We start from the raw sequence: 41,249 nt of genomic DNA, 5'->3' as shown, positions 1-41,249 counted from the left end.
ATGCTCAAGCACAAGCTGCTGCAAGCCATGAAAGAGTCCGATGACAAGCAGCCCATCAGCGGCATCATTCAGCTCGATGATGTCTACTGGGGTGGAGAGCGCCGTGGTGGCAAACGAGGTCGCGGCGCGGCAGGCAAGACGCCGTTTGTGGCAGCAGTAGCCCTGAACAAGGAAGGGCATCCAATCAAGATGCGGATGACGGTGGTCGATGGTTTCAAAACCAACGTCATTACTGATTGGGCAAAACGGCATCTTGCTAGTGGTAGCGCGGTGATATCCGATGGATTGGCCTGTTTCAAAGCGGTCAAGGAGGCCAATTGTGAGCACCTGGGTGTTGTCACCGGGGGCAACCTTGATTTGCTGGATCATCCGGCATTCAACTGGGTAAACACGATGATAGGGAATGTGAAGAACTCGCTGCGGGGCAGTTGTCATAAGCTCGGAGCGAAGCATTTACCAAGGCATCTTGCTGAATACTGCTTCCGGTTTAATCATCGTTTTGACCTCAAGAGTATGTTTGTTGAATTGGGGCATGCAGTCGTGGCAAGCCCGCCGATGCCATATCGGCTCTTGAAGCTGGCTGAGGGTCATGGGTAATCAGGATATATTTAGATGCTCTTTCACATGCTTGACGCGCAGATGATGTATTGAAAAGCATTGATTGAATATAAAATGCCTGATGTGGCGGCCAAATTGCGAACTCTTCATCACTCATGATCTTAGCCTTTTTATCTCAAGAACTCATATTTGGTGCAATAGTAAAAGATCTCCTAGCCAATCAAGGCTAGGGAAGGTGCGAATAAGTGCCCTATGTGCCAAAACTAAAAAGTTTAGCCATTTAATATCAATAATTTAGAATGGTGTGTTTTTGTGCCAAGTGACTTGTTAGCACCTTCCCTAGGAGATTACATCATACTATCAGTGGCACAATCTCAGCCAGTCGCTTCTTGGCCTTCATGCACTGGAACAATTTCCGACAGGTTCTTAACTCTTCAGGGTGCCGCTTCGGATAGCTCATGATGGCAGGGATTAGCTCCGGGATTATGCGCACAATTAGTCGCCCCAACTTCACCTTCTCCTTGCGAGTTGCCAGCCGCCGTTTGAGTTTGTATGCGTAGAATCGCTCTCCAATAAGGACTTCATCCAACTCAGCACCGAATATAGATCTCAATGCACGATTAATCCTCTCCTCAAATGAATTCAGATCGAATTTCTCACGATGATCACGACTTACGATTTCATTGACCTGATATGCGTCGATTGGGTTGATGAACAAGCTTGATATATTAATCATATTTGTCTCCTTCAAGATACGAGTAGTGGTTTCCCCATACCTGTTCAACAACATCTTCATTCACCCATCAACGCAGTTCTCATGTTGTCATCAACAGCTATAATCTACGGCTGCCGCTCAATAAAGTAAATAGGTTCTCTGGAATTTTAATTTTCACTCATTTATTCGCGCGCGAGATTAACCTCATGTTAAATATATAGCGTTGATATTTAAATACATACCAGACACCGAATTACCTATCAATTGAAATATATATAAATCCTTTGATATCCAATAGCCACTTCGGTTATTTAAATTCAAAGGAGAGATATCCATGTCTGAACTTTCATTATTCGATGCCATTGGCGAAGGCAAGAACGCGACTCAGGATTATCTGGATACCCTGTCGCGGGCACTGCTGCGCCATCATCAACTGGTCAACGCCATCCGCATCCACGGTCGGTATGTACCGGAATCCTTGCCAATGCCCGGTCTGCCGGTATTGGTCGCCATCTTCAGTCACACCAATACCTACACCTTGCACCAACTGCCCTCTACTCAGATAGGGCAGTTGGTGCTGTCGATTGCTCGCTTCTCCGGTCAGGCCACCCATGATCTGGACAACGGTATCTTTGAAGAGGTGTGGGACATAGGTGACAGCAGCTTCACCACGGACAGCGCCGAGCAGGCCGTCTACTGGCTGCCGTTACCGGAGCGCTGGATCGCTCTGGAGGGCACACAAGTGGCGCTGCACGATAAAGACCATCCGGTGTTCAAGTTGCTCAACGTCACCGCCCGGAACGCGGGTCCGGTCCTGGATATCTGCGATGGCGTGGTCAGTCTGGCACTGGAGTCAGAGTGGGATGGGGAGTGGGCCGCATGACCGAGATCAACCGCTCCTCTCTCCTTGCCAAGCTCAAACACATCAAGGGCATGAAGCTGCTGGTTGAGCAGGCCGTCTTGCTCTACCTGTTGATGGCCGACGAGCAGACGCCTGTGTGGGTCAAGACCATCGTGGTCAGCGCACTCGCCTATTTGCTCTGTCCGGTCGATGCCGTACCGGACTTTATCCCCGGCGTCGGTCTCACCGATGACCTGGGGGTCATCAGCGGTGCCATTGCCTCGTTAGGCAGTCATATCCATCAAGGTCATCGCTGCAAAGCGGCTGACTTCTTCAAGTAATCCCAACAGAAGGAATTTCATCATGGCTAAAGCCACACAACCGGCAGCGTCGACTGCTCCGGTCTGGACTGTTATTAAATCCGCTAAGGCTCCGAAGATCAGCGCACGGGCCAGTGGTTTGCTGCACTACGAGGTGGGCAAGAACGATGAGGGTCGCTACGCCCTTCGCATTACCGCCAACGACACAGGCGGCCTGTTCAGCAAGCACTGGTTATCGCTCGATGACATCCTAGCACTGCTGGACATCCTCAAGGATGCACCATTCAAATCGGTGGCGCTCAGGGCGCTGTTTGTTCGAGGCAGTGCCAATAACCACGGTTTCCTCGCCGCCATCCTGCGGGCTGAAAAGTTGCTGGTCGCCGCCGAGCCCAACTCGCCGTTCCACCGGGTCGGCCTATCCCTCAGCGACTGGTCTACTCAGCTGGATGAACCGGCCAATATGGATAAACAGGCTCGTAAGGGAAAAGCCAAGGGGCAGAAGGGCCAAGATGACACGACCGATGAGATAACCATCGAGAAATGCAATGAGCCCCCGTTTTTGGAAACAGCCAACGACCAGGCCGGTTTGTCAGACAAGATGGATCAGGCCGGGGCCGAAACGGGATCCGAGACCGGCGACGAGGTAGCCGGGCAGGAGGCCCAGCAATGAGCAACCGTGACATAGTACTGAACTGGCAGGGACTCCCTCTGCCGGTTTCACCCCGGTTCGCCGTATGTCTAACCGACCTGCTGAACACGCACCATCCCACATGGCCCCAAGCCCGTGCTGTCACGATGAACTTTCGTGATCCGGGTTATGGCCCGGAAACCGGCGGCTTTCATCCGGTGGAAATCCGTCTGCAACGCCAAGGAAATCTATGGTCCTTGGTCTATATCACGGATTTTTCCTATGTCGGCATGGGCGATTATGCCGAATTGGCCAAGGAGGTCGATTTTGACTTCTCAAGCCAGGAAGGGCTCGTTGCCTATGCGCATGTGGTGCCGTTGTCTGAGCTGGGTGAGTTCTATGAATTATGGGAGGGCAATTTCCTTACCTACCTGTCGCTGGGTGTCTATGCGATCACGGTAGCCACTGGATAATTCCCCCCCCCCCTTACTTGCGCAAATTTCACGGGGTTACGGGGTTGGCGTCGATTTACCCAGTCTCTCCAAGGGAAAAACGCGCCCCGTTTCCTCCCGTTCGTGCGAGGCGGGCACGGGGCTCGCCGTAAATGCGCGGGGCAACCCGACCTATTCATTAACTCACCCATTACTACCGCAAATTTCGCGGGGTTACGGGGTTGAGATGGAAAAGCCCAATCACTCAAAGGGAAAAACCAGCCCCGTTTTCCCCCGTTCGTGCGGGGCGGACACGGGGCACGGTGGGATTTTTACGGGATCGGACCGGGTAGCGACCGGGGCGGCCATCTGCTCACTCACCTTTCCCGCGTTGTCATCGTGCCGGGCCAGCCAGGCCAAGGCGCGATGAGCAACGACCACTTCAACCGCCAAGCCAGAGACGGGGATTACACCTCCTTTCCACCGTGAAGGGGGCCTATGCCGTGTCTAACCAGCTCACATCTTGAGGAGCGAACCATGAACGAAACACCCACCCGATTTAAATTCACCAATCGACGGATTGCCGATCTGCCCCCTAACCCCGATGACGCTCGCAGTACCGAAGCGGAGTATTCAGATACCGATGTGACCGGTCTGCGCTGTCTGGTGGGCAAAGGGGAGGGGCGTCGCAAGTTCCTGCTGCGCTATCAAATACATGGGCGCAAACGGGCGATTGCCCTCGGGCACTATCCCACATTGGATGTCAGCGCGGCTCGCAAGCTCGCGCTCGACTACAAACGCAAGATCGCCGAAGGCGTTGACCCGCAACAGGCCAAGGAGGACAAGCGCAACCAGAAGACCCTGAGCAATTTGTTTCAGGAAGACTATCTGCCCTATCTGCAATCTCGAAATCGCAGTTGGAAGACGGATGAACATCGCTTCCGTAATCACCTACGGCCCATCTTCGGCAATCTGATCCCGGAAGAGATCACCGTCACCCGCATCCAGAACATGCAACAGATGTTACTCAAGCGCCTCACCCCGGCCACCTGCAATCGCGTATTAGCATTGCTCAAGGCCATCATGACCTGGGCTGCCCGTGCCGGGCTGATTAAAGAGAATCCCGCAGCCTTGGTGTCATTGCTGCGAGAAAACAATCGACGCGAACGCTACTTCACCCCCGATGAAATCCGTCGTCTGTTCCGGGCCGCTGATCAGCATGAGAGTTTCTATACCGGTCAGTACGTCAAGATGTTGCTGCTCACCGGCTTGCGCCGGGCCGAGCTGGCAAGGGCCAAATGGCAGCACTACAACAAGGAGGACAAGACCCTATACATTCCCCACACCAAGAACGGCCATAGCCGTGTGTTGCACCTGAACCATATGGCGGTGGAGCTGTTGAACTACTTACCGGTGACAGAGGGAAATCCCTACCTGTTTCCCGGCAAGCGGCAAGGCCAGCCATTGCAAAATCCCACCAAGGGTTTTCAGCGGATGCTGGCGCGAGCCGGTATAGATAAGGAGGGGGTTTGCTTGCACACCTGTCGTCATTCGGTCGCAGCACTGATTGTCTCCAACGGCGGCACCCTGTTTGATGTGCAATCCCAGCTCGGACACCGGAGCAGTCAAACATCACTGCGTTATGCTCACCTGCATAACACCCGGATGCAGCAGACCAGCCAGAAAATAGCCAACTGCATCCATGATGCCCTGACCAGTTCAGTACCATCCAAGCCGCTGCCACTTCCCGAAGAGGGCGAGTGGGTTCAGGCCAGCTAGGTATGTCGGTATCTCACGGCAGTGTGAGATACCGACATCACCGTTTAGCCGCCCAAGGAGCAGTGTTAGCACCGCCTCCTCACCAACAGCGACAACCTGCTCTGACTGGCCTTCCTGGGCCGCTCAACCGCTTCTCGCCGGTTGATAACAAAACCCCTCCCTTGATGACAAAAACCCATCGCCGATGATGGGTTTTGCGAAAAACTGCCTGCCATCCCATTCGTCACGCCGTGTCGCGGCCTGTTTGGATAATCCGCGACACCGTTATTCCCCTTGCTAGATGGTATGCACGAACACGACAAGATTGCTCAGCGCCTCGGTATGCTCCTCACCCGCCTGTACAGCGGTGAGAAGCTGCACCTGAGTGATCTGGCCACCGAGTACAACTTCACCGTGCGCACCCTGCAGCGGGATTTCAATCAGCGCCTCAGTTATTTACCGATAGAGCACCGCAGCCAGCAATACTGGCTGGATCCTGGGTTCCTCAATCACAAGAGCGACAAAAAACTGCGAAAACTGGCCGAGCAGTTGGGTATCACCGACCTGTTCCCCCGCGCCAGTGAACATCGTCTGGGTCAGCTGCTGGACAGAGACACCCCAAGCCTCTTCGCCATCAAGGGGTTCGATGGTCAATCAGCTGACTCACTAATCCACCAGATACCGGTATTGGAACAGGCACTGACCCAGCATCTGCAATGCTGGCTCATCACCAAAGACCAGCGCAAGCAACTGTTTAGCCCCTATCAGCTCGTCAACTACAAGGGCACCTGGCACTTGGTCGGCGTCAGCGAGGGGTGTTTGCAAGCCTATCCGTTGAGCTCCATCACGCTGGTTGAGCTATCGCAACAGACTTTTACCCGTGATGCGCTTATTCAACGACAAATCGATACCGACCCGACGCTCTGGCGCTCCGGCATGATCGAGGTGCTACTCAAAGCAAATGCCGCCATCGCCATCAACTTTCAGCATCGCCCGTTGCTGCCCGAGCAGGAGATTGTCAAAACCCTGGATGACGGTGCGCTGTTATTGAGCAGTCGCGTGCTCGATGCCAATCAAATTCTGCCTGTCATCAAATCCTGGATGCCGGAACTCACCGTGATCTCGCCCGGCTTTATCCATGAGCAGATCGTCCGTGATTTACGCCATTTATTGACCCTGATGAGTCAGGCTCCACCCTGATTCATTTGTGACAAAGATCCCAGTTTATACATCTGGCGACAGCCCCTGACATGCCGCGACACCACCTGTCGCCGCTGTTTTGCATTGTCGTCAACCATCAAGCAGTAGCAATCCAAGGAGTGATGCATGAGTAAAATGATCCAGATGAAAGAGTCCACCGCAAAGCGCGAAGTGAAGCAGGAATACGGCCTGACCGAAACGGATGGCCAGGCTTTCTGGGATCGGGTGAACCGGGTGATCGGTGAATCCCGAGAGGAAGTCGATAATGAAGACCGCGTTCCTGCCGGATATGAAGTGTATCGATAACGTCAACACGTACATGTTAGTTGGTCATTAGTTGACTCCTGTGAGCGATATCTGCCACGAAACGCTCGTAACGACAAAGCGGCCAGTTCTACTGGCCTCTTTTTTTGGACCGTTCGACAGCATCGGCTGAGATCACATCAGTGAACAATACCGGGGTAATCTCCGCATGGCGAGGCACCTGTATCGCGGTTTAGCGACCCAATGAGCCGTTTTGGCTGCGCCGCCCTCCAAACCTCCGCAACAAGATCATCCTGGCCTTCTCGGCCTGCTAAAACGTTCCTCCCCTTGCTGCCTGCTTTTGCCACCGGATCCCATAAAAGCAAAGGGGCCAGTTCGCACTGGCCCCTCTTACTCTTAAAACTGCTCGATGTGTGTCGTCTCCTCCGGTGTTTCCGATGTGGGGGGGGCGCTGATGCTACCCGCCTTGCTGTTTGACAGTCGGCTAAAAATTCGCTTTGATGGTTCGCGTTTTGGCTTCGAGCCCTTCAGGCTTTCACTCTCTCCGGCATGGCTACTGGCAATCTCACCAGCACCGCCAAACAATCTATTCAAATAGAACGAGTAAAAGCCACTCTCCACACCCGCTACCTTGATATTTTTTACATAGCGGTCTTGTGCCTGCCTCTCAAGATACTGGTTATCGAACAACCATGCTTTAACAGCTTTACCCATGCTAGGAACCAGTTTTTCGAACTGCTCCTTGAAGATGTAACACCGTTCGCCTTCTATGAAGCCCAAGAGCTCCCTCGTTATAACAGATGGCCTTCCAGGATTAAGTTTCTGTCGTTGGAGCGCTACCGTATTCTTGAACTGGAAAGCGGCGCGGGCGACGTCATCCAGTTGATCCTCCAAGGAAGCAACCCAGCGATTAGCGCACTCAAGCACGGCGGTCTCCACCTCCTCCTCGGTATAGGGCAACACCCCCAGCTCGATGCCATACAAGCCGGTAGCCAGCGTTATAGCGAAGAAATCCAGGCCACGGCGAACCAGAGGTGAATCCATCGCGCCATTGACCATCTGCATCAGGCGCTCGGCACACTCATTGACACGGCTGCGAACTAACTCTTGCAAAGCCTCATAAGAAGTGGCCTCCGGCAAGTTCAATAGCCCTTGTGCCAAAGCCGGAAGGGCTGTGCCGTAGTATTGACCACAGGCCGCTTTGAGTTGGTCAATCCGGGCTTTGGCTTGGGCCAGGGTTTCGTCGGGCAATTTCGCATCATCGGGGTGAACCTCGATGTTGAGCATCCGCACATAGACACCGGAATTGGCACTGCCACCCGTTTTCCTCAGATAGTCATCTGTGCTGAGTTCACCAGTGGATATAATACAGAGGATGGCTGAGTCTTGATCCTCCTTCTCATCCCCACCCGTTTCACACCTTCCTTTGGTTTTCCCATTGGATAGGGCATAGATGGTTCCGTCGAAATTTTTGCTGTTGTGTGACCCAAGCTCATCCAGTACTAACCCCATACCGTGGTGACTTTTTGCCACAGCAAACAGCCAATTCGTCGTGCCATGCCACTTCCTGATAGCAGACCCACCATCTTTGCTTGGGTCAGTAGCTCGTCCTACGACACTCTGTGCCATCTGCGCCCGAGTCGTCTTGCCGCCTGAGCTGAGCCCATGCAAGTGAACAATAACCGTCCCCTCCTTCAGGAGGTTCAACAATACATTCCCAAGCATCGCCAAAATCGGAAAAATCATGTTAGGGAGCTGCCGGACAGGCCCAGCCACATGCTCTTGCCATTCCAGCAAGGTGCCTTGTGCTCTCAGTTGCGGCAATACTTTACGGATTTGATAGCTGAGCTTGGTTTCCGAGGTTCCAATGTTTCGCTGTAGCACTGTCTCATGCGTTACATAGATCAACTTTCCAGAGATAAATCCAGCCTGCTCAACGCGATAAATTGGCTCAATTGAGTTGCACCTTGAGCAGTGGTTCATAAACCGATAAAGCTGCCGATCGTCATGACCATAATACCCAACACGTAGCTCACCCAACTGGACCTTGACCCTTTTCAAGTCATGTAGGACATCATCAAGCAGGACTGTAAAGACGTGTGGCTTATCATCATAGCCAATGCAGACCAGCACCAACCCTTTGAACTGATTGTTATTATCAAGTACGCAATTGAGCGGAAGGACTAACGTATCGAACAGATCAATGGGCTTCATTCCTTCAAGGTACACCACTTTCAGGTCAGGGCTAACAACGTAGTGCTCGGGCAACAGACTGGATTTCATCCATGTTTGGAGTTCACCAATGGTATACGACAGATGAGTACCATCCGACCTGACGGGACGCTCCGAAGAGCCCTTCTCCTGATTAAGGGCTAGCCCCTCTTCGGATGCCAGATAGGTCGCTTCCTGAGACCACTGATGGATTCGCGCCAGTTCTTGCAGCGCTAAGTTTTGATGGCTGCAATAGGGTTCGCTGGATACTAATAAAGCTGGCTCTGATGGCTGAACTACCGGAGCGATAGCAGAGACAGGAACCGATTCTGGCGCGGGTGCCTCCTGATCCGAGTCAGGTACCGAGTCTGTCGGCGGCACAACCTGATTAGCAATATGGAGGGAACCTAGTGAGCCCCTTCTTTGATGCGTCCTATCAGTAATGAAACGATTCAGTTTACCGTTATTATCTTTTTTTTTGGAACGATGCATAATCATTAATGGGGGAGTCTCTCTCCCCCATCTCCTAAAGTTGGTTAGCAGGTGAGATTGGGGAGGTCCCATAAGGTGTGTAATTCGTTTACGGCCTTGACCAGCGTCTTATCATGATAACGTGCGTACCTTTCAGTCATCCGAGGAGAGCTGTGGCCTAGGACTTTCTGCAATACATCGAGCGAACAGCCCTTGTTCAGCAGTGAAGTAGCGACGGTATGACGGGCATCGTGGATGCGTACCTCTGATAGCCCACAATCATTGCAGACTCGGTACCAATACCGACGTGGTTCTGAAATTTGAGAGACACCGTCCTGGCCTCGAAACAGCAGACCAGTCGTGCCATGGCGCTGGAGTTGAAGTCGAATTAACTCCAGCGCGAATTGATTAAGCGGTATTAGCCTTTCCCGACCAGACTTACTGGTAGGTAGGTACGCTATTTGTCGATTGAGATCGCAATCCTGCAGCTTTAGAGCTCTAGCTTCTCCCATCCGGGAGCCCGTTGCGAACAGGAAGAGCAACAGACGAGCCTTTTCTTCGTCAATGTCTTCCATCAAGCGAGCGACCAGCTTATTGACTGCCTCATCGGGTAAGCCCTTGGGAGGCAGGACAGGTTCGTATTTAGCGCGTATGCCTGCTGCAGGCGATGATTTGAGAATGCCGCGCTCCACTGCGAAGGTCGCTATGGCCTTGATCTGAGCGACGTAGCGATTCACCGTAGCAACAGATTTGGTTTTAGCTTGCTCCGCTTGAAAGCGCTCGATGTCATCACGGGTGACGCGGTTCAGTGGCTTGTGCCCTAAAGCTTCCACGATAGGTTTCACACGGGACTTAATAGTCCTGATAGAAAGATGAGTTTCCTGCACTGCGGGTAGGTAATCATCATAAATGAAGCGTTCTACCGATAAACTAGCGCGATAGGTTTGATTGAATCCATCAGGATCTGTAATGAGCTCCGCCATCAGTTTACGTGCTCTATCGCGTATCACTTTGAGGCTAGCCTCATTAGTATTCGCGATAATAAACCGATGACGCTTATTGTTTCTCTGCACATTGAAGTAGCCGCCCCTGGTACCAGATGGACATGTGATCCATGAGAGCCAAGGGACGTACTCGTCTTTCACCTCTTTTTGTTTGGAGCCGTGTTTTCCACGTGACTCCGGCCTACTTTTAGCAGTTGGCGTTGACACTTCGCTGCTCACAACTACCTCTCTAACCATAACCGTCGGGATTGACGGTTATGGGAGGCATTTTGCATTTTCATAGCCAAAGAACAACTGTACAAAAAGCAGTCACCGCATTGATATTTAATGCCTTTTTTATGTTTGAAGACTCTGGATGCCGCCTAGAGAGGACGATTCAGAGGCAAATATCAGATCCCGCTCTGGAGACCGACTTTCTGAATCTCGTGACAAACACCCCTGATTTGTTGGGGTGATCGTAATTTGCCAATCCGAAAAATCCATTCGATTGAGTCCCTTTTGGGGGTGTAACCAAGATCCATTTTTGTGATGCCCATCACAATAAATTTGAGTTCCCCCGCCGAAACACCATCATTTCTCTTCTTCACAGGGACGCTGAGGAGCTGACGACCGGAGGTACAGAGGCAGCGACACAGCAAACCCTGTCTGGTCAATTTCTGGTAACTTTTCAGCGCACAAAAAACATGCACATTAGTTCATCAGTTTTTTGCCAAAAAATGGGCTCATTTGTTGGGGGCTCGGGGTGGGTGAGAGAGCGAAAAGGTAATTCCATAAAGGGAAAAAACCTCGATAGAAGAACATACCGACAACCGGATCCCGGTGTGGAGTCAGGGACTCCTTGCACACTATCTCGCCACTTGGTTCACCCTATGCAAAAACATGCCAGAAACTGGGGCTTCAAGGTTGACACCCCAGTCCAGAAAGGGTTTAATGCGCGCCGTTGCCCAGATAGCTCAGTCGGTAGAGCAGGGGATTGAAAATCCCCGTGTCGGCGGTTCGATTCCGTCTCTGGGCACCAAGACTCTTCCTCCGTAGTTCAGTCGGTAGAACGGCGGACTGTTAATCCGTATGTCACTGGTTCGAGTCCAGTCGGAGGAGCCAAATTTGAAAGGCCCGCTCAATCGAGCGGGCCTTTCTGCATCTTGTCCTTCCCCGGGCGCGTCATCCTAGTAGCGGTTCTCGTCGCCGTGCCACACATGCCCTGCCGAACAGGCCCGCGCGACCTCGTGACAGGGGTCGTCCGCATGGCGGCGGAAGAAGTGCTGATCCTGTTGCAGCAGGAGCGAACTCATCGAGTGATTCATGCCGGCCAGCGCCTCGCCAGCGGTCAATCCTGCAACCCGGTGATCGGTGGCCAAATGGGCCAGAACTTTTTCACGACTATTCATGATCGCCTCCCTCTGTGGATCCCGTCGTAACTTGACCATAGCAGCAGCGCTCCGAATACCGCAAACCCGCGCCAGCAAAGGGCTTCAGGCCGGTCCTGGTTAGTGCCCGGGGCGACAGACATGCAAAAGCCCGCTCATCAAGAGCGGGCTTTTGCTTCAATCTGCTAGCCGCCGTTGCAGGCCGCCAGCAGCAGGGTGGCCCCGCAGGTGGCGCTGAAAACCAGCAAGCCCGCCTGCAACACCCCCTCCGGATCCGTCTGTTTCCTTTTCTTCCTGAACCTTGTCCATCTAGGCTTCATCGAGCCTGCTCCATCCTTTCCTGCACCCCTGCCCTTCTCGGCAGGCGGCCCATCTTCATCCGGGGAGACACCCGCCGTCAATCGCCCGGGCGCAATAATTCAGCTCCCCGCTCCCGCCATGACCACGGCCCATCATCTTGTTAACCATCAGGAAAACCGGCGTGACCCCTCTGCGCGCCAGGGCTATGATGAAGCCGACGATTTCCACCCCAGGGAGACCCCAGATGAGCAGCCCCTTGCACTACGTGCTGGATGGCATCCATTGCGAGCCACACTTCTTCACCGTGCCCCTCGACCACCAGCGACCGGACGACGAGGAGACCCTCACCCTGTTCGGTCGCACCCTCTGTCGCCAGGACAAGCGAGACGCTGATCTGCCCTGGCTGCTCTATCTGCAGGGGGGCCCGGGCTTCGGCGCCCCGCGCCCGACCGCAAGCGGCGGCTGGATCAAGCGGGCCCTGCAGGAGTTTCGGGTGCTGCTGCTCGATCAGCGCGGCACCGGCCACTCCAGTCCCATCCACGCCGAGGCCCTGGCGGGGATGTCCCCCCGGGAGCAGGCGCACTACCTCGGCCATTTTCGCGCCGACAGCATAGTGCGGGATGCCGAATACGTTCGCGAGGTACTGAGCCCGGGTCGCCCCTGGAGCCTGCTCGGCCAGAGCTTCGGCGGTTTTTGCAGCCTCACCTACCTCTCCCTGTTCCCGGACAGCCTGCACGAGGTCTACCTCACCGGCGGGGTGGCCCCCATTGGTCGCAGCGCGGACGAGGTCTACCGCGCCACCTACCGGCGGGTGGCGGACAAGAACCGCGCCTTCTTCACCCGCTTCCCCCATGCCCAGGCCATCGCCAACCGGCTGGCCAACCACCTGCACCACCACGACGTGCGCCTGCCCAACGGCCAGCGCCTGACGGTGGAGCAGCTACAGCAGCAGGGGCTGGATCTCGGGGCCAGCGGCGCCTTCGAGGAGCTCTACTACCTGCTGGAGGACGCCTTCATCGGCGAGCGGCTCAACCCCGCCTTCCTCTACCAGGTGCAGGCCATGCAGCCGTTCAACACCAACCCGGTGTTTGCCATCCTGCACGAATCCATCTACTGCGAAGGCAGCGCCAGCAACTGGGCGGCAGAGCGGGTCAGGGGCGAACACCCCGAGCTCAACTGGGCACCGGGCAAGGATTTCGCCTTCACCGGCGAGATGATCTTCCCCTGGATGTTCGAGCAGTTCCGCGAACTCATTCCCCTGAAGGAAGCCGCCCATCTGCTGGCCCAGAAGGCGGACTGGGGCCCTCTCTACGACCCGGCGCAGCTGGCCCGCAACCGGGTTCCGGTGGCCTGCGCCGTCTATGCCGAGGACATGTACGTGGAGTTTGACTACAGCCGCGACACCTTGCGGGGGCTTGGCAACAGCCGCGCCTGGATCACCAACGAGCACGAGCACAACGGCCTGCGGGTCGATGGCGAACAGATCCTGGACCGGCTCATCCGCTTGAACCGGGATCGCTGATCCCGCGCGGGCGATGCCCCCGCCACAATAAAGAATATCGAGGGCGGCCCATGAGCCGCCCCGCCCATGGAAGCAACACAAAACAACAAGGATACCCATTGGATCATCCGGAAATCTCGGCCGGCTGGCTGAGTCGCCTCTTCTATCGCTGGACGGGCCCGCTGCTGCGCAAGGGGCTGACCCAGCCCCAGGTCAGTCTCGACGATCTCTATCCCCTGCTGCCGGAAGACAGGCGCGACGGCCGCGCCGACGCCTTCCTCGCGCTCACCGCCCGCCAGCCGGTGCGCCCCTGGCCCCTGACCGCCTTTATCTGGCGCCATTACAAGGGACGGATTGGCCTGCTCACCCTGCTGCAACTGCTCGGCATGCTCGCCACCCTGACCAGCCCCTGGCTGCTCAACCACAGCATGACCCAGCTCGGCACCGATGCCACCACAAGCCACAAGCTGCTGCTGGCCCTGGCCCTGTTCGCCTCCGTGCTCGCCGCCGGCATGCTGGCGGAGCACTCCCTGCAACTGGCCCTCAAGATGCACGTGCCCATCCGCCGTCTGCTGGCCGAATCCCTGCTCGCCAAGGTGATGAAGCAGGGTGGCAAGAGCTTCGACGACAGGGCCGGCGGCCGGGTTCAGAACCTCATCAACCGGGACGTGTGGGACATTACCTGGATTCTTGCGGACCCCGCCATGCCGCTCACCATGCTGCTGCAACTGCTCGGTACCATCGCCCTACTGGTGTGGCAGGTGGGCAGTGCCGGTCTGGTGGGCTTCGCGGTGCTGGCCCTGCTACTGCTCATCTCCACCCGGGTGGTACGGCGCATGAACCAGCAGGAGCAGCAGCTCAAGCGTCAACAGGACGAGCGCAACGGCATCCTGGCGGAATACATCAAGAAGCTGCGGCTGGTGCGCCAGAACGGGCTTGGCCCCTTCTTCACCCGGGCGGCCAACACCAAGCGCCGGCAGGAGCTGGGGGTGCTCGGCCGGGTGCTCAGGCTCGATGCCATCAACAGCTTCCTGATGATGAGCACGCCGCTGCTGGTGACGCTCGCCACCTTCACCACCTACCTGGTGTCGGGCAACACCCTCACCCTGCCCCAGGTGTTCACCACCATAGCCCTGTTCACCGTGCTGCGCATCCCCATGATGCGGCTGCCCTACCTCATCCGCACCCTGATCAACTTCAACACCGGCTTCAACCGGCTGTGCGAGTTCCTCAACAGCCCCGAGCAGCACAGGGATCTCGACGACCCCAGCCTGCCGGCAGGGGCCTTGCAACTGGATGGCGTCACCGCCCTGCACCAGCAGAAGCCGGTGCTGGAGGGGATCAGTCTCGCCATCGCACCGGGGGAGCTGGTGGGGATCACAGGCCCCACCGGGGCGGGCAAGAGCTGCCTGCTGCACCTGGTCGCCGGCTTCGACGACGACTTCGCGGGCAGCATCCGCCGCCACGGTCGGGTCGCCCACCTGGGTCACAAGCCCTGGCTGATGAACGACAGCATCCGCAACAACATCCTGTTCGGCCAGCCCTGGGACGAGGAGTGCTACCACTGGGTGCAGGGCGCCTGCGCCCTCACCGCCGATCTCGAGCTGCTCAGCCACGGGGATCAGACCCTGGTGGGGGAGCTCGGCACCCGCCTCTCCGGCGGTCAGCAACAGCGGGTCGCCCTGGCCCGCGCCCTCTACGCCCGGGCCGATATCCTGCTGCTGGACAACCCCTTGTCTGCGCTCGACCCCGTGGTCGCGGCCCAGGTGCTGGCGCAGGGGCTCGCCTTCAGGCCGGGGCCGACCCGGCTGCTGGTGAGCCATGACCCCGACGTGCTGGCCCGCTGCGATCGGGTGATCCGCATCGAGCAGGGCCGGCTGGTGGAGCTAGACGCCCACCAGCTGGCGGACCTCATCCAGCACCCGCAGCCTGCCCCTCTGCTCGCCCCCCAGGAGGCGGAGCAATTCAGCGAGGAGAAGGTGGTGGAGGGCAAGGTGGACTGGGGACTCTTCGGCTTCATGTGGCAGCGCCTGGCTGCTCCCGGCGCCATCCTGATCGCCCTGCTGCTCACGCTAGGTCAGGAGGGGCTGCGCATCGCCTCGGATCTCTGGCTCGGCGGCAAGGCCGAGGTGAGCGATGTCAGCACCCTGCTCGGCATCTATGTGCTGCTGGGGGCTGGATCGCTGGTCTGCATCATGGTGGTGCGGGTCATCAACTACAAACTCGGCCTCAAGCTGGCCTGGACCCTGTTCGACGGCATGCTGGGGCGCATCAGCCGCGCCCCCATGGCCTTCTTCGACAAGGTGCCCCAGGGGCGCATCCTCAACCGCTTCGATCGGGATCTCGGGGAGGCCCAGGAGATCCTGCTGTCGATGCTGATGGGGCTGTTCGGCATGCTGGTCTCTGTGCTGCTGCAGGTGATGGTGATCGGCATCAACATCCCCCTGCTGCTGCTCATCGCCCCCCTGGTGGGCTGGGCGCTCTACGTGCTGCAGCGCCGCTACCGGGCGGTGCAGCTCAAGCTGCGGCGCCAGTCCTCGGTGCTGCGCTCCCCGCTCTACATCAGCATCAGCGAGACCATCCGCGGCGCTCCCGCCCTGCGTCTGGCCGGGGCCGAGCGCTTCGCACTGGATCAGGTGCTGCATCACTATGACAACAACCTGCGCAGCTGGTACACCACCACCTCCATCAACCGCTGGCTCGGCATGCACCAGACCCTGCTCTCCGCCGCCCTGGTGGGTGCCGTGGCGCTAATGGTGGCCTTTGGCAACAGCCCGCTGCTGGGTGCCGTGGCCATCACCTACGCCTTTACCGCCTCGGCCATGCTCAATTCCCTCATCCGTACCTTCGCCGAGGTGGAGCAGGTGATGAACGCGGTGGAGCGGGTGCGGGAATACAGCGAGATAGAGAGCGAGCGCCAGGAGGGGGAGGCCCTCGCCACCCTCCATCCGGCGGTGCGCTTCGACAACCTGGGGCTGCGCTATCCCGGCGCCAGCCAGTGGGCGCTGCACAGGGTGAGCTTCGAGCTGGCCCCCGGCGAGAAGGTGGGCGTCTGTGGCCGCACCGGGGCGGGCAAGAGCTCGCTGCTGGGGGTGCTGCAGGCCATGTATCCCGCCTCCCAGGGGGAGATCCATTACGGCGATCAGCCGCTCTCCCGGCTTGCGCCTGAGGCGGTGCGCGCACTCTACGACACCGTCTCCCAGATCCCCCTCACCTTCTTCGGCACCCTGAGGGCAAACCTGGCCCCCCTGGCTGCACACGACGACGCCGCGCTGGAACAGGCCCTGGCCCGGGTGGGGCTGGCCGAGCGCTGCGCCGGCCGGCTGGATGAGGATCTCGACAGGCTGCAACTCTCCGCTGGCGAGACCCAGCTGCTGGTGATCGCCCGCATCCTGCTGTCGCACCGACCGCTCATCGTGCTGGACGAGGCCACCTCGGATCTCAGCCACGGCGGCATGCGCAAGATGGCGGAGCTGCTCTATCGCTACCGCCCGGAAGCCAGCTACCTGGTGATCGCCCACCACCTGGAGCCGCTCTTGTCGGTGGACAAGGTGGTGGTGATGGAGGCCGGCACTGTGGTGGAGCAGGGGTCGCCGGTTAGCCTGCTGGCCAACCCGGACTCCCGCTTCCACCGCCTGTTCGCCGGCCAGGTCAACCGTCAGGTGGAGGAGCTGATCAGATAGCGCCGAAACAAAGAGGGCTGCCCAGGGGCAGCCCTCTCGCCATGCCTCGCGCCTCAGCGCTCCATGATCTGGGTGATGTCGTCCTTATTGATCAACATCTCCCGCCCCTCTTCGTCGTAGTAGCGGTACATGCCCGTGTCCTCATCCAGCCTGGGCTTGCTGTCGGTGGTAATCATCTTCCCGTCCCGGGTGCTCATGATGTATTGGGAGCTGCACGCCACCAGCCCCAGGGCACACACCAGGATCATCGTCAGTCGTTTCATCGCCCGCCTCTTCTCCCTCTGGCATCCTCAGGACGAGGATGTTTCTTGAAGCCTAGCTCAGGCGCCTTCCCCCGAATGAGTGCCGCCAGAATATGAGAACAGCGAGGCTGAACAGCGAATTGACAGTGGGATATGCCAGGATGCACCAATGAAAAAGGCCGGACATGGGTCCGGCCTCTGGTTTCCATCGGTGCAAACATCACTCGGCAGGCTTGCGCTCGCCGGTGACCGTGGGGTTGGCAGGGTCGGCACTCCACTCGTACCAGCCGCCGTCGTAGACGCTGATCCGCTTCCAGTCCATCAGCCAGGCGTAGAAGAAGGCCTCGGAGGCGCGCCAGCCGGTGCCGCAGTAGAAGGCGGCCTGCTGGGTCGGCTCGATGTGCCACTCGTCCCACATGGCGAGGATCTCCCGGGCCGGCTTCATGGTGCCGTCCGGGTTGTGGAAGTCGCTCATGCTGTTGGCATCCACGCCCCCACGACCCCACTTGGCCCCGGGGATGTCGCCCTTGGGTTTGATGTAGCTGTAGCCCGAGGTGTTGCCGACGAACTCGTCCCAAGTGCGCACGCTGACCAGGGCGCCGTCGGGCTGCTTGAGCAGCTCTTTCGCCTGACTCAGGGTGGTGTAGTACTCGGGACGGGCCGGAATGGCGACGCCGAACTCCTTGGCCGGTTTGAAGGTGTTGGCCAGGCCGGTCTCGGTGCGCAGGTGCTGCACGAACCAGGCGTCCAGGCCGCCGTCCAGCAGGCGCACGTCCTCGACGCCCGCGTACATCATCAGGTGCGCCGCCCGGGCTGCCGCCATGGTGTTGCGACCGTAGAGGATGACGGTGGTGTCGTGGCGAATGCCGTTCTCCAGCAGCAGGGCCTTGAGCGCCTCGTCAGAGACCTTGTTCCAGAGCGGTTCCGCCTCCAGGCGGTTGGTGTCGATGTAACCGGCCCCCGGGATGTGGCTCAGCAGGTAGGCCTTGGGCGCGCCCCAGTCCACTTCGAAGACCTTCCAGTCCCCCTTGGGGGCGGCGGCGACCGGCTTGCCGGCCTGCAGATCCGCCAGCCAGAGCGGATAGACCAGCTGCTGCCAGCGGGCCAGGTGCTCCCGGGGAGCCTCCTTCCAGCCCTGCAGCTCGAACAGCTGCTTGATGCCCTGCTGGCGCAGCAGGCGGGCCACCTCGGCCACTTCCCGCGGGGCGCCGTAGAGGGCGACCGGCCGATCGGCCTTCAGCCCCTTGCTTGTCAGCGCCTTGGTCCACTCCTCGTCACTGTATTTCCACTCGGCGGAGAGCAGCTCGGCGCCGGCCACGTGGCCCCCCTGCTTCTCCCCTTCCATGGGCCAGCCCTGATAGAAATAGCTGGGGCGGGTATCCAGGATCACCGCCTGCTTCGCCTTGGCATCGGCCAGGGAGAGGGGCGGCAGTTCGGCGGCCAGAGCTGGCCAGGCAGACCAGAGCAGCAAGGCCGCCAGCGCGGCCCGCCACACAGCTGTCATTCGTTTCATGATGTCGTCTCGATGCTAGTGAACAAAGGTTAAAAGATGGAGCGGCCAAGGCGCTCGGCCAGCAATTCCAGCGCCGCCGTCCCCGCCAGGGAGTTGCCCGCCTTGTTGAGCTCGGGCGACCAGACGCAGACCACCAGCTCCCCCGGGATCAGCGCCATGATGCCGCCCCCCACCCCGGACTTGCCCGGCATGCCGACCCGGTAGGCGAAGTCGCCCGCCTCGTCGTAGAGGCCACAGGTGGCGAGCAGGGCGTTGACCTGCTTGGTGGTGCGGGCCGGCAGCAGGGGCGTCGTCTCGCCAAGGGGCACGCCGCGGTTGGCCAGATAGATGAAGGTCCTGGCCAGATCGACGCAACTCATGCGGATGGCGCAGGCATTGAAATAGCTCTGCAGCACCTTGTCCACCTCGTTCTCGAAGTTGCCGTAGGCCTTCATCAGATAGGCGATGGCCGCGTTGCGGGCGGCGTGCTGGTATTCGGAGCGGGCCACCACCTGATCCGCCATGATGGCCGGGTTGCCCGAGAGGCGGCGGGCCAGCTCCAGGGTGCGCTGGCGCGGGGCGGTGAGCCGGGTCTCCAGCAGATCGCTCACCACCAGGGCGCCGGCGTTGATGAAGGGGTTGCGGGGAATGCCGTGCTCGAACTCCAGCTGCACCAGGGAGTTGAACGGCTGCCCCGAGGGCTCCTTGCCGACCCTGGCCCAGATCTCCTCCTCCTGATAGAGGGTGAGGGCCAGGGTCAGGCTCAGGGCCTTGGAGATGCTCTGGATGGAGAAGGGCTCGAAGGCATCACCGGCGGTGAACAGCTCCCCCTCCACGGTACAGACCGCGATCCCCAGCCGGTTCGCCGGCACCTGGGCCAGCGCGGGAATGTAATCGGCCACCTTGCCCTGCCCGAGCAGCGGTCGCACCTCTTCCAGGATGCTGGCCAGTAATTCGGATGACAACACCATCGGCAATTCCATGACGTGAGACGAGGCGGGACCAGCCCACCGACAAAAATCCCGCCGGCGGCGGGATTTTCTATGTGCCCGTGACAGGCAGTCCGATATCAGGCCGGCTCGCCATACCAGAGGTCGAACAGCTCGGTGACCACCACGGCTTCCAGCCCCTTGGCTTGCAGCCAGGACTGGATGGCGGCGCGATCCTCGTCGGTGCACTTGCCGAGTTGCTGGGTGCAGATCATGCCTTCCCAGGCCAGGTGACCCGAGCCGGCGAAGGCCAGCTTGCGAGGCTCCACCACCTCGTCGATCAGCGCATCGACCACGGCATCAATGGTCTCTTCGGCGGTGCCGACCGGGAAGTTGAAACTGATGTCGAACCCCATTTCCTGGAATTCGTCGACGCGCAGTTTCTTACGCAGGCGGCGGCTACGGTTGGCCATGATAGCTCCTTAGTTGATACGTTGACTCAGTTGACTCGTTTGAAAATCAGATCCCAGACCCCATGGCCCAGACGATGGCCACGTTGCTCGAATTTGGTCAGCGGGCGCCAGTCGGGACGGGGCACCCAGTTGCCGCTGGCGGAGGTGTTCTCGTACCCCTCGGCGGCGCTCATCACCTCCAGCATGTGCTCGGCGTAGTTTTCCCAGTCGGTGGCCATGTGGAAGACGCCACCGATGGCGAGCTTCTGGCGAATGGCCTGGGCAAAGGCCGGCTGCACGATGCGGCGCTTGTGGTGACGGCTCTTGTGCCAGGGGTCGGGGAAGAAGAGCTGCAGGCAGGAGAGGGAACCGTTCGGGATCATGTGCTCCAGCACCTCCACCGCATCGTGGCAGAGGACGCGCAGGTTGGTGACCCCCGCCTCCTGGGCGGTGCCGAGGCAGGCGCCCACGCCCGGGGAGTGCACCTCGATGCCGATGAAGTTCTTCTCGGGGGCATGCTTGGCCATCTCCACCAGGGAGGCGCCCATGCCGAAGCCGATCTCCAGCACCACGGGGGCCTCGCGGCCAAACAGCGCGACCAGGTCGAGCTGCTTTTGCTCAAAATCGATGCCCATGACCGGCCAGAGCTCTTCCAGGGCCTTCTCCTGCCCCTTGGTCAGGCGGCCTTCGCGACGGACGAAGCTGCGGATCTTGCGCATGAACTTGCCGTCTTCGTTAAACACATCTTGGGTCACAGACATAGTAAATTGCTCGTTATTTCATCGCTCTGGAGCAGAGGCGACATAAATGGATCGCTCGTTATTGCATCAATCGGCAAAAACAGGGGAGCGAATTATCCCAAGATAGCCACGGGGTGCAAGTGTTTCGCGCAACAAATCCCCTCGAACTGCCCACTTCCGCCGGCAAGGTTGACAAATGCCGCCCCCTTCACAGAATCTGCCGGGCGTCAGGCGCATCCTGACGCGGAAAAATAAACCATACACAACAAAGGATTGCAGTATGAAGAAAACCCTGTTGGCCCTCGCCATCCCGACCCTGCTGGCCGGGTGCAACCCCTCTGAAAACGACTCCCAGCCCCCCGCCCCCGGGACCCAGGCCCATGAATATCTGGTGCAGCTGAGCTCGAGCACCGAAGGCATAGGCGCCAGACCCACGGGCACCGAGGCCGAGACCCGGGCCGCCGCCTGGATCCAGGACCATCTGACCGGCTGGGGTTACGAGGTGCAGAACCAGCCTTTCACCTACACCCGAAGCGGCACCGAGAAGCACTCCCAAAACCTGGTCGCCGAGCTCAAGGGCCAGAGTGACAAGGTGATCCTCATCGGTGCCCACTACGACAGCACCGGCGAGAAGAAGGGCTCGGAAGGTGCCACCGACAACGGCGCCGGCGTCGCGGCCCTCTTGGCGGTCGCCGAGGCGCTCAAGGATCAGACTCTGCCCTACACGGTGCGCTTCGCCTTCTTCGGGGCCGAGGAGAACGGCCTCAACGGCTCCAGGGCCTATGCCGCCAGCCTCGATGGCGCCGCCGTCGCCAAGCTGCTGGCCATGGTGAACTACGACACCATCGCCGGTGGCGACATCGTCTACGTCCACTCCGCCCACTCCGACGTGGCCGAGTACAACTGTGCCGACCCGAGCCGCTACAGCTTCGATCCCAAGGTGCGCGACCGCCTGCTGGCCATCTCCAGGCAGACGTCGACCCCCTTCGCCATCCACCCCAGCTACGACGGCTACCCGGAGGGGGAGACCGGCAGCTGGTCCGATCACGCGCCCTTTGCCTGCCTCGGGGTGCCCATCGCCTATGTGGAGGCCACCAACTTCACCATCAACGGGGAGGACGGCTATGACGGCTACTCCCAGAGCACCAACCCGGCCCTGTGGGACTGCTACGACGATGCCACCAAGAGCGCCTGCGATCGGGACAGCGAGACCCAGTGGGGCAAGATCTGGCATACCGAGCACGACCGCCTCGACAGGATGGCGGAGCTCTTCCCGGGCCGCATAGAGCAGCAGCTCGGGGCCAACACCGATCTGATGATCCGTTTCCTGAAAGAACCAGGGCTCTGATCCCAGGGCGCTCCGGCAGGGCTTTTTGCGCCCCCGGCCTGTGTTGAAGCGATAAAATTCGGGCAGGTGTCAAACCTGCCCTTTTTTATGGATTTTTGTGACAGCCATTGCCTCATTTCTGAAATCTGATACAAACGGATAACCTGGCGGTTGAATGGAGCGACCGCCACCTAGTCAGAGAGAACCCTATGCAGCCGTTTTTTGCCCAGCGCTTCGAGAAGGTCGAGCCTTCCTTTATCCGTGAAATCCTCAAAGTCGCCGCCAATCCGGAGATCATCTCCTTCGCCGGCGGCCTGCCCAACCCCCATCTGTTCCCGGTCAAGGCCATCGAGCAAGCGTGCCAGGACGTGCTGCGCGAGCAGGGAGCCGCCGCGCTGCAATACGCCACCACCGAGGGCTTCGCCCCGCTGCGCCAGTTCATCGCCGACCGCTACCTGAGTCGCCACGGCATGGCCGTCAATCCTGACAACATCCTGATCACCAGCGGCTCCCAGCAGGCGCTGGATCTGCTGGGCAAGGTGCTGATCGACGAGGGGCAGGATCTCATCATCGAGGAGCCGGGCTACCTGGGCGCCATCCAGGCGTTCTCCGTCTACCAGCCGACCTTCAAGCCCATCACCCTGGGAGAGGAGGGACTGGATCTGGCCGCGCTGGATGCGCTGCTGGAGCAGGGGTCCAATGCCAAGCTGCTGTACGGGGTTCCGAACTTCCAGAACCCGAGCGGCGTCTCCTACAGCCGTGCCAACCGCGAGGCGCTGGCACAGCGCCTGGTGCGCCACGAGCTGCTGATGGTGGAAGACGACCCCTATGGCGAGCTGCGCTTCGAAGGGGAGCACCTGCCCCCCGTCGCCAAGCTGGCCCCCCACAATACAGTGCTGCTCGGCTCCTTCTCCAAGACGGTGGTGCCCGCGTTCCGCCTGGGCTGGATGCTGGTGCCGGACTGGCTGCGCAAGAAGGTCACCATTGCCAAGCAGGCCACCGACCTGCACAGCAACGCCTTCAGCCAGCAGGTGCTGCACCGCTTCCTGACCGACAACTCGCTGGATGCCCATCTGGAGAAGATCAAGGAGGTCTACGGCCGCCAGCGTGCCGCCATGGAGGCCGCCCTGGCCCGTCACTGCCCGCCCGGCGTCAGCTACACCCGCCCCGAGGGGGGCATGTTCCTCTGGCTGACCCTGCCATCCAGCGTCAGCGCCATGGCCCTGTTCGACGAGGCGATCAAGGAGAAGGTGGCCTTCGTGCCCGGCGCCCCCTTCTACGTGCGCCCCGAGATCCAGAACACCCTGCGTCTGAGCTTCTCCTGCGTGGACGAAGCGACCACGGAAGAGGGCATCCAGCGGCTGTGCCGCGCCCTGGCCCGCATGCTCTGAGCCGACCGGCCATAAAAAAACCAGCGACCCGGTCGCTGGTTTTTTTTCGTCCCCCGTTCGGCCTCAGGACCCGCCCTTCGCCAGCAGGCCGGCAAAGTGCTTCATGGGCATGGGCCTGCCGAAGAGATAGCCCTGCAGGAAGGTCACCTGGCGCGCCCGCAGGTAGTCGGCCTGCACCTGGTTCTCCACCCCTTCCGCCACCAGTTGCAGCCCGAGCCGGGTCGCGAGATCGATGACGTTCTCGACGATGTGGCTGGAGAGGGCGTCCGACCCTATCATGCCGACGAAGCTCTGATCGATCTTGAGGAAGTCGACCTGGAAGGTCTGCAGATAGGTGAGGCTGGAGTGGCCTGTGCCAAAGTCGTCGATGGCGATGAAGACGCCGAGGGCGTGCAGTTCGGCAAACAGCTGGTCCGTGGTCTCGTCCGCGACGATGAGCTCCCGCTCGGTCAGCTCCAGCACCAGCTTGATCGGGTTGGCCCTGAAGGCGTTGATGAAGTCCCGGCAATCCTCCACCAGGCTCAGATCCTTGCAGTGGCTCGCGCTGATGTTGAACCCGAAGTGAAACCCCCTTGGCAGCGTCTCCACCAGGGGCGCAAAGGCCTCGCGCACCTGCATCATCAGGGAGCGGGTCATGGGCACGATGAGGCCGCACTCCTCCGCCATGGGGATGAAGCGATCCGGCGAGATCATGCCCTGACGGGGATGCTGCCAGCGCATCAGCACCTCGCAGCCGCTCCAGTGGGCATCGTCCCCGGTCACCACGGGTTGCAGGTAGGGGATGAACTCCTGCTGATCCAGCGCCCGCTTCAGCTCCTGAACCGGCGAGGTCGGGCGCCCCGTCAGCCAGAAGACCCCCACCCCGAGCAGCAGCCCCAGCAGGGGATAGAAGATGACGCCGACCTTGGAGTAGTCCCAGATGTGGGCGCCGTACTCGTTGAGCGACACCCTGGTCACCACCTTGAACGGATATCTGGTCGAGGCCTGCTCGAGGTAACCCTGGCTCTCCTCGGGAATGAGCCGGTCGGTGAGCCGGCTGTCCCGCAGCAGCATCTGCTGACCCACCACCAGCCCGAGGGGCGAGTTGCGGCTCAGCATGTCCAGTATGTTGAGCAGGTAGTAGCCGTCGACCCCCACCAGCACGCTGAACTCCCCCGCCGCCTCCCGGTAGACGATGAGAGGGCGATTGGGCGTGACCGGGTTGCCCTTCATCAGATCGAGCCTGCCGCCCACATAGTCGTCCCGCGAGAACTTGCCGCTGACCGGGCCATAGAGGGAGGAGCAGTAGATGGTATCGCCCCTGGCCAGGTTGACGCTTCGCACGTCCGGCACCGTGGCCACCTGATCCCGCAGCCCCTGCACCACCTCGAGACAGGGCTTGTCCAGGCTGCCGGCAAGGGCCGACGCCGCCTGCCCGGCGTTGTCCAGGGTGCGGTCGAACATGACTCTGGCATGCTCCAGCCGCTCCACCGCATCCTGTCTCACGCCGTTGGCGGTCTGCCAGGTGACGATGGCCAGCCCCAGCACCATGGGCAGCAGGCCGGCCAGCAAGGCGCACAGCAGCCTGATATAGAATTGACGCACCCTTAAACGACGAAATGGCATAAGAGCCCTCATGGTCATGGCGAAAAAGCGCACAAGTGTACCCGCTGGTGCTCGCTTGGCAAGCACGAAGGAGACTCGGGATGCCGAGCCGGCCCGGATCATCGCCGACAGGTGGCCGTGGGGCCAGCCCCGCGCCCCCTGGCCAGCGGAAATTATAATGCTTATAAAAACAGGACCTTGTCCATCCAGCTCCCAGCCTCTAGAGTAGAGCCAACAGGGTCGGGGGAGGCAGCACATGAAGATACTGATCACGGGAGGCACGGGGTTTATCGGTCGCCGCCTGGTGGCGCACCTCAAGGTGGCACACGAGGTGGTGGTCCTGACCCGCCAGGGCAGCCGGGCCTATGATCTGCTCGGTCACGACGTCACCCTGCTCGACAGCCTGGACAGGCTGGATCATCTCAACGACGTGGACATCGTCATCAATCTGGCCGGCGAGCCCATCGCCGCCGGGCGCTGGAGCGAATCCCGCAAGCAGTTGCTGTGCAACAGCCGCTGGCTGCTGACCGAACAGCTGGTGGATCTCATCAAGCTCTCCGGTACGCCCCCCAGGCTGCTGCTCAATGCCTCCGCCATCGGCTGGTATGGTCGCCAGGGGGATGCCCCGCTGGATGAAACGTGCCAGACGCCCCACGACGAGTTCACCCACCGCCTCTGCCAGCAGTGGGAGCAGCTGGCCCTGCAGGCCCGCACACCCCAGACCCGGGTCTGCATAGTGCGCATCGGCCTGGTGCTCGGCATGGAGGGAGGGGCCCTGCCCAGAATGCTGCCCCCCTATCGGCTCGGCCTCGGCGGCCCCATGGGCAGCGGCACCCAGATGATGAGCTGGATCCACGTGCAGGATCTGGTACGCGCCATGCTGTTCCTCATCGAGCACGACGAGTGCGACGGCATCTTCAACGGCACGGCCCCGCAGCCCGTCAGCAATCGCGCGTTCAGCCAGACCCTGGCCGCCACGCTCCATCGCCCGCACCTCTTCTTCGTGCCAGCGCCCCTCTTGCGCCTCCTGATGGGAGAGGCGGCGGATCTGCTGCTCACCGGCCAGCAGGTGCTCCCCGTCCGTTTGCAGCAGGCAGGCTTTCACTTCACCTATCCGGCCCTGCCCGAGGCCCTGGCCGACCTGCTGCGCTCCCCGCGCTGACCCCATGAAAAATCCCGACCGAAGTCGGGATTGTCGTCTGCCTCAGAGCAGCCCCTGCCCCAGCCCCCTGAGTCTGTCGCTCAGGGTGCCCGCCAGCAGCTGGCGGCGCATGCCCTGCCCGGCCAGGGTCACCAGCAGGGCTCCCAGCAGGGGGAGTCCGGCCCAGATGGCCCAGTGGAACTGCCACTGGGCATCCTGCCACCACCACTGCAGGCCGAAGGAGCAGAGCTCCACCACCATGGCGGCGCAGAGCCCCGCCAGGGCGCCGCTCGCCACCAGCTCCCAGCGCAGCATCTTCTCGAGCAGGGCGCTGCCCGCCCCCAGGGTGCGCATCAAGAGCAGCTCCCGGCGCCGATGGGCCATGCTGGCCTGGGTCTGGGTCAGCAGCACCAGCAGGGCGGCCACCGTCACCAGCCCCAGCATCAGCCCCAGGGCCCGGCTCACCTGATCGGACACCAGGGTCAGCCTGGCGATCAGATCCTCCACGTCGATGAGGCTCACCGTGGGGTGGTGGCGGATGATCTCCACCTCGGCGCGGCGTCCCTGCTCGGCCAGCCGGGCGGGCAGGCGGTAGCTGCCGAGCCAGGTCTGGGAGAAGGGGGCCAGCACGTCCGGCGAGAAGATCATGTAGAAGTTGGGCCTCATGTTGTCCCACTTGATGGATCTCAGGCTGGTCACCCTGGCCTCGAACGCCCGCCCCTCTATGGTGAAGCCGAGCACATCCCCCAGCGCGATGCCGAGCCGCTCCGCCAGCGCCTCGTCGACGGAGACCTCCCCCTTGCCGGCGAGCCATTGGCCGGACGTCACCTTGTTGTCGGGGGGCAGGGTGGTGGTGGTGGTGAAGTTGAGCTCCCTGTCCACCCCCTCCCGCGCCGCATCCTCCCCCACGGCCTCCCCCGCTATCTTGGTCAGGCGTCCGCGCACCATGGGATAGAAGTCCGAGGTGATGGCGCCGGCCCGCTGCAGGTCGGCCAGAATGCCGTCGCGCTCCTCATCGGCCACGTTGACCAAGAAGCGGTTCGGGGCATCGGCGGGCAGGCGGGCGGAGAAGTCTTCGAGCAGATCGACCCGCGCCGCCCACAGCAGCCCGAACAGCATCAGCGCCAGGGCGAAGCCTGCCAGCTGGAACAGGCCGCTGCCACGCTCCCGAGAGAGGTGGCTGATGGCGAGCCGCAAGGCATGAGGCCCCTTGAGCCGGCTGCCGAGGCGCAGCAGCCCGGAGGCGAGCAGCGCCAGCAGCAGCATCAACACCCCCATGCCGCCGATGAGGCCGAGCGCCAGCCGGACGTCCGCGGTGAAACCCCACACCAGCGCGAACAGGCCGATCAGGCCCACCGGCACCGTCAGCCAGGGAGGGATCCCGGCCTCCAGCTCACGGCGCAGCACCCGCAGCGGCGGCACCTTGAGCAGGCGAAGGAAGGGCACGAACGCCAGCAACAGGGTGATGAAGAAGGCGACCGCGATCCCCAGGGCGAACGGCCGCCAGGAGGGAGGCGGCAGATCCGCCGGCAGCAGGTCCCCCAGCAGTTGCAGCGTCAGCCACTGCATGGCGCTCCCCGCCACCAGGCCCATGACCGCCCCCGCCAGGGTGAGGGAGAACAGCAGGGTGCCCATCAGCTGCCAGAGGGTGCGCCGCGACGCGCCGAGCGTCTTGAGCAGCGCCACCATGTTGGTCTGGCGATCGGCGAAATGGCGCACCGCTATGCCCATGGCCAGCGCCCCCAGCAGCACGCCGGCGAGGGACGCCAGGCGGAAGAAGCGCTCGGCATTGGCCAGGGGCTTGCCGACCTGGGAGCCCTCGTCGTCCGGCTTGATCAGCTTCTGCCCGGCGGTCAGTTTGGGGCCGAGCCAGGCCTCATAGCGGGCGATCCCCTCCCGGGAGCCCTTGATGAGGTAGCGCCACTGCTGACGGCTGCCCGGCAGGAGGGCGCCGGTCGCCTCCACATCGGCGCTGTGGATCAGGGCCCGCGGCGCCATCTGGAAGGGGCTGAAGCCCTGATCCGGCTCCTGGCCCAGCTCGCCGGCCACCCTCAGCCGGGTGTTGCCGACCTCCAGCTCGTCCCCCACCTTGGCGCCGAGCAGCAGCATCACCCGGGCGGAGAGCCAGATCTCGCCGGGGACAGGGGCGCGCTGGGGATTAAGCTCCAGCTTGCCGTAGAAGGGGAAGTCCCCCGGCACGGCGCGGATGGAGGCCAGTTGCAGGCCGTCGCCGTGAAACAGCATGCTGTTGAAGCTGACCGTGGTCTGCACGGCCAATCCCTCCTGACTCGCCCGCGCCAGCCAGTCGGCAGGCGCCGGTGTGGCGGAGCGCAGCACCCGATCCGCCCCGATGAAGTCGCGTCCCGACGCCTTGAGCCCCGCATCCAGCCGGTCCGCCACCAGGGCCACGCTCAGCACGCAGGCCACGCTCAGCGCCAGCGCCAGCACAAACCAGCGCAGCTCGCCGCTGAACCCCTCCCGGCGCAGCAATGTCAATCCCAGTCGCCACTGACTCATGACTCCCCCCTCACCGCCGACGCCAGCACAAGCCGGGGTGACAGCTCGCCACTGACCCCTGCCCGACGCAGCAATGTCAATCCCAGTCGCCAGTGACTCATGACTCCCCCCTCACCGCCGACGCCACCACAAGCCGGGGTGGCAGCTCGCCACTGAACCCTTCCCGGCGCAGCAATGTCAATCCCAGTCGCCACTGACTCATGACTCCCCCCTCACCGCCGACGCCAGCACAAGCCGGGGTGGCAGCTCGCCGCTGAACCCCTCCCGGCGCAGCAATTTCAATCCCAGTCGCCACTGACTCATGACAACTCCCCGACCCGGGCGGCCACCACGGCGCCGGAGTCCGACTGCAGCCGCCCTGCCGCCATCACCAGTTGCCGCTGGCAGCGCTTTGCCAGCTCATGGTCATGGGTCACCACCACCAGGGTGGTGTTGTGCTCGCGGTTCAGGCGAAACAGCAGCTCGATCACCGTCTCCCCCGTCTTGCTGTCGAGGTTGCCGGTGGGCTCGTCCGCCAACAGCAGGCTGGGGCGGGTCATGAAGGCCCTGGCGATGGCGACCCGCTGCTGCTCCCCGCCGGAGAGGCGTGGCGGCAGGTGGTGCAGCCGCTCGGCCAGCCCGACCTGGGCAAGCAGCGCGCGGGCACGGGGCTCGCTGTCGGTCTCGCCGCGCAGCTCCGCCGGCAGCATGACGTTCTCCAGGGCGCTCAGGGTGGGCAGCAGCAGGAAGGACTGGAACACGAAGCCCACCTGATCGGCGCGCAGTCTGGCGCGTCCCTCCTCGTCCAGCCGGGTCAGGGACTGACCGAGGATCTCGATCTCGCCGCTGCTCGGCAGATCGAGGCCGGCCAGCAGGCCTAGCAGGGTGGACTTGCCGGAACCGGACGCGCCGACCAGCGCCAGTGTCTCGCCGGTATTGACTTGCAGATCGATCCCTTCAAGGATGGTGAGACTTTCCTGGCCGAGGCGAACGGTTTTGCCGAGCCCCCTGACGGTGATAATGGGCGTTGAACTCATCTTGGGTTTCCTGTTTGCCTGAACCTGTAATGACAATAGATCTTGGGAGTTGAATGCATGATGCGTCTCTTGTTTGCCGTGAGCTGCCTGTGGTGCTGGGCAGCCTCTGTCCAGGCCCAGACCCTGCTGGTGCTGGGCGACAGCCTGAGCGCCGGCTATCAGATGAAGGCCGAACAGAGCTGGCCTGCCCTGCTCAATGAAAAATGGCAGCAGCAGGGCGGGGAACACAGGCTCATCAACGCCAGCATCAGCGGTGAAACCACCCAGGGCGGGCTCGCCCGCCTGCCAGCCCTGCTCGAGACCCACAAGCCGGACTGGGTGCTGATCGAACTCGGCGGCAACGACGGCCTGCGCGGGTTTTCTCCCGCCATCACCCGGGCCAACCTCACCAAGATGGTGGCGCTGGCCAAGGCGAGCCAGGCGAAGACGGTGCTGACCCAGATCCAGCTGCCCCGCAACTATGGCGCACGCTATCTGCAGCAGTTCGAGCAGATCTTCCCTGAGCTGGCGCAGGCCAACGACCTGCCGCTGATGCCCTTCTTTCTGGATGATATTGTGCTGCGCCCTGAACTCATGATGAACGATGGGCTTCACCCGACGGCGGCGGCCCAGCCCCAGATCCGCGACAAGGTCGCCCGCTTCATCGAGCCCCTGCTGACCCAGTAGCCCAACGCAAAGCCCCCGCCAGGGCGGGGGCTTAGTGCTCGTCGGTTGCCGATCAGGGCCCAGGCTCAGCGCCCCAGGATCTGCCGCATCCGCTCCTGTACCACGTCCACCAGCAGATCGGGCTGGAACTTGGAGATAAAGCGGTTGCATCCCACCTTCTTGACCATGGCCTCGTTGAAGTTGCCGCTCAGGGAAGTGTTGAGGGTGATGAAGAGATCGGACATGCGCGGATCGCTGCGCACCTCGTGGGTGAGCCGGTAGCCATCCATCTCCGGCATCTCGGCATCCGTGATCATCAGCATGATCTCGTCGGTCACCTTCCTGCCCCCGTCGCACCACCCCTTGAGCAGCTTGAGCGCCTGCAGACCATCCTGGCACTCGATCACCTCGAGTCCGAGCTGGGCGAGCGTCTCGCGCACCTGGTTGCGCGCCGTGCTGGAGTCGTCGACGATGAGCACTCTGCGCCCCTGCATCTGGGGCAGGATCTCCTCGTCCAGCACCTCGGCCGAGATGCGCACGTCATAGGTGATGATCTCGGCCAGCACCTTCTCCACGTCGATGATCTCGACGATCTGGTCGACGCCTCCCTCCGGGACGCGGGTGATGGCGGTCAGGTAGTTGGAGCGGCCCGCCGAACGGGGGGGCGGCAGTATGTCCTTCCAGGTCATGTTGACGATGTGCGCGACCTGTCCCACCAGGAACCCCTGAATGGTGCGGTTGTACTCGGTGATGATGAGGTTGGACTCATGGTCGATGGCCATGGGGCGCATGCCGATGGCCCCGCGCAGGTTGATGACGGGGATGGAGACGCCGCGGATGTTCGCCACGCCGCTGATGTTGTGATGGGCACCCGGCATCTTGTTGAGGTGGGGCAGCTTGACCACCTCCCGCACCTTGAAGACGTTGATCGCAAAGAGTTGCTGGCCCCCCAAACGGAACATCAACAGCTCCAGGCGATTCTCCCCCACCAGCTGGGTACGTTGATCCACTGAATCCAATATGCTCGCCATATAAAGCCCTTACGTCCGTTTCCCGAGTGCCGCCCCCAAGGGGTTGCAAGATGCCAACCAGACTCGCCCTCCCCTGCCTGGGCGACGCGAGTCCCTATAGAAATAATGAAAAGGGTCGAGGAAAGATAGGCTCTTGACCACGGGGCGTGATCCTCGCCCCATCGCCGCCTCCGTCACAGGACCATACGGCGGCCCTGCGCCCTACCACAAGGGTATCGACCAGCAAGGGAGAATGCTGAACCCCGGATCCGCCCCGCGACCCCTTGCGCCCAATAAAACCCATAAAAAAACCGGCCGCAATGCGGCCGGTCAACAATATACAGCAGGCTGTCAGGGAATGACTTAGAAGTGGTACTGCATGGCCACGCCAACGACGTCGTCGGTGTTCTGGCCAAACTTGTTGTAACCGTCGGACCCTTCGCTGCTCAGCAGGTTGGCCTTGTAGTCAACGTAGATGTCGAAGTTCTCGTTGATGTTGTACCAGGCACCGATGGAGACGTACTCGGTCAGGGTGTCATCCAGGTTCTGGTCGGAATCTTTCACGTCCAGACGGTTATACGCCAGGGACGGCTTCCACTGACCCCAGGTGTACTGCACCACGGCTTCGTAGCCGTTGCTCTCGGAGGCATAGCCGTCGTTGCCGGCCTGGTTCACATAGACGTGGTTTTCACCGTAGGCATAGGTCGCGGCGGCGTACAGGTTGTTGGCGTTGTACTTGATGCCGACGGCGGTCAGCTTGGCGTCTTCGCTGCCACCGAAGTTGGTGTTGGCAGCCTGATCGGCCGTCTTGCCAGCCTGGTTATAGGCCAGACCCAGGCTGATGCCCATGTCGAAGTTGTAGTTGGCGGACAGGGCGTAACCCTCTTCGGAGCCCCGGGTCCAGCTGGAATCGCTCTCGTTCTGCGCTTCATTCTCGCCGGTGAACTGGGCACCCAGCACCAGACCGTCGAAGGTGTAGATGTACTGGGCCAGACCGTTGGTACGGCCGGTACCGAAGACTTCGGTCCCCTTGCCCAGGCCATCACCGCCCCACTCCGGCAGGACGTCGGTGTAGTCGTTGACCGCCTTGGCAATCAGGCCGTCCTGACGACCGTAGCTGAAGGCACCGAAGCGATCGTTCTTGATGCCAACATAGGCATAACGCAGCTCATTGTCGGAGCTGTTGGTCGGTACGTTGTACTGCACAAAACCGTTGGCGACGGTTTCGTTGTTGATGCGGGTCTCGCCAGCGATGTTCAGACGCAGGTAGCTCTGGTCGCCGCTCTCGTCGTCGTTGTCGCTACCGTAATACATGCCTTGAACACGACCACCGATATCAAGCTTGGTACCGTCCTGGTTGTATACGGTAGAAGCCTGTGCACCACCGGCCAGCAGCAGGCTGGAGATGGCCATCGTCAATGCTGTCTTTTTCATTGTTCGTTCCTCTGGTGTAAACACTCTCTGTCAGACCTGTGCTCGGTCGTTTATGATCGGGTCTATGTTCCGATGGCCTAAAGTAGATCCGGAAACCTTGATGGGAACTGAAGCGGGGAACGATTAATTCCAAAAACATGGCATGAACCGTTTGCCCACGACGCCAGGCGTCGTGACAACAATAATCAGCAGAACTTAAAACTAGCTGAATGAGGATGTACAAACAAAAAAGCTGTCATTTATTTCGATGACAGCTTGAACAGTCGATAAAGAGGGCGGATGGACCTGCCAAGGGGCGTGTACGGTTTGTTCGGACTCGTTCAGGCGGGTTGCCAGCCGCGCATGACCTTCAACAGATCCTTCCAGCTCACTATGCCGACCAGGGCGCCGTTCTCCAGCACCGGCAGGCAGGAGACGTGCTGCTGCAGCATGATGGCGGCGGCGTCTTGCAGGGATAGCTCGGGGGAGATGGTGATGGGGTGGCGGCTCATGATCTGGTGGGCCCGCCGGTTGAGAGTCTCGGTGTCCCGGTTCATCTCGGCATCCGTGTCGAGATAGGGGCTGATGGCGCGCAGCAGATCCCGGTCCGAGATGACCCCCACCAGCACCTCATCCTCCACCACCAGCAGGTGGCGAAAGTGGGCCTGCTCGAAGATCTCCTTGATGACGCTCAGCCTGTCGTCCATGGAAACGGTCGCCACCCGGGTCGTCATGATCTCTTTAATCAGCATGGTCAGCCTCCTGCCACCAGATGTCTCTGTTATGACACGTTTTTCCTGCCTCAGCCATCCCTCCCGCCCTCAAGTGCAAATTTGTGTCATTTCACGTAAGATCCGCGCCAGTTTTCCTCCTTCACTCGAGCCAAGCAGACCCATCCATGATAGTTGCCAGTCAAATCGAACTGATCCGCGGCGGCCGCACGCTGCTGGACAACGCGTCCGCCACCATACATCCCGGCCACAAGGTGGGTCTGGTGGGCAAGAACGGCTGTGGCAAGTCCACCTTCTTTGCACTGGTGCGGGGCGAGCTGGCCATCGACAACGGCAGCTTCAGCCTGCCCGCCGGCTGGCAGATCGCAGGCGTCGCCCAGGAGACCCCGGCGCTGGAGTGCTCCGCCCTGGAGTACGTGATCGACGGCGACAAGGAGTTCCGCGCCCTGGAGGCCGAACTGGCCAAAGCCGAGCAGGATGACAACGGTCTGCTGGTGGCCGAGCTGCACGGCAGGCTCGACACCATAGGCGCCTACAGCATTCGCGCGCGCGCAGCCGAGCTGCTGCACGGCCTGGGCTTTGGCGGCGATCAGCTCGACTCGCCGGTGAGAAGTTTCTCCGGCGGCTGGCGCATGCGCCTGAACCTGGCCCAGGCGCTGCTGTGTCGCTCCGATCTGCTGCTGCTGGATGAACCGACCAACCACCTGGATCTGGACGCCGTCATCTGGCTGGAGAAGTGGCTCAAGAGCTACCAGGGCACGCTGGTGCTGATCTCCCACGACCGCGACTTCCTCGACTCCGTGGTGAACCGCATCATCCACATCGAGAACGGCAAGCTCAACGAATACAGCGGCGGCTACTCCGACTTCGAGCTGCAGCGCGCCGAACAGCTCGCCCAGCAGCAGTCCATGTATGAGAAGCAGCAGCGGGAGATGGCCCACATGCAATCCTATGTGGACCGCTTCCGCTACAAGGCCTCCAAGGCCCGGCAGGCCCAGAGCCGCCTCAAGGCCATGGAGCGGATGGAGAAGATCCTGCCCGCCCACGCCGATTCCGAGTTCAGCTTCGAGTTTCGCGAGCCCTCGGCCCTGCCGACCCCGCTCATCGCCATGGAGAACCTCAGCGCCGGTTACGGCGACAAGGTAATCCTGGAGAAGATCAAGCTGAACCTGGTGCCGGGGTCCCGCATCGGCCTGCTGGGGCGCAACGGCGCCGGCAAGTCCACCTTTATCAAGATGCTGGCGGGCAGCAATCCGCCGCTGTCGGGCAAGCTGGAGGTGAGCGCCGGGGTCAGCATCGGTTACTTCGCCCAGCACCAGCTCGAGACCCTGCGCCTGAACGACTCCCCGCTCGATCACCTGGTGCGCCTCGCCCCGGACAAGACGGAGCAGGAGCTTCGCAACTACCTCGGCAGCTTCGGCTTTCACGGCGACAAGGTGCTCGACAAGGTGGCCCCCTTCTCCGGCGGCGAGAAGGCGCGCCTGGTGCTGGCCCTCATCACCTGGCAGAAGCCGAACCTGCTGCTGCTGGATGAACCGACCAACCACCTGGATCTGGAGATGCGCCACGCCCTGACCATGGCGCTGCAAGGGTTCGAAGGGGCCATGGTGGTGGTCTCTCACGACAGGCACCTGCTGCGCACCACCACCGACGACTTCTACCTGGTCCACGGTGGCCGGGTCGAGCCGTTCGACGGGGATCTCGACGACTACCACAAGTGGCTCGGCGAGCAGGAGAAGGAGGCGAACGCCAAGCCGTTGGACGGCCCCGTCTCCGCCAACTCGGCGGTGGCGCGCAAGGATCAGAAGCGCCTCGAGGCCCAGTTCCGCCAGCAGACCCGGCCGCTTCGCCAGAAGCTGGAGAAGCTCGAGGCCGCCATGGAGAAGCTGCAGGGCAGGCTAGCCGACATCGAGCAGCAGTTGGCCGACCCGGCCATCTACGAGGAGGGCGCCAAGGGCAAACTCTCCGAGCTGCTCAAGTCCCAGGGCCCCCTCAAGGAGGAGCTGGAAAACGTCGAGCTGGAGTGGATGAGTCTCTCCGAGGAGCTGGAAGCCATGGAGCAAGCCTTCTTTGCGTGACACACAGCGGATGGAAGGCACCCGAGTGCAGGCCCACGAGCTGCCCAGCCCGCCCGACTTCTGGGCGTGGAGCACTGGGGCCTATGGCCAGCGCAGTCAGGACTGGCTCCATGTCCAGACGCTGGGGGGCAACGTCAATCTGGCCCTGCTGCTGCACCACCTGGATCTGCTCTGCATCCCGGTCGACCTCACGGACTTGCAGCCGGCCCTGGTGCAGACCGAGGCGGTGCTGATCCCCTGGCGCACCCTGCGCCAGCAGGCCAAGGCCAGGCTGGCCGACGACGAGTACCAGACCATGCTGGCCCACGAACTGGAGCTGGAGCGGCTGCAACAGGGGGTCCTGCTGCAGACCCTGCGCGCCCTCACCCTATTTCGCGGCGACAGCCACAACCTGTCGAACTATCTATCGTTACTGGGAGCCCAGCAGGGCCCCCTCAGAGATCTCATATGCTGAGCTACCGCCACGCCTTTCACGCCGGCAACCACGCCGACGTGCTGAAACACGCCGTCCAGGCCCTGATCATCGAGTCCCTCAAGAAGAAGGAGAAACCCTTCATCGTGCTGGACACCCATGCCGGTGGCGGTCTCTACGACCTGCGCGGCGACTGGTCCCAGAAGAAGGCGGAATACGCCGACGGCATAGGTCGGCTGTGGGACGAGCGGGCCCAGTGGTCCGCCATGGCCCCCTATCTGGGCGTCATCGAGGAGATGAATAGCGATGGTCAGCTGCACTACTACCCGGGTTCCCCCGAGCTGTCGCGCCGCCTTCTCCGCGAGCAGGACAAGCTGGCGCTGATGGAGCTGCACAACAACGAGGTGGAGGACCTTCGCGCCAACATGGGGTACGACCCCCGCGTCGCCGTGCACCATCGCAACGGCTTCGAGGGGCTGGTGGCCCTGCTGCCCCCCACCCCGCGCCGCGGCCTGGTGCTGATCGACCCGCCCTATGAGCTGAAGGAAGACTACTTCGCCGTGGTCGACACCCTTAAGAAGGCGCAGAAGCGCTGGGCCACCGGTATCTATGCCCTCTGGTATCCCATCCTGGGGCAGGAGGCGGACAAGTCCCGCGACATGCTCAAGGCGATCAAGCGGGAGAACTTCGGCAACGTGCTGGTGGCCGAACTGGAAGTGGCCGGCCAGACTGCCGACTGGGGCATGAACGGTTCCGGCATGCTCATCGTCAGCCCCCCCTGGATGCTGGACGAGCAGATAGAAGCCTTCCTCAAGCCCCTGTGCGCCAAGCTGGCCCAGGGCGCCGGCGCCCAGTACAGGGTGGAGTGGCTGAACAAGGCCGCCGACTGAGTCCTCACCGACCGCAAAAATGACAAAGCCCCGCAAGGGGCTTTTCTATTGCTGCGACCGAGGGGACTAGGCTTGCCTGGCATCCGCTCCTGCGGGCATGTCCCGCCACAGCGCCAGAATGAGCAGCGCCAGCAGGGCAAAGGGCGGCACTAGGCAGAGCAGCACGCACAGGAAGGTGACAAGCCCCGGGTGGCGGCTCTTGCGCCGGGCCAGTCGCCAGGCCACCACACCGACGACAATCATCAGCAGCAGCATGAAGAGAACAAACAGGTTGGAGTTGATGGTCATGAAAGCTCCTTTTTCATGGCAAAAGGCACACTCTAGCGCCGTTGCGGTCCCGGGCAACTCCCAATCTGGTGGGGCCTCCCCCGGTCGATAGGCATTTTCTATTCCGCCGATAGATGAGAATAGTTTTCATTTGATGGGATTCTGGGTGATACTGCCTTCATCGCCAGAGGAGACACCACCATGAAAAAGACCATCAGCTTCGCCATCCTGCACTTCAGTGTCGCCTTCACCGTGGCTTACCTGCTGACCGGCGAACTGCTCACCGCCAGCCTGATCGCCCTCATCGAGCCCGCCGTGAACACGGTCGCCTTCTACTTCCACGACCTTGGCTGGCACAAGCTCAAGCCTGAGCACAGCCTGCAGGCCAAGACCAGCAGCTTCGCCCTGGTCCACTTCTCGGTGGCCTTCGGTGTCGCCTACCTGCTGAGTGGTGAGCTGCTCACCGGCGGCGTGATGGCACTGATCGAACCTGCCATCAACACCGTCGTCTTCTTCTTCCACGAGCGGCTGTGGCGTAGCCGCCAGACCTTGGCGCTGGCCGGCGTCTGATTGCCATGCAGGGCCGCCCGGCACCCAAAAACACGGGGTGCTCCTGCCTCCTTCGGGTGTAAAGTGTGCTCTGATCACGGGGCATCACGCCCCCTGTTGGAGCCCTGTCGATGAACAAGATCTTGCTTGGAACCCTGCTGTTTTCCCCTCTGCTGGCCGCGGCGGCCACCCCGTCCTTCGAGTGCGCCAAGGCGAAAGGCGCCGCCGAAACCCTCATTTGCAAGGATGCCGGACTGGCTGCGCTGGATAACGAGCTGTCAGCCCTTTATCCCAAGGCGATTGCCGGGTTCTCCCCCGAGCAGCAGAAGAGCGAGCGCGCCATCCAGCGCGGCTGGATCAAGGGGCGCAACGACTGCTGGAAGGCGGGCGACCTGCGCCAGTGCGTGGAAGAGAGCTACCAGTTGCGGATCACCGAGTTGCAGATAAAAGGCGGCCAACTGAGGGTGCCGACGCCGGTCGATTACCAGTGCGGCAACAATGTCACCCTCTCCACCTACTTCTACAACGAGGCCAAGCGGCCCGCCGCCATGATCAACCTGAGCGAGGGGGACAACCAGCAGCAGGTGCTCGCCTATGAGACCCCCAGCGCCAGCGGCGCCCGCTACGAGGGGCAAAACCTCACCCTCTTTACCAAGGGGAGCGACGCCAGGCTGGAGCGCTACGGTCAGCTCCCCCTCGTCTGCAACGAGCTCCCGGGCAACTGATCCCCCGCCCGGACAGGGGCCGGGCAACCACTTCCGTACAGGCAGCAAGAGGGTCACCAACAGGTGGCCATTCGCCCCCTTTTACCTATCCCCAGCCCCCTCTCGCCAATCCGGCCCGGGCGCCAGGCTCTCGGGCTGGCGTCCATTTGTTGATCTTGCCCGGCAATTCGCCATTTCCTCCTTTCCCTTCGCTCGCGGGCCGTTAATATAGCCAATTGGCAACATACGCCTCGTCGGCGTCTCCCCATGAGCCATGCCAACCCTCACGCAGGTAACGCGCAGCATACTGGAGGCTGAGATCCAGTGCGGTAGCGTCGCCAAAGGGCGCGACCGGCAAGGGATAAGTCACTGATTCAACTATGTCGAGTGGAGTGAATGTATGGAAACGCAAGCACTGCATCGGGGTCGACTGATCGACCATCTCCAGTTGGTGGTGAAAGACCTGGCCGCCAGCGAGCGCTTTTACAGGGCCATACTGGCCACCCTCGATGTGCCAATCGGCGGTGCGGGTGAGGGCTACTTCTGGGCTGACGAGCTGTTTGTCACATCCATCGACAGCCCGGCGGCGCTCGGCGCACTGACCGGTCGCCATCACCTCGCCTTCCAGGCACAAGACAGGGCCACAGTCGATCGCTTCTATCAGGCAGCCCTGGCCCACGGCGGCCAGGACAACGGCGCCCCCGGCGAGCGGGTCTATCACCCCGGCTATTACGCCGCCTTTGTACTCGATCCGGACGGCAATAATATCGAAGCGGTCTATCACGGCGAGGCAAAGCGCAGTGCAGAATCGGTGGAAATTCGGTTTTAGAAAAAGAATGAAACTCAATTGATATAGCTCCCACCATGGCACAACGAGGTAGCTACGCCGTGCTAAACATAGTGATGCCCTGATTTTCTTATTGACTGTATTTTTATTCAGCCGTAATGATAGAGCCACAAGAGGAAATCAAGCAAATACGGGCAGACTCAGAACCAAGCTGGGACCTTATGATTTCAAATAAATTTTCCGAAATGGTAACAAAGTCGTTATGGACTTATACGGAAGGTTCGATTATCGAATTAGTACCGCCATCCATCTAATCACTGTTAGACATTCATAAGGTTCCATTGTGAATTTGGAAATATTAAAAATGATTATTCAGATACTATTGTCTATAGGTGCTGCTTTCTTGGGGGCATGGCTTGCGTCGCGTCGCTTTAGGAATGAGCGATGGTGGGAAAAGAAATCTGAGGCTTATTCAGAATTAGTAGAAGCGCTTCATAACATGAGGTGGCCATCAAGTGAGCACTTTGACGCTGGTTTAGAGCACAGGGAACTTTCAGAAGAATATAGTCAAGAATTATGGAAAGAGTTTAGAAAAGCTAGAAAGATTGTGTGGAAGATTACTGAGAGCTCATCATTCCTAGTTTCATCTGAGGTGCTAGAAGCAGTCCAAGAGATGGAGAGAGGCCTGTCAAATGCAAGAAGCGCAGAATCTTGGTTTGACCACCTAGATGAACAAGGTGCTGCGATCGATATTTGCATTGAGAAAATTAAGGGTATTGGAGTAAAAGAGTTGGGTATAAAAAACACCTAACAAGTTTCTCAATTACGTTCCAACTAAAATAAAGTGTACAGATCTAGTTATCACCTGACACCGGCCTCAAACCGGTGTCTTGTTTACGCTACTTTAGTGCGCACTTCCTTCGGTATCAATTTCAGACCCTTCTTGAACATGCTGTAAGGCGTCTGTCCCTCCATCATCCTGCCCTGATGTGGCCGCTGGGTGTTGTAGTGTTCCAGGTAGCTATCCAGGTCTGTCTGCATCTGTTCTACCGACTCATACCAGGTCGTCCTCCCCTTGATACGGAAGTGTTCATCCAGCAGTGTGCGATGCAGCCGTTCGATAAAGCCGTTGCTCTGCGGCCTGCGTACCTTGGTTGTCCGGTGCTCAATCCCCTCCAGTTGCAGGAACAGCTCGTAGGGATGGTGGTCAGCTCGTCCACAGAACTCGCGTCCGTTATCCGACAGGATGGTATAGACCCGTGCCTCGTGGGCCTCGAAAAACGGCAGTACCGTTTCATTGAGCACATGAACCGAGGTCACCGGCAGCTTGCTGGTGTAGAGCCGTCCCCAGGCGTGGCGGCTATAGCAGTCCAGCACGGTTTGCAGATACACCTTGCCAACCCCCTTGAGCGCGCCGACGAAGAAGGTGTCGACCGCCACCAGTTCTCCGGTGTAGTGAACCTCAATCTGGCGTTCGCGAAACTCGGGGCTGAAGCGTTCGAGCAGGCGAATCTGCTCGTCATTGAGCTCAATGGTCTGCTCCCGGTGAGTTTTCTCAAGGCGCAGCAAGCGGTCGTGTTTGGAGAGCAAGTCGTGCCGTTGCCACACGCCACGCACACCGCCCGCACTGACATTGATGCCTTGCAGAGCCAGTTCTTGCGCGACCCGCAGCGGGCCATG

The 41,249-nt window shown here is 60.7% G+C and carries 38 protein-coding genes, 2 tRNA genes and 1 pseudogene; 23 read left to right on the top strand and 18 right to left on the bottom strand.

Annotated features, from left to right (window positions below; all coding sequences use genetic code 11):
* Nucleotides 1-597 (top strand): annotated as a pseudogene (locus tag AB5Y72_RS07420) (IS1595-like element ISAeca5 family transposase); the annotation flags it as partial.
* Nucleotides 598-910: 313 nt separating this feature from the next.
* Here the strand turns inward: AB5Y72_RS07420 and AB5Y72_RS07415 are convergent.
* Nucleotides 911-1,294: a hypothetical protein gene (locus AB5Y72_RS07415; RefSeq protein ID WP_368198799.1), complete on the bottom strand. Its 384-nt coding sequence runs from the start codon at nt 1,292-1,294 to the stop codon at nt 911-913.
* A gap of 313 nt (nt 1,295-1,607) precedes the next feature.
* Here AB5Y72_RS07415 and AB5Y72_RS07410 point away from each other — a divergent pair, with 313 nt between their 5' ends.
* The 7 genes from AB5Y72_RS07410 to AB5Y72_RS07380 all read left to right on the top strand — a co-directional run bounded on the left by AB5Y72_RS07410 (nt 1,608) and on the right by AB5Y72_RS07380 (nt 6,757).
* Nucleotides 1,608-2,156 (top strand): hypothetical protein, encoded by a 549-nt coding sequence (locus AB5Y72_RS07410; RefSeq protein ID WP_368198798.1) that lies wholly within the window; start codon nt 1,608-1,610, stop codon nt 2,154-2,156.
* Nucleotides 2,153-2,455 (top strand): YkvA family protein, encoded by a 303-nt coding sequence (locus AB5Y72_RS07405; protein WP_368198796.1) that lies wholly within the window; start codon nt 2,153-2,155, stop codon nt 2,453-2,455. Before AB5Y72_RS07410 ends, AB5Y72_RS07405 begins: the two co-directional genes overlap by 4 nt.
* Nucleotides 2,456-2,477: 22 nt before the next feature.
* Entirely contained in the window at nt 2,478-3,104 is a 627-nt protein-coding gene (locus AB5Y72_RS07400; protein ID WP_368198794.1) for a hypothetical protein, read from the top strand.
* Nucleotides 3,101-3,535 (top strand): DUF2787 family protein, encoded by a 435-nt coding sequence (locus tag AB5Y72_RS07395; RefSeq protein ID WP_368198793.1) that lies wholly within the window; start codon nt 3,101-3,103, stop codon nt 3,533-3,535. The genes AB5Y72_RS07400 and AB5Y72_RS07395 overlap by 4 nt, the downstream gene beginning before the upstream one ends.
* Before the next feature lie 495 nt (nt 3,536-4,030).
* Nucleotides 4,031-5,272 (top strand): tyrosine-type recombinase/integrase, encoded by a 1,242-nt coding sequence (locus AB5Y72_RS07390; protein ID WP_319909697.1) that lies wholly within the window; start codon nt 4,031-4,033, stop codon nt 5,270-5,272.
* Between the two features lie 285 nt (nt 5,273-5,557).
* The gene (locus tag AB5Y72_RS07385) at nt 5,558-6,451 is read left to right on the top strand and encodes a helix-turn-helix transcriptional regulator (RefSeq protein WP_368198792.1); all 894 of its coding nucleotides are present in this window, start codon (nt 5,558-5,560) and stop codon (nt 6,449-6,451) included.
* A 126-nt stretch (nt 6,452-6,577) separates the two neighbouring features.
* Complete coding sequence (locus AB5Y72_RS07380; RefSeq protein ID WP_029304370.1) at nt 6,578-6,757, top strand: hypothetical protein; 180 nt, start codon at nt 6,578-6,580, stop codon at nt 6,755-6,757.
* Nucleotides 6,758-7,111: 354 nt separating this feature from the next.
* Here AB5Y72_RS07380 and AB5Y72_RS07375 read toward each other — a convergent pair whose 3' ends face one another.
* Nucleotides 7,112-9,424, bottom strand: a complete 2,313-nt coding sequence (locus tag AB5Y72_RS07375) for a DUF927 domain-containing protein (protein WP_160171060.1) — start codon at nt 9,422-9,424, stop codon at nt 7,112-7,114.
* Nucleotides 9,425-9,462: 38 nt separating this feature from the next.
* On the bottom strand, nt 9,463-10,620 hold the full coding sequence (locus AB5Y72_RS07370) for a tyrosine-type recombinase/integrase (protein WP_368198790.1): 1,158 nt from the start codon (nt 10,618-10,620) through the stop codon (nt 9,463-9,465).
* 723 nt (nt 10,621-11,343) lie between these two features.
* On the opposite strand from AB5Y72_RS07370, the gene AB5Y72_RS07365 reads away from it, so the two are divergent.
* Both AB5Y72_RS07365 and AB5Y72_RS07360 read left to right on the top strand, forming a co-directional pair.
* Nucleotides 11,344-11,419: transfer RNA gene (locus tag AB5Y72_RS07365), tRNA-Phe, on the top strand.
* 7 nt (nt 11,420-11,426) lie between these two features.
* A tRNA-Asn gene (locus AB5Y72_RS07360) sits at nt 11,427-11,502 on the top strand.
* 65 nt (nt 11,503-11,567) lie between these two features.
* Here AB5Y72_RS07360 and AB5Y72_RS07355 read toward each other — a convergent pair.
* A complete protein-coding gene (locus tag AB5Y72_RS07355) occupies nt 11,568-11,789 on the bottom strand; it encodes a hypothetical protein (protein ID WP_042078030.1) in 222 nt (73 codons plus the stop codon).
* Between the two features lie 164 nt (nt 11,790-11,953).
* On the bottom strand, nt 11,954-12,088 hold the full coding sequence (locus AB5Y72_RS07350) for a hypothetical protein (protein ID WP_081843827.1): 135 nt from the start codon (nt 12,086-12,088) through the stop codon (nt 11,954-11,956).
* 224 nt (nt 12,089-12,312) lie between these two features.
* Between AB5Y72_RS07350 and AB5Y72_RS07345 the strand changes: the two genes are divergently transcribed.
* Both AB5Y72_RS07345 and AB5Y72_RS07340 read left to right on the top strand, forming a co-directional pair.
* Nucleotides 12,313-13,590 carry an alpha/beta hydrolase gene (locus AB5Y72_RS07345; protein WP_318162707.1) on the top strand — a complete coding sequence of 426 codons (1,278 nt, stop codon included), beginning with the start codon at nt 12,313-12,315 and terminating at the stop codon, nt 13,588-13,590.
* A 98-nt stretch (nt 13,591-13,688) separates the two neighbouring features.
* Entirely contained in the window at nt 13,689-17,252 is a 3,564-nt protein-coding gene (locus AB5Y72_RS07340) for an ATP-binding cassette domain-containing protein (protein ID WP_368198789.1), read from the top strand.
* Between the two features lie 53 nt (nt 17,253-17,305).
* Here the strand turns inward: AB5Y72_RS07340 and AB5Y72_RS07335 are convergent, their stop codons facing one another.
* The 5 genes from AB5Y72_RS07335 to trmB all read right to left on the bottom strand — a co-directional run bounded on the left by AB5Y72_RS07335 (nt 17,306) and on the right by trmB (nt 21,128).
* Nucleotides 17,306-17,515, bottom strand: a complete 210-nt coding sequence (locus tag AB5Y72_RS07335) for a YgdI/YgdR family lipoprotein (RefSeq protein WP_042078035.1) — start codon at nt 17,513-17,515, stop codon at nt 17,306-17,308.
* Nucleotides 17,516-17,714: 199 nt separating this feature from the next.
* On the bottom strand, nt 17,715-19,007 hold the full coding sequence (locus AB5Y72_RS07330) for a sulfurtransferase (RefSeq protein WP_368198787.1): 1,293 nt from the start codon (nt 19,005-19,007) through the stop codon (nt 17,715-17,717).
* A 29-nt stretch (nt 19,008-19,036) separates the two neighbouring features.
* Entirely contained in the window at nt 19,037-19,957 is a 921-nt protein-coding gene (gene glsB, locus AB5Y72_RS07325) for a glutaminase B (protein WP_164884769.1), read from the bottom strand.
* Nucleotides 19,958-20,055: 98 nt separating this feature from the next.
* Nucleotides 20,056-20,388, bottom strand: a complete 333-nt coding sequence (locus tag AB5Y72_RS07320) for a YggL family protein (protein WP_042078042.1) — start codon at nt 20,386-20,388, stop codon at nt 20,056-20,058.
* Nucleotides 20,389-20,414: 26 nt separating this feature from the next.
* Nucleotides 20,415-21,128: a tRNA (guanosine(46)-N7)-methyltransferase TrmB gene (gene trmB, locus AB5Y72_RS07315; RefSeq protein ID WP_042078043.1), complete on the bottom strand. Its 714-nt coding sequence runs from the start codon at nt 21,126-21,128 to the stop codon at nt 20,415-20,417.
* Nucleotides 21,129-21,387: 259 nt separating this feature from the next.
* Between trmB and AB5Y72_RS07310 the strand changes: the two genes are divergently transcribed.
* The gene (locus AB5Y72_RS07310) at nt 21,388-22,455 is read left to right on the top strand and encodes a M20/M25/M40 family metallo-hydrolase (RefSeq protein ID WP_325782008.1); all 1,068 of its coding nucleotides are present in this window, start codon (nt 21,388-21,390) and stop codon (nt 22,453-22,455) included.
* Nucleotides 22,456-22,643: 188 nt separating this feature from the next.
* Complete coding sequence (locus AB5Y72_RS07305) at nt 22,644-23,825, top strand: PLP-dependent aminotransferase family protein (RefSeq protein WP_042078047.1); 1,182 nt, start codon at nt 22,644-22,646, stop codon at nt 23,823-23,825.
* A 63-nt stretch (nt 23,826-23,888) separates the two neighbouring features.
* Here AB5Y72_RS07305 and AB5Y72_RS07300 read toward each other — a convergent pair whose 3' ends face one another.
* Entirely contained in the window at nt 23,889-25,430 is a 1,542-nt protein-coding gene (locus tag AB5Y72_RS07300) for a cyclic diguanylate phosphodiesterase (protein WP_325782007.1), read from the bottom strand.
* Nucleotides 25,431-25,665: 235 nt separating this feature from the next.
* Here AB5Y72_RS07300 and AB5Y72_RS07295 point away from each other — a divergent pair, with 235 nt between their 5' ends.
* Nucleotides 25,666-26,571: a TIGR01777 family oxidoreductase gene (locus tag AB5Y72_RS07295; RefSeq protein ID WP_042078051.1), complete on the top strand. Its 906-nt coding sequence runs from the start codon at nt 25,666-25,668 to the stop codon at nt 26,569-26,571.
* A 42-nt stretch (nt 26,572-26,613) separates the two neighbouring features.
* Here the strand turns inward: AB5Y72_RS07295 and AB5Y72_RS07290 are convergent, their stop codons facing one another.
* Both AB5Y72_RS07290 and AB5Y72_RS07285 read right to left on the bottom strand, forming a co-directional pair.
* The gene (locus tag AB5Y72_RS07290) at nt 26,614-29,067 is read right to left on the bottom strand and encodes an FtsX-like permease family protein (RefSeq protein ID WP_325782006.1); all 2,454 of its coding nucleotides are present in this window, start codon (nt 29,065-29,067) and stop codon (nt 26,614-26,616) included.
* Nucleotides 29,068-29,366: 299 nt separating this feature from the next.
* Nucleotides 29,367-30,083: an ABC transporter ATP-binding protein gene (locus AB5Y72_RS07285; protein WP_219143618.1), complete on the bottom strand. Its 717-nt coding sequence runs from the start codon at nt 30,081-30,083 to the stop codon at nt 29,367-29,369.
* A gap of 57 nt (nt 30,084-30,140) precedes the next feature.
* Between AB5Y72_RS07285 and AB5Y72_RS07280 the strand changes: the two genes are divergently transcribed.
* A complete protein-coding gene (locus tag AB5Y72_RS07280; protein ID WP_042073979.1) occupies nt 30,141-30,749 on the top strand; it encodes an arylesterase in 609 nt (202 codons plus the stop codon).
* Between the two features lie 65 nt (nt 30,750-30,814).
* Here AB5Y72_RS07280 and AB5Y72_RS07275 read toward each other — a convergent pair whose 3' ends face one another.
* The 3 genes from AB5Y72_RS07275 to AB5Y72_RS07265 all read right to left on the bottom strand — a co-directional run bounded on the left by AB5Y72_RS07275 (nt 30,815) and on the right by AB5Y72_RS07265 (nt 33,903).
* Nucleotides 30,815-31,759 (bottom strand): chemotaxis protein CheV, encoded by a 945-nt coding sequence (locus AB5Y72_RS07275; protein WP_042073980.1) that lies wholly within the window; start codon nt 31,757-31,759, stop codon nt 30,815-30,817.
* A gap of 342 nt (nt 31,760-32,101) precedes the next feature.
* A complete protein-coding gene (locus AB5Y72_RS07270) occupies nt 32,102-33,172 on the bottom strand; it encodes a porin (protein WP_042073981.1) in 1,071 nt (356 codons plus the stop codon).
* Between the two features lie 320 nt (nt 33,173-33,492).
* A complete protein-coding gene (locus tag AB5Y72_RS07265) occupies nt 33,493-33,903 on the bottom strand; it encodes a CBS domain-containing protein (RefSeq protein ID WP_042073983.1) in 411 nt (136 codons plus the stop codon).
* Between the two features lie 146 nt (nt 33,904-34,049).
* Here AB5Y72_RS07265 and AB5Y72_RS07260 point away from each other — a divergent pair, with 146 nt between their 5' ends.
* Genes AB5Y72_RS07260 through AB5Y72_RS07250 form a run of 3 tightly spaced genes read left to right on the top strand, consistent with a single transcriptional unit; the run spans nt 34,050 to nt 37,262 of the window.
* Complete coding sequence (locus AB5Y72_RS07260; RefSeq protein ID WP_368198786.1) at nt 34,050-35,960, top strand: ABC transporter ATP-binding protein; 1,911 nt, start codon at nt 34,050-34,052, stop codon at nt 35,958-35,960.
* Nucleotides 35,953-36,414: a DUF2390 domain-containing protein gene (locus tag AB5Y72_RS07255; protein ID WP_042073986.1), complete on the top strand. Its 462-nt coding sequence runs from the start codon at nt 35,953-35,955 to the stop codon at nt 36,412-36,414. The genes AB5Y72_RS07260 and AB5Y72_RS07255 overlap by 8 nt, the downstream gene beginning before the upstream one ends.
* Entirely contained in the window at nt 36,408-37,262 is an 855-nt protein-coding gene (locus AB5Y72_RS07250) for a 23S rRNA (adenine(2030)-N(6))-methyltransferase RlmJ (RefSeq protein ID WP_368198785.1), read from the top strand. Before AB5Y72_RS07255 ends, AB5Y72_RS07250 begins: the two co-directional genes overlap by 7 nt.
* 66 nt (nt 37,263-37,328) lie before the next feature.
* Here AB5Y72_RS07250 and AB5Y72_RS07245 read toward each other — a convergent pair whose 3' ends face one another.
* A complete protein-coding gene (locus AB5Y72_RS07245; RefSeq protein ID WP_039040192.1) occupies nt 37,329-37,550 on the bottom strand; it encodes a hypothetical protein in 222 nt (73 codons plus the stop codon).
* A 180-nt stretch (nt 37,551-37,730) separates the two neighbouring features.
* Here AB5Y72_RS07245 and AB5Y72_RS07240 point away from each other — a divergent pair, with 180 nt between their 5' ends.
* From AB5Y72_RS07240 to AB5Y72_RS07225, 4 genes are all read left to right on the top strand, one after another.
* Nucleotides 37,731-38,099, top strand: a complete 369-nt coding sequence (locus AB5Y72_RS07240; protein ID WP_048206987.1) for a DUF2061 domain-containing protein — start codon at nt 37,731-37,733, stop codon at nt 38,097-38,099.
* 110 nt (nt 38,100-38,209) lie between these two features.
* On the top strand, nt 38,210-38,803 hold the full coding sequence (locus tag AB5Y72_RS07235) for an MliC family protein (protein ID WP_368198784.1): 594 nt from the start codon (nt 38,210-38,212) through the stop codon (nt 38,801-38,803).
* Nucleotides 38,804-39,182: 379 nt separating this feature from the next.
* Nucleotides 39,183-39,611, top strand: a complete 429-nt coding sequence (locus AB5Y72_RS07230; protein ID WP_368198783.1) for a VOC family protein — start codon at nt 39,183-39,185, stop codon at nt 39,609-39,611.
* 301 nt (nt 39,612-39,912) lie between these two features.
* Nucleotides 39,913-40,380 carry a hypothetical protein gene (locus tag AB5Y72_RS07225; RefSeq protein WP_368198782.1) on the top strand — a complete coding sequence of 156 codons (468 nt, stop codon included), beginning with the start codon at nt 39,913-39,915 and terminating at the stop codon, nt 40,378-40,380.
* Nucleotides 40,381-40,463: 83 nt separating this feature from the next.
* Here AB5Y72_RS07225 and AB5Y72_RS07220 read toward each other — a convergent pair.
* The coding region (locus AB5Y72_RS07220) for an IS481-like element ISAs19 family transposase (protein ID WP_368198773.1) at nt 40,464-41,249 on the bottom strand (786 nt) is incomplete at its 5' end.

This window comes from Aeromonas sp. R7-4, assembly GCF_040908055.1.
Lineage (GTDB): Bacteria > Pseudomonadota > Gammaproteobacteria > Enterobacterales > Aeromonadaceae > Aeromonas > Aeromonas sanarellii.
This window is presented reverse-complemented; position numbering and strand designations above follow the sequence as displayed.

Excerpts from the sequence above, each read along its gene's own strand:
- AB5Y72_RS07415 (WP_368198799.1), bottom strand. The coding sequence starts at position 1,294 with ATGATTAATATATCAAGCTTGTTCATCAACCCAATCGACGCATATCAG.
- AB5Y72_RS07410 (WP_368198798.1), top strand. The coding sequence starts at position 1,608 with ATGTCTGAACTTTCATTATTCGATGCCATTGGCGAAGGCAAGAACGCG.
- AB5Y72_RS07405 (WP_368198796.1), top strand. The coding sequence starts at position 2,153 with ATGACCGAGATCAACCGCTCCTCTCTCCTTGCCAAGCTCAAACACATC.
- AB5Y72_RS07400 (WP_368198794.1), top strand. The coding sequence starts at position 2,478 with ATGGCTAAAGCCACACAACCGGCAGCGTCGACTGCTCCGGTCTGGACT.
- AB5Y72_RS07395 (WP_368198793.1), top strand. The coding sequence starts at position 3,101 with ATGAGCAACCGTGACATAGTACTGAACTGGCAGGGACTCCCTCTGCCG.
- AB5Y72_RS07390 (WP_319909697.1), top strand. The coding sequence starts at position 4,031 with ATGAACGAAACACCCACCCGATTTAAATTCACCAATCGACGGATTGCC.
- AB5Y72_RS07385 (WP_368198792.1), top strand. The coding sequence starts at position 5,558 with ATGCACGAACACGACAAGATTGCTCAGCGCCTCGGTATGCTCCTCACC.
- AB5Y72_RS07380 (WP_029304370.1), top strand. The coding sequence starts at position 6,578 with ATGAGTAAAATGATCCAGATGAAAGAGTCCACCGCAAAGCGCGAAGTG.
- AB5Y72_RS07375 (WP_160171060.1), bottom strand. The coding sequence starts at position 9,424 with ATGATTATGCATCGTTCCAAAAAAAAAGATAATAACGGTAAACTGAAT.
- AB5Y72_RS07355 (WP_042078030.1), bottom strand. The coding sequence starts at position 11,789 with ATGAATAGTCGTGAAAAAGTTCTGGCCCATTTGGCCACCGATCACCGG.
- AB5Y72_RS07350 (WP_081843827.1), bottom strand. The coding sequence starts at position 12,088 with ATGAAGCCTAGATGGACAAGGTTCAGGAAGAAAAGGAAACAGACGGAT.
- AB5Y72_RS07345 (WP_318162707.1), top strand. The coding sequence starts at position 12,313 with ATGAGCAGCCCCTTGCACTACGTGCTGGATGGCATCCATTGCGAGCCA.
- AB5Y72_RS07335 (WP_042078035.1), bottom strand. The coding sequence starts at position 17,515 with ATGAAACGACTGACGATGATCCTGGTGTGTGCCCTGGGGCTGGTGGCG.
- AB5Y72_RS07330 (WP_368198787.1), bottom strand. The coding sequence starts at position 19,007 with ATGAAACGAATGACAGCTGTGTGGCGGGCCGCGCTGGCGGCCTTGCTG.
- glsB (WP_164884769.1), bottom strand. The coding sequence starts at position 19,957 with ATGGTGTTGTCATCCGAATTACTGGCCAGCATCCTGGAAGAGGTGCGA.
- AB5Y72_RS07320 (WP_042078042.1), bottom strand. The coding sequence starts at position 20,388 with ATGGCCAACCGTAGCCGCCGCCTGCGTAAGAAACTGCGCGTCGACGAA.
- trmB (WP_042078043.1), bottom strand. The coding sequence starts at position 21,128 with ATGTCTGTGACCCAAGATGTGTTTAACGAAGACGGCAAGTTCATGCGC.
- AB5Y72_RS07310 (WP_325782008.1), top strand. The coding sequence starts at position 21,388 with ATGAAGAAAACCCTGTTGGCCCTCGCCATCCCGACCCTGCTGGCCGGG.
- AB5Y72_RS07305 (WP_042078047.1), top strand. The coding sequence starts at position 22,644 with ATGCAGCCGTTTTTTGCCCAGCGCTTCGAGAAGGTCGAGCCTTCCTTT.
- AB5Y72_RS07300 (WP_325782007.1), bottom strand. The coding sequence starts at position 25,430 with ATGCCATTTCGTCGTTTAAGGGTGCGTCAATTCTATATCAGGCTGCTG.
- AB5Y72_RS07295 (WP_042078051.1), top strand. The coding sequence starts at position 25,666 with ATGAAGATACTGATCACGGGAGGCACGGGGTTTATCGGTCGCCGCCTG.
- AB5Y72_RS07290 (WP_325782006.1), bottom strand. The coding sequence starts at position 29,067 with ATGAGTCAGTGGCGACTGGGATTGACATTGCTGCGCCGGGAGGGGTTC.
- AB5Y72_RS07285 (WP_219143618.1), bottom strand. The coding sequence starts at position 30,083 with ATGAGTTCAACGCCCATTATCACCGTCAGGGGGCTCGGCAAAACCGTT.
- AB5Y72_RS07280 (WP_042073979.1), top strand. The coding sequence starts at position 30,141 with ATGATGCGTCTCTTGTTTGCCGTGAGCTGCCTGTGGTGCTGGGCAGCC.
- AB5Y72_RS07275 (WP_042073980.1), bottom strand. The coding sequence starts at position 31,759 with ATGGCGAGCATATTGGATTCAGTGGATCAACGTACCCAGCTGGTGGGG.
- AB5Y72_RS07270 (WP_042073981.1), bottom strand. The coding sequence starts at position 33,172 with ATGAAAAAGACAGCATTGACGATGGCCATCTCCAGCCTGCTGCTGGCC.
- AB5Y72_RS07265 (WP_042073983.1), bottom strand. The coding sequence starts at position 33,903 with ATGCTGATTAAAGAGATCATGACGACCCGGGTGGCGACCGTTTCCATG.
- AB5Y72_RS07260 (WP_368198786.1), top strand. The coding sequence starts at position 34,050 with ATGATAGTTGCCAGTCAAATCGAACTGATCCGCGGCGGCCGCACGCTG.
- AB5Y72_RS07250 (WP_368198785.1), top strand. The coding sequence starts at position 36,408 with ATGCTGAGCTACCGCCACGCCTTTCACGCCGGCAACCACGCCGACGTG.
- AB5Y72_RS07245 (WP_039040192.1), bottom strand. The coding sequence starts at position 37,550 with ATGACCATCAACTCCAACCTGTTTGTTCTCTTCATGCTGCTGCTGATG.
- AB5Y72_RS07240 (WP_048206987.1), top strand. The coding sequence starts at position 37,731 with ATGAAAAAGACCATCAGCTTCGCCATCCTGCACTTCAGTGTCGCCTTC.
- AB5Y72_RS07235 (WP_368198784.1), top strand. The coding sequence starts at position 38,210 with ATGAACAAGATCTTGCTTGGAACCCTGCTGTTTTCCCCTCTGCTGGCC.
- AB5Y72_RS07230 (WP_368198783.1), top strand. The coding sequence starts at position 39,183 with ATGGAAACGCAAGCACTGCATCGGGGTCGACTGATCGACCATCTCCAG.